This window comes from Streptomyces cylindrosporus, from assembly GCF_022698165.1.
In the GTDB taxonomy this organism is placed as follows: domain Bacteria; phylum Actinomycetota; class Actinomycetes; order Streptomycetales; family Streptomycetaceae; genus Streptomyces; species Streptomyces cylindrosporus.
This window is the reverse complement of record NZ_JALDAY010000013.1, coordinates 341,277-392,167: the sequence shown is the minus strand read 5'-3', so window position 1 is coordinate 392,167 and position 50,891 is coordinate 341,277. Positions and strand designations below refer to the sequence as shown.

The window sequence follows — 50,891 nt, the reverse complement described above, 5'->3', positions numbered from 1 at the left end:
CCTGCTACTCGGAGTGGACGACGTGCCAGCGCTGCCCGCCGTGTGATCGCGGGTCCCCCTGGTCGGCATTGGCTTTGTAGGTGGAAACGGACACCACTTGTCGACGAGTCCCAACACCACTTGTCGATCACAGGGCCCCGAAATGTCGATGAGAACTGACACCACTCTGGCAGGGACAGCCGATGTTCGCAGGCGTCGATGATGAACGGCGCAGGTGCGCGTTCGGGCGGTGCGGCTTGGAGTGGTCCGGCCTGTCCTAGAAGGTGCTCTGCGACGGTTCCCAGACCGAGCAGTCGTGAGCGAAGAGAACGCGTCGGGGATCGAAGTCGGCGAGGCGCTCCAGCCAGTGCTGGTAGGCGGGAAGAGGCTGCTCCACGCCGTGAAGTGCCGCTTGGCGGGCCAGCTGGTCGGATGCGAAGTGGGAGGCGAAGTCGTGGGCCTGGCCGGCGAGGACGACCGTGCCGTCGGCTTGCCGGAGGACCAGCGACTGATGCCCTTGGGTATGCCCTGGTGTCGGAATGATCCAGACTCCTGGCCAGACCTCGGCCTCACCAGCGAGTTCCTCGTAGGACGCGGTGGGGAAATCGATCAGTTCGTCGAAGGTGTAGTCGCCGTTGCGGGCGGTGGCCAGTTCAACGTTCTGGACCAGGATGGGCTTGCCGCCCAGGAGAGGGTTCCCGCCGCAGTGGTCGAAGTGGAGGTGGCAGTTCGCGACGAGGGCAATGTCCTCAAGAGCGACTCCGGCCGCGGACAGCGCACGCTGGAGGTCTCGGCGTCGGGGACGGTAATGGGCTTCGGTCTCGGGGTCCGCCTTGCCGATGCCGGTGTCGAACAGGATCAGGCCGTGATCGTGTTGCACCAGGTAGGCGAGAACAGGTTCGACCCGCGGCTGCGGGCCGCCGGTCTCCGACGCGGGCCGGATGAAGTACCCGAGATCGAGCCGACGCATCGACATGTTCTTCCCCATGCGGCCAGCCTGTCAGGTTCAGGCGTCCAGGTCGGCCAGTCTGCCGAGAGCAGAACCACCACCACCGACACCGGGCGCTGTCGCTCCCGATCGACAACCGGTGTCAGCACTCATTGATAAAGCCACGGCATGGCGCTGCCACCGAACCCCTCCCGCGACATCGGTCGCATGGTCTCCGAGTTCATCACCGGCGAGCCAATCGAGCTCGTCGCCCCGGTGGCCGCCTGACCGCCCCTCCCCCACCTCGGTGCGGGCGCCCTCCCGGCCCCGTGCCGCCGCTCAGCTTGTTCTTTATGGTCTGAGTCGGTTTCGTTCGGTGATGCTCTCGGGTCGTTTCACGGTTTTGCCCACGTCGTAGCGGGTGGCGGGCCGCCGGTTCTTCGATCCAAGTGGTCTTCCAGGGCCGGGAGTTGATGGTTTCGGCGCACGGGCCGGACAGACGAGGTGGGAACGGAGGTTCCTGAACCCCCGGCGGACTCGGGCCGGGGTGAGGCGGGCGGGCTCTGCGGGTTTCTCCCAAGGGTGGCGGAGGTCTGCGGCAGCCTCGCGGGTGAGCCGCAGCTGGGTGTGGGCGGCGATCACGAGCCAGGTCCACCGGTCCGCAGCCTCGGGGATGCGGAGCTTCGGGCGGGTCCAGCCGAGCGTCTGCTTGAGCATGCGAAAGGTATGTTCCAGGTCGAAGCGGCGCAGGAACGCCTGCCAGCGCAGGTCCACGTCCTCGCTGGTCATGACGGTCTTGGAGGACCACAGCCAGATCGGCAGCGGGTCCTGGCCGCCAGGCAGGCGGTCGACCTGGAGACGGAGCAACGTGCCTTCGAGGAGCGGGAGCTCACCCTCGTGGTCGATCCACGCGGAGCGGGTCGTGAGCCGGGGATGGATGCGGTCCCAGGCCATGGCCTGGGCGGTGCCGTACCGGTTGGTGACCTGCGTCGTCGCCGCGTCGGGCTCGCCCTAGGTCTCGGGCCTGGCGAAGCGGAACTCCTTGCTGTGCTTCGGCGGCCTGCCGCCCTGGGGATAGGCAAGGGCGTATTCCTTGAGCGAAGGAGCGGGCCGCCGCATGACGCGGTCCGCGCGCATCCGTCCCATCACCTCGACGGGCAGGCCATCGAGGAGGTAGGCCATGCGCGGGGCGTCGAGCCGGCGTCGAAGATGACCAGGATGTCGGGGTCCTCTGGCTCCACTGGCCGCTCTCGATCAGGTCGGTCACGACCCGGCGGACCTGGCCGACGGTGACCTCGGCGACGTCGTCGTCGGGGCCAAGGCGGACAGCGTCCAGCAGCTGACACCACGAGGTGCGGCCAGCCTCCAGGGCGGCGACGAAGGAGTACGGCCAGCCGGGGACGAACTGGTCGCTGGAGCGTCCGTTGCGGCCATAGACGTGGCAGAACAAGCGGTCCGGGCTGCACGGGGCGTCCGACCGCAGCCAGTTGGTCACATCGACCGCCAGGACGAGCCGGTTGTCGGCGGCCTTGGGCTGCGGCAGCATCGCCAGCGCCCTGCGCAGCCCGGCCACGTCGACGCGGCCACAGTTCAGCGCGTCGTAGAGCCCACCGTGGCCGCGCCGGTGCTCGGCCAGCAGCGTCAGGTCCACCGGCCAGGTCACCGGCCCGTTCTCGCAGAGCATCGCGTCGCACAGCTCGAACAGAGTGTCACCGCGCCGGGTCAGACACGCGTACAGGTCCTCCCGGAAGTGTGACGTGAAGTCGAACGCGTCCCGCCGGGCATCGTCGTGCAGCACACTCACCTCTGCGGCCTTCGCATACATCTGTTTCCTTGGCGGAACGCAGGATCATGCGAGGGCCGTCCGCTTGTCAGGTGAATCCTCGGACGAGCGAACTCGTTCGAGGTGTGGTTCGGAGCCATGGCACTATGTTCGGCATGACGACGAACCGAAAGGTCCATGCCGCGTAGACGGCCAGGGCACGTCCGGGCCGGCACCTCCCGTCGCCACCGGACACCAGACGCAAACCCCGTCATCGACGGCCTGTCCTCGCGAGCGCTATCGGAGATCTCCCGTCTCGAGCGCAGCCGGAATTATCTGCAGCCAGGCGACGTCAGCGCAGCCGTGCGCTTGTGGAGGGACTACGTCCGTCGTCCCGAGCGCGAGCTGTGGCACGACTACGAGTGGGGCAACGTCCACTGGTACTGCTGCGGCAATCCCCTTGAAGCGCGTGCGCTCCTCGACACCGTGACGCAGGCCATATCTCCTCGAACTGCCCGCGAACTCCGTCAGATCATCGACAGATGTGATGACGTCTGGAACCGACCGTCACCGCCGTACGACACGGGCAGAGGTTAAAAGACAAGCTCAGAGCCTGTTCCTGAGGCCGACATGACATGACGCTTGAACGCGCGGCTCGTTGGGTCTTCAAGGATGTGAGGGCGATCGGGGGCGGTCCGGAACCGAATTGGTGGAGCGCACGTCTCCCGCACCATGATCTCAAGTGAGCGCCAAGAGCACGCGATTTCCACCAGGCTAGTCTCGCCGTCCGCGGTGAGTGTGGATCCGTCGAAGGCCAACGACTACAACAGCTTCGCCGAGGCGTACACGGCCGCAAACGAAGCCAACCTGGTCAATGCCTACTACGAGCGGCCCGCGATGCTGGCTCTCGCTGGAGATGTGGCCGGTCGGCGGATCCTCGACGCAGGCTGCGGCTCGGGGGCCCTGTTGGCCGCGCTGCGCGACCGTGGCGCCATTGTGAGTGGCTTCGACACGAGTGCCGGGATGCTGGAGCAGGCTCGGCAGCGGCTCGGTGACGGTGCGGATCTGCAGGTGGCGGACCTGGGCAGTCGGCTTCCTTACGCTGATGACACGTTCGACGATGTAGCGGCGTCGCTGGTGCTGCACTACCTGGAGGACTGGGGGCCGGCGCTGGCCGAGTTGCGACGCATACTCAGGCCGGGCGGTCGGCTGATCGTGTCTGTCGACCACCCTTTTGCCGTCAACCTCATACACCGCGAGGCCGGTCGCGAGGCCGAGTGCAACTACTTCGACACCACCAAGTGGACCGTAGAGTGGACCGTGGACGGCCAGACCGCCCTGGTGAGCAGATGGCACAGGCCGCTGCACGCGATGATCGAGGCTTTCATCGGGGCCGGTTTCCGGATAACAGTCATCAGCGAGCCGGAGCCTGATCCCGCCGCCCGCGAGCTGTTCCCCGAGGCCATCGCGGCCGCGCCGCGCTTCCTGTGTTTCCTGTTCTTCGTCCTGCAGGCGGGCTAGGCAGTTTCGTTTGGATCAAGGGTGCGGACCGGATCGATGGACAGCGAAGGGGAGTCTGACTGCAGGTTGATCTCGCCCCAGTCACCCAGGATCTTGTAGCTGCTGTCGACCCTGGTGAGGGAGTCGACTGAGCCGTAGTCGGCGCTCCCACTTGTGGCTAGGGCGGCGTTCAGCGGGCTCTGGCACAGATCTTGTGGAGCGGTCACGGAACGTCACTCAAGCAGTATCAACTTGCGGAGTAGTTCGAATCCGGCTCGACCATAGAACTGCCGTTTGATCTTTTTCACCCTATTCACGGCGCCTTCCGTACCGCCGGAGCTCCAGTGCACGGTGAGACCGGCGATCACGGCCTCCAGATCGGCAGTGAGGCCGTGGGTGAATCCGGTGATGCCGGGCAGTTGCGCGGCGCGGGCGGCGCTGATCCAGTCCGGCAGGTCGGCGCCGGTGCGGCGGGCGAGCATCTGGGCGAAGTCCCGTACGAGGTCGTGGGCTTGGTCCAACTCGGGACAAACGTCGAGGACGGCCTTGAGCTGGGTGCTTTCATCCTCGGTGAGGGTGTCGGGGTGGCGGGTGATCCAGCCAACGACGGTGCGAACGGACGGAGCGGCGCGGGCCGTAAGGGGTGCGTCGGGCCAGTCCAGGCGGCTGCGGGCCCAGTCTCGCAGGCTCGTGTAGGGCACTCGGTGGCCGCGGCCGGCGAGTTCTTCGCGCAGGTCCTTGATGGTGATCGCGCCGTCGGTTTCGTCGATGCGCCGTTGCAGGTAGGACAAGTGCACGTCGAAGCGACTGGGACGTGTGCGACGCCCTGTGACCATGTCCTGCCACCGATCTGCCCGTGCGTATCGCTGCACGGTGTGCCGCCCCCAGCCGAGGTGCCGGGCGATGGCCCGCAGCCCCATGCCCTCGCTCAACAGGCCGTGGACCAGGGCGTGATGGGCTCGCATCCGCTCGGCCCGACGGCCAGTGGGCATGGGAGCGACGGACGGGTCAACCTCGGTCTCGCTTTTCGCGGCCGACGCGACGATGGCTTGATCGTCCACTGGGGGAACTATGGTGCGCAAGCAGTCACGGTGCGCCGCGACGCACTTCTCGACGGCCTGGTTGAGGTTCTGGAGAATGTGAAACCTGTCGGCGACCTGCAGTGCGCCAGGGGCGCCGAGTGCTGCGGCCTCGGCGTACGCCCCCGCGCGGTCCCTGCAAATCACGTCAGCTCCTGGATGCGCCTTCAGCCAGGCTGTCAGCGGTGCTGCCTCGCGGCCGGGCAGTACGTCGATCGGATGGTGGCGTTCGCCGTCCGTGATCACGGTGGCGTACGAGTTGCCGCGGCGGGTGGCGAAATCATCGACGCCGATCACCCGTGGAGTGCTGAACTGCGGATCCGGCAGGGACATCACCCGGCGCAGAAGCGTCATCCGCCCGGCTCCCAGGCCGAGTTGGGCCGCCATCCTTGCGCCGGCCCGTCCGGCCAGCGCGAGCCCGATGATCTCCAGCAGATGGCCGAGCCGGGTGGTGAAGCGCGCGTACGGGCAGGCCAGGTGCGCGAACGGCTCGACGAACGTGCGGCGCGGACACGTACTTGCGTCGCAGACGAAGCGCCGGACCGTCAGCAGGATCACGACGCTCCACTCGCCGAGCGGGAGGTCCCGCAGTCTGCGCTGGTAGGAGCCGTGCACGCGCGCCGAGTTGTGGCCGCAGTCCGGGCAGGCCGCCCCGACCGCACGTCCACTGGCCACGATGTCGATCGTCCCGAAGGCGGCGGTCACCTTCTCGACAGCCATCTCGTCGATCCCGTCGAACATGAGCGTCTTCCACAACGCTGCGTCGGTCTCCATGACCGGCACCGTCACCAACGCCAGCCCCGGAACGGTGAGCTCCACGCCGACATGATGGAGCGTCAGTAAATGCTGTCTGGAGGCACGGCGCACGCGGTCTCACAGAAGCCCTGCCCATCACAATCGAACACCAGGGTGACGCTCCGCGACCGCTCCACAAGATCTGTGCCAGAGCCCACTGAACGCCGCCCTAGCCACCCGGGCCCAGCCTTCACATCACTCCTCCGAAAATCAGCTGCCCCTGGGTCGGCCTCCCGCCCCGAACATCGCGCCGGGAGGCCGACCGAGGGGCTTCCGACTCACCGAGGAATGATCAGATCGGTGAGCTGCCCTGCAGTCGGCATCCGACCACGGTGGAAGACGACGGCGACGAACATGACCACCACCGGCAGCAGCGGGATGAGTGCAGCGTCAGGCAGTCCAAGGACAGCCGCACCCGCCATCACGAGTACGACCGTCAATGCGTTGGCCAGCCGCGGCTCGCGGCCTGCGTTCGTGATTCTCGACAGCGTCACCTACTCAGAGACTGGCTGCGCTTTCGTCTGCCGCGGACGAAGCCAGGGAAACACCGCTGTGTTCCAAAACAGTACGAGGTAGAGGATCAGGGCCGACCACCAAGCGCCGATCTGATCATGGTCCGACTGGGCAGCGCCGGCGAGGATGCCCATGGTGGCGGCTGCGGCTGTCAGCCGGTACCAGGCCCGGTCTGCACCAACTTGGAAGAGGAATGCGGCAGCGAGGGCGTATGCAGTGCAGATGACTAAAGAGCAGCCGAGGGCAGGAGGCGCTGGGGTGTGCAGGTCGTGAACGTCCGCCAACGCGAGAGCGAGGGGTGGAACAGCGAGAGCGGGCATCAACACGAGGAGCGTGGGGGCCAGGCGCCAGCGTATCCCCGGCCCACGAAGCCTCCAGGCCCAGGCCCCGAGGGCAGCCATGGCAAAGATGCAAAGCGGGATGTGCACAGGCAGCGAGCACCAGCGGCCCGTACTGAAGGCGGCTGCGATCCACATCAGGGCCACTGCGGCAAGGGTCGTGGGTGGTGCAAGGAAGGAGAGCAGTGGCATCAGCCAGACCAACGGCTTCAGCATCCCAAGCAGGCCTTGGATCAGCCGGGGGCCAACGGTCGCGCCAGAAGGCTGTACCGCGGGCCAGGCGAGCAGTCCAGCGCGTGCTGCGGCCCGGCGCGGATCTCGGGCCCGGATCAGTTGGGTGATCTCTTCAGCTCCGATCTCTTTGAAAGCCTTCAGGGCCGCCTTGAAGGCTTTCTCATTCGGGAGGGGTTGGAGATCCCGAGGCGCTTCGGGGCGGTTGCCAGAGTGGATGCCCCGTGTGTGCAGGGCGGCGATCAGGGGGAGTTCCTCATCGAGGATCTCCCGCTGGCGCAGTGCGGTGAGCGCATAGCGCACCCTGTCCCAGGCGGAGAGGTCCGGCTGCTGGCGCAGACTTTCCTCCCAGAGGTTGAGGAAGCGCGAGGGGTCCGGCATTCGAGCCGCAACCCGGGCGCGTAGGAGCGTTAGGTTCTCCGCGCCGCCAAAAGTGGCGGCGAGGCGTTCGTCGGTGGCGACGACAGAGACCAGAGAGGCGGCCGCATCCAGTCGGCCCCAGGTCCAATCGCCGAGCCGCCAGCGGGCGCTGAGGAAGGCGGCGAAGTTGCTGAGCTGGTTGCCACTGAGTTTGGCGTTGACCAGGTCTTTTGGTGTGTTTGGTTCGTTCGCTTCGAGCACAGTATGTGTCGCCCAGCTGGAGTTGGCGGCAGAGACTGTGTGGAAGGCGATGTTAGGGGCTTCGAGAAGCGGGTCGGGGCGCATCGGTCCAAGGAGCGTCTCGGCGGCGGTCAGCGCGTCGACCATCTCCGGTCCTGTCCCGGCAGCGGCCTCGTACAGGGCGTTGTATGGGGCGATAGGGCCAAGACTGCGGCCAATGTTCCTGCCGAGCGCTCCGACGCGCTGCCACAGCTCTTCGTATGGCTGCGGTGGCTCAGGGAGGCCGTCGGCCGATTGCTCTGCTGGCAGGTTGAGCGCTCGCGCCAGACCCGCGCACCAGACACGCCATGCGGTGGGGGCGGTGCTGGCGGGCAGTGCGGGCATCAGAGCCACTAGCTGATTGGTCGCCAGCTGATAGGCGGCGGTGGTATCCGGAGGAAGAACGCCCCCTGTGAGGGCGTTCGCGTAGCACCGCAGCAGCAGCCGGTCCCGGGCTGCGATCAGTGTAGCGATGGCGAAGCGGTACGTATAAAGCTGCTGACGACAGTCGGCGGTGGCGACCCGGGCGGGTGGGGTGGTACCGGCTTCGTGGGCCCGGACCCAGTCCAGGAGAAACCTGATAGCGCGGGCCAAGGCAAGGGGACTGCTGCGCGGGCTGGGCAACAACTCGGCAGAGGCCTGACGCAACGCCGCGAAGAGCTGCACGGAGCCCGCTCCAGCCTCCTCGTCCAGAGGCTTCAGGGGGCTCGGGCCGGACGGCATCGGCAGCGGATCGGGGCCGGTCACGTCGGCTGGGTCCTCCAGTAGACGTACGAGTCTTCCTGCCTCTGCTGCCCCCACGGTGGCGCGGTATCGGTCCAGCTGGGCGGCTCCCGCGGAACGCAGGGCTTGGAGGGTTGGCGGCAGCACCCCGGCAAGCGTCTCCTGCCCGTGAGCGGCAGCATCTGCCGCGCGAAGCTCGAGGGCGTCGTCACGAAGGGATTCTGAACTGGCTTTCACCGCGAGTGACTTCGCAGCAAGCCGCACCAACCGAGTGACCCGGCTACTGTTTCCCTGTTCCGACTTCGGTGGGAAGGCCGGGACCGGCTGGAGGAACAGCAACCAGCGATCGACCCGCCGAGTGGCTGGAGTGCCAGCGATGGCACGGACCGCCCAGGCGACTGGGATGTTGTCCAGTAGGCCACCGTCCACCATCTCGGCGCAGCCGCCCAAGTTCTCGTCGGGGTAGCCGGTTTCACTGCTGACCCCGCGTATATCGATGTATTCAGGAGCGCCAGGTGGGGGCAGTTCGCCGCCGACGTACGCGCGGCCGGGTTCGAAGGCACCAGGGAAGGAGGACGTCGTACGAGCCGCGTAGGCGAGCCGGTCCAATGCTGCGGGTCGGGCGGTCCCGCCGGGGAAGTCCGTGAGGCCTGGGCGATGCCGAAAGCGGAAGAAGGCCTGGGACCGGCCCACCAGCAGCGGTTGGCCTAGCGTCGGTCGGACCCAATCGCGGCGGGGGCGTAGCCGAGTCGCTGTCAGGATCAGCCGGAGCGAGTCGGCCCGCTTCCATCCCGGGTCACGGGGCTTGGCAAGAAGGTCGTCGAGTGCCCGGCGCAACTCGCAGTAAAAGACTTCGTCGCCCTGCATCAGCGAAGTCGGCGGGTGAAAGGGCGTCGAACGGCGCAGCAGTCCCTCGATGTCGCCGAGACGTAACCACAGGTCGCGCACACCGGGGCCGAAGGGCATGCCGTAGACCAGATGGCAACCGAGCAAGACCCCGTTGAGGCCGCCAGCGCTAGTTCCCGCGAGGACATCGACGTCTACGTCCTCGTAGCCGCAGATCTTCAGGAGACTGCGGTAGACGGCCATTCCTTCGCTCTGGGTCGTGGCCGCTCCCGATGGCCCTGGGGCTGCGCATCGCAGCCGGGCCATTTCGCAGCAGGCGCCGCCCATCCAGACAGCGAGGCTGACTCCGCCACGCATGGCGATGGCCAGGCGCAGTTCCGCACTGCGCGATGCCGTGCTCATGCTTCCATGCTGCCCGCGGATCAGTGAGTACGCCATGCGGCCCGCAGGCGGCCGAGCCCACCAGGACCATGTCCAGTCCGGCGCTTGCACCGGCCCCCAACAAGTGAGGCAGCCTCGAAACGATCGAGCCCTGCGTGAACCTGCCGTTATCTGTAAGGAAGGACTCCAAGGAGGTTCAGACGAGCATTGATCCACGTACCCAGCCGTCCCGGGGCTCAAGGAAGAAGGGCCAGCCGTAGGCAGCCATCGGCCAACGACTCAGCAACCACCGACCAGGGATGATGAAGTTCATTCAGTGGCCGTCTGACTGGCGCACGCCAGCGTCGCCGCTGGCTGCTTCTTCTTCCGCTGCCTGCGCCTCCTCAAATCGCCCGAGGCCTTCCAAATACCGTGCGTATTTGTGCAGGCCGTGGGCAAGTGCAGGCATGTAGATGCTCGGCTGGGCAGCAGCGAGCCGGCGCCGGATCGAAATCGCTTCTTCTACCGCCGCCGCCGCTTCCTCGTAACGCCCCAGCGGTTCCAGCCGGGACGACAGGTTGCTCAGGCACGTCGCAAGTGGTGGCTCGTGAACTGCCGGCTGGGCAGTGGCGAGCCGGCGCCGGATCATCACTGCCTCGTCGATGGCTGCGAGTGCCTGGTCGTGACGTCCCGCCTGTCCAAGACGGGCGGAGAGGTTGTTAAGGCTGAGAGCAAGAACCGGAAGAAATGCGTCCGGACGTGTGGCGGCCAGCTCGCGGCGAATCGTCACAGCCTCTTGAACGGCAGCAAGCGCCTCCTCAAATCTCCCCACGTCCCGGAGCCGGACTGACATGTTGTGTACGTTGTTCGCGAGGTGGAACAGATATCGCTCCGGCTGTGCGGCGGCCAGCTCGCGGCGAATCGCGACTGCCTCGACAATGGCGGCCAGTGCTTCTTGATGGCCTCCCAGCTTTCCCAGCCTGTATGCAAGGTTGTTGAGGCTCTTGGCCAGGTCGTTCAGATGGAGATCTGGCTGTGTGGCGGCCAGCTCGCGGCGGATCTCTACCGCTTCTTGAATGGCAGCAAGCGCCTCCTCTTGGTGGCCCAGCGCGCCCAGACGAGCCGCCAGGCTGTTGAGGCATTTAGCGAGGTCAGCAAGGTGAGCCTGGGGCTGTTCCTCGTCCAACCGGCGCCAGATAGCCACCGCCTCTGTGCTGGCGGCCAGCCCTTCTTCGTGCCGCCGCAGCTGGCCGAGCCGGTAGGACGACCGATCCAGGTATCGGGCGAGGGCAGGAAGCTGGGCGGGGTCATCAGCGTGTTCGCGTTGCAGCATGACCAGGCGCTGGATCAGATCTGCGGCGAAGTCGGCAAGGTTGTGGCTGGTGCGCGGCAGCTGGCCGGCCAGGCGTTCCAGAAGGTCGGCGGAAGTGGTCGGGTCGTTGAGGATGCGTTGGAGGGCATCGACGAGTGCACGCGGATTCTCGCTCCGGGTGGCGATCTCGATCGCCGGCTCGGCGAGATGGTCTGGGTGGGTGACGCACAAGGCGGTGAGGCTGGCTTCGAGGCGGTCACGCGCGGTGGCTTGTGCGGCAGCCCGGGCGTAAACGGTAAGCAGTTGGGTGAGTTGAGACTGCGTGGCGCCGGACAACAGGTAGCCCGGCAGGTCTGGGTACCGGTACAGGTGGCGGCCGAGGAAGCGCTCGACGAGCCGGTCGGGTTGCAGGCTGTCCCATGGACGGGCGTCGGCGGACGGGTATAGGGCGTGGATCCAGGCGCGAACGGCGCTGCGACGATCCCGTGGCTGGTCGGACAAGTCCGGTACTCGTGCCAATAGTGCGTCGGCCTCGTCCTGGTCGTGGGCACTGAGCAAAAAGGCGGCAGCCAGGGCGTCGATGAGGGTGTTCATGCTGAGGGCGGGATGCAGTTGGTGGGCGGTCGCGGCGGCCTGCCAGTATCGGCGCTCGTGCCACAGCAGCCTGTCTTCGACCGTTTCGGCAATGCTGGTATGTGCCCCTTCGCTGGTTGTGCCGACTGCCGTGTCGAGGAGGTCGGCCAGGGCTGTCATATGCAGGGCTAGGGCGGTGTCGGCACCGTCCAGTGCCGGCGTGGGGAGGCTGGCGGCGAGTGCGGGCCAGGGGTGGTGTTGCCAGCCGCGCACATGTCCCAGCCTGGTAGCGAAGCTGTCCACCGCCTGCCGGTAGGCTCCAGCTCTATCGCCGTCAGTCGGCTCCAGCGACTCGAGTGCGGTCACCGGGGCGCCGTCGAGGAGTTCTTCGGCTTCATGGGTATCGGCCTGGAAATTCTCCCACCAGTCCTCGACGCTGCGGGCCAGCAGCAACACCTTCACAGGTGTACCGCCATGGTGTCGGGCGAAAACCCGCAACAGATCGGCGAGTTGAGCCGTGCGGGTCTCGGCGTAATCCACCACCACCAACGCCGGGACTGCGGCCGCGGCCAGCAGGGCAAGGTCTGCGTGACGGGCGTCGGCTCGTAGCCAGACGGTAGACCATCGGCTGTCGGCCAGCCGGCCGCCAGCCAGTTCAGTGGCAACATGATGGGCCAGGCGGGTCTTGCCCTGCCCGGCAGGGCCATGCACCAGCCAGACGCCGAAGCCTGGCTCGGCGCACCAAGCTCCCAGCTGGCTGAGGAATTCAGCGCGGCCGCGGAAGGGCACGACCGCCTGGCGGGCGCGCAACAGTGCGGCAGGTGAGGGCAACGGGCGTGGGCCTCGGCGGATGTCGGCGATATCTGCCAAGTGCTGCCATTCCACCGGTTCCAGGACACCACTGCTGTCCGGGACCGAACTGTACGCGGCCAACATGGCACGGAAGTCAAGATCGTGGTGGAGGACGTAGGCAGGGACAACTTCCAGGCCGGCATGCCCGAGCCCAGTCAGGTCCGCGGTGATCACCCCTGTGAGTAGGTCATCACAGAAGACAGCCGCCCCCGACAGACCGCCCCACGGCGAAGTGCCTACACCACTGGACTCAGGCGGCGTTTCGCGCAGGGTTAGGACGTGGCGATTGTCGACCCGCCCGGTGGAGGGGTTGACGGTGCCGGTGGCCTGCCACAGCTCAACGGGGCGGCCCGGGCGCTGGATCACATCTGGTACCCCAATGGTCTGACATGGTGTGCCGGGTCGGTCCGTAACCAGGCGTCCCCACCCAGGTCCGCTGCCGTCGGGCGGGATCCACGCTGGATCCGCCACGTGCAGCAAAGCCGCGTCATCGCGGTCGCCAGGAGCACCGCGCCAGACCACGGACGCGCTCCATTGCGCTCGCTCCCCTGGCCGGAACAGTCTCACGTCGGCGCCCTGAGGCGGGACCACATGCGCCGAGGTCAGCACCAGCCGCGGCGCAATTACATACCCGGAACCTCGCCCGCACGGCCCGTCCAAGGCCACCACTCGTTGCCGCTGCACTGGGCCCCTTGTGTCTGTCAGTCAGGGATGCGGCCCGAGACATCACCTGGGCCGATCCCCTGTTGAGGAGCGCTGTGGATGAGCAGGTCACCGCCGCCCGGCTGCTTCGGCGTCAGGGCGATCTTCACCCGGTGGATACGGCCATGGCTCATGCCGGCCTCCGCGTCGGCAGTCAAGACCCACGCCTTGAAGCCAGCTTTCACCTTGGCGTCCCGCCGCAGCTCGACGGCAAATTCCAGTTCAATGGGGCCCACCTCGAACGCCAAGTTCGAGCCCGCGCCGAGGGCAGCCGCATCCAGGAGTTCATCGCGCAACACGGCCACTGCCTGCGCTAGCTCAAGATCTTTGTTTTGCATGTCGTCTCTGGTCCCTGTCTTCGTTGCACCGTGCTTCAACGCCAGCGCTCACACCATGGACACTTTGCTCAACACCCGTCCTTCCGATCCTGCCCCGGGAAGGGGCAGGCGGATACGTGGCGCGCCGTCGGTGGGTGACTGGATGATCTCAGGCAGCCAAGATACGGGGAGTGGAAGCCAGGACGTTGCCGCATTCCCAGGCCCGTGCACCAGAGATCCCGCCAGCCGGACACCCCAGGAGAGCTGGCACGGACAGGTCCACCAGCCAGGTGCCGGGAATACAGAGATACTTGGACACGACAGGAGGGCGCGGGCCCTGCGTGACGCTGCGGCGGCCTCCCGTAGAACAGCGTGCCCCCGTATTCCGGCCCCGGGACAACCTGGCCGACCTCCGAGAGTCCGTGGCATGTCCGCCGGGCCTCATTCCTGGGGTTCGGATCGGCCTGGTTGAGATACTTTCTCCCAAGTTAGACGGAGGCTCGATTGATCATCTTTGACACGAACGCGGTGAACCTTCTGCATCCCGAGGGGCCCACTGCCGACATCATCCGGAAGTTGAGGCAGTCGGGACACCACAGGGTCGCCGTGCCCTGGATGGTCCTGGAGGAGCTGGCCGCTCACCAGGCACGGTTCTACCCCGTCAGGTACCAAGCGATCGTGAACTCCTTGGACAAGCTGCGCGAAATCCTTCCCTGGGAGCTGAAGAGCTCCCTGGAGTCCTTGGACCTGGAGCGCTTCCTGGACTACTGGCGGCAAGCTTACGGGGAGATCTTCGAGGTCATCGAGACCAGCGACGCGGCCATCCGCAGGGCCTATCAGCGTGAGGCAATGGCTCTTCCGCCAGCGAAGCGAAACAAGGACCGTTCCGAGGGCGGCCGTGATGCGGCGATCTGGTTCTCCATCCTGGATTTTCTTGAGCAGAACCCCGACCAACACGCATACTTCGTCACCGACAACACCTCCGATTTCGGCGACGGCACCACCTACCCGTACCCAATGAACGAGGACATCCGCGGTCTGGAGAACCGGCTGACGAGGCTCAAGGACTTCGCCCAGGTCGTTTCCCAGTTCACCCAGGAGGTCTCCGGGAAGGACGCGGAGGCCGCTGCAGCAAAGCTGCTGGCGTCGCCGTCTGTCCGGAACGGCGTGGCGGAGGCAGCGAGTGGATTGAGCACGCTCACCGGCTACACCGGTCTCGGCGACGCGGACGCACCGGAACAATGGTACGCATGGTTCGGCACGCCCGAGGTCGAACTGGTCGCCGTCACGGACGTCAAGGGCCACGCGATCGAGGGCGACGTCTGGTACACGGCCACGGCGCAGTGGCTGCTGTACGGTCTCGCGGTCGACGAGCGTGAGGCTCTGTCCGGAAACATCGCCTGCGTCTGGGAGACAAAGATCCTCTTCTCGGCGGGCGACGGCATGGGGCCGACTCTGCTCACGTCGGGCGAGCCAGCCTCTCCGGACGCCGATGACGAGCTGTGCATGAAGATCCTTCAGGGGCTCAAGAAGCGAGTCACCGACATCGCGGCGGCCGCCAAGCGCAATGTCCTCGCGGCCCGGACCCCAGCGGAACAGTTGGTCTCCGACCGGGTCGCCTCCGCTCTGTCTGGCCTTGACCTGTCCAGCGTCCGGCTTGCCCGACAGGCGGCGCTCCTCTATGGCCCGACACAGCGCATCGCCCAGCAGGCCGCCGAACAACTGAGGCTGGTCAACGGTCCTGCCCAACAGATCGCACGGCAGCTGGAGGCCAACCGCGCTGCCCTCAACGCAGCGATCAACGCTCCCGGGCTGCACATCGCCCAGCAGGTCGCCCAGCAGCTCGCTGCCATGCCCCGGCTCGACGTCGCTGTGCCCCGGATCGACATTCCTGGCTATACGTACCAGCCGCACAGTGGTGAAGCCGTGCGCAGGGACGATGCCGCGACGCAGGAGCAATCGGGACCGGCCGCCCCTGTCGCCCGGGAAGCCGAATCGGCAGACGACGAGACAGGTACGGATGACAGCAGCCCGGGCGAGTGATTCAGGTCCAGGTCGGCAGTGCCGCCAGCGGCGGCACTGGGGCTGGCTGCGTGCTTGGCGTGGTCCGGGACGGCCATAGCAGAGCGGCTTGTCGCGGCGGCGTACGGTTGCGGGCGTCCGGAGCCATCGCGAGTGGCTCCGGACGCCCGAAACCCCTGGCGCTCTCTCCTGCCATCTCCTCCCCCTTCGTCCAGGACGGCGTCGCCGCCCTTGATGTGCGTTCCATCGCCGCGAGGAACGCGCGGTCGTCCAGGTCCCCGGGTGACGCTCAGGTCGGCGAGGGTGCCGACATACGCGGTCGTGAACCGGTCGTGCCACTGGCCCAGTACGCGCCGCTCTCACGCCCGCGTGCCACTACGTGGTGCGTGTCAAAGCAGTCAACGGCGCTGTGCAGTGGTAGCCTCCGAGCGCCGGTCTGCGAAGGACTGGACCGTGTGCCGGAGCTGTCCCGGACGCTCCACGGCACCAACAGAGGGTGTGGGGCACCCACTTCGCGCTTGTTGTCCTCCATGACACGCATCGCGTGGTGATCCAGCCGGCCGGGCGGCGACGAAGGATTCACCGTGCCGAGCTCGTTTCGCCGTCAGGCCGTCCGCCTCCGCGCCTCCTACACCAGAGAGACTGCCGCCCTCGCCGCTCCCGGCATCGCCCGCCGCATCCCCTTCCGGGACGGCGGGCTGGGCCTGGATGTCTGCACTGCTGCGCAGCGGCGGCTGCGTGCGCTGCTGGCGCTGGGCATGTTCAACCACGGTCCGGCCAGTCTGTGGCCACGCCACGTCAGCCTGGCCGATGTCACCCGCTACACCCTGGTCGTCTCTCCTCGCTACGACGATCTGGTCATTACCTCCCGCGCTCCGTACAACGTGACCTGCTGGCTGGTCGGCCGCGACAGGCTCCCCCAGATCGGCGTGCCGGGACTGCGGGTGGAGAACTCCTACGACGAGGGATGGCGCCTGCGCCACCTCCCCACCGGCGCCACCATGACCGTGACCGCAGACCGCCACGGCCGCCTGCAGGGCAAGCCTGATCACGGCAGCAACTACTGCCGCCTCTGGACAAGCGACGTCCCCCTCAGCGAGGAGGAACATGCCGCGCTGGGCGCCCTCCCCCATCTCGGCGCCGATACCGAAAGCCTGCTCGCCGCGCTGTCGGTGCGCCTGTGCACGCACGCCCCGGACGGCAGCTGGGACATCGGCATGTGGTTCTACGATCTCACCGACCGGCCCGAGCGCGGGTACGCCCACCACCGCAGACTGTCCGTCGAGGGCGACCAGTGCACCCTCCACTGGGACTCCGATCCCCACCCGGAAGACCTCTATGCCGCCCTCACCGACCCCGTCGTCGGACTGGCCGGCACCACCGGCCACTCCACCCACGACGGATGGCACCTGCACTACGGACGCGCTCGCCTCACCGCCCACCCGGTCGCGTATAAGCCCTAGCCCTGAGGCCTCTCGCCAGCCGCGACGCGAGGACCTCCATGACCGTGGTCGCATCACCCACCGTCATGGTTTCCGACAACCCAGTACGGGTCCCGGCAGTCCATCGGCTTGCACCCCACGGCCCTGCCGGTCCGTGGGGTGCAAGCGCGCCTGCGAACAAGCGGTGTCACCAGTGCCGGCAGCAGACGTCCTCCCATGCCACCGGCAAAACCACCCGCTCATCTCAACTCTCCTGTCCAACAGCGGTATAGGGGCAGAGTTCTGCAGGCATCGGACTTCGAACAGCGGTTTGATAGCCCCATGCAGAGGCGGAAGAGAGACGCTCGTTGCGTACACACCGTGTTTGAGGTGACGATCATGCAGAGAACGTCGGCCGATCCCACCGTCACTGGGGGCGGAAACCGTACGTGACCCCTTCACTCCACCGCCGTGACCACCAGGGCAGCGGCGATCAGGTTCCTGCGAGCGCGAGCTACCGGGTGCAGGCGAGCGACGACTCGATCGCCGCAGGCGGAGACATCGGCACAGCCATCACCGGCGATCACAATGCCGTCACGCAGGTCTATATCCTGCCGTCATCCGGCGGCGGCACAGGCACAAAAGCCCCCACGGCCCGCCTCATCAGCGAGTGCCATCCGCTCGACCTGGAAGTGCATCACGCGATCCATGTCGCCGCCGAGGACGGCGAGTTGCCCGTCTATGTGCCACGCGAGCACGACCTCCACCTGCAGCGCATCGTGGAAGCCGCCCGGGCGGGCAGGAGCCAACTGTGCATGCTGGTGGGCGCGTCATCCACCGGCAAGACCCGCGCGTGCTGGGAGGCGATCCAGGTCCTGGCCGTCGACGGCTGGCGGCTGTGGCATCCCATCGACCCCACCCGCGCCGACGCGGCGCTGGCCGGTCTGGCTACGGTGGGACCGAAGACCGTGGTCTGGTTAAACGAGGCACAGCACTATCTGGCGCAGCCTGAGAGCGGAGAGCAAGTCGCTGCGGCCTTACGGACCTTGCTGACGGACGCCCATCGCGCTCCGGTCCTCGTGGTGGGCACGTTATGGCCTGTGTACTGGGACCAGTTGGCCTCCTTGGCAACCGGGCCGGGACCCGATCCGCACGCGCAGAGCCGAACTTTGCTGGCGGGACGCCAGGTGCACGTCCCGGAGGCCTTCACCGAGCAGGATCTCGTCGCCGTGCGCAGCGCGGCACGAACCGACGCGCGGCTCGCCCAGGCCCTGACCGGGGCGGCCGACCGGCGCATCACACAATTCCTTGCCGGTGTTCCGGCGCTGCTGGAACGGCACAGGCACGCCGGCCCGGGCGCCCGGGCCCTCCTCGATGCCGCGATGGACGCACGCCGTCTGGGGTGCGGCACGGACCTGCCGGCAGCGTTCCTCGAAGAAGCGGCAACGGGCTACCTCTCCCGGTCACAGTTCGATTCCCTGGACGATGACTGGTTCGAACAGGCCCTCGCCTACACCGGCCGTCCCGTCCACGGCAACGCGAGCCTGCTGCGGCGTACACGCCGCACCCTGCAAAACGAGCGGGAAGACCGCAGTCTCCGGCTGGCCGACTACATGGAGCAGCACGGCCGCCGGACCCGCCATCACCTGTGCCCGCCGGCCTCCTTCTGGGAAGCCGCCCTACGGCACCTGCCACGCCGCGCGGACATCAGCGCGCTGGCCTCCGCGGCCTTCGCCCGGTGGCGGCTGCGCCACGCCCGCCTCCTGGACCAGCGCGCCCGTCAACTGCCCTGGCCCGATCCCGGCGTCGAGACAGAAAGCACCCCCCCTGCCTACGACTGGCCCGACGACGCCAGCCAGCCGGCCAACCATCTCGCCTGCAGGGCGCTGGCCGACCTCGCCTTCACCGCCGCCGAGGCAGCCGACTACGACCAGGCGGCAGCCCTGGCCGTGCAGGCCGCCGAATGCTGCCAGCCCGAGGCACTCGCCGAGATCGCACTACAGCACGAAGAGGCCGGGCTGACCGTCGAGGCATCCGACCTCGCTCACCACGCCGCAGCCAACGGAGCCCCGAACTGCCTGAGCCACCTGTCCCTGCTGCGCGAAACGGCGGGACTCTTCGACCAGGCCGAACACTACGCACGCGCCGCCGCCGAGTACGGACTCACCAACGCCCTGACCGACCTGGCCCTACGCCGCGAAACAGCAGGAGACACCGAGCACGCCGAAAGCCTCTGGGAAGCCGCCGCGGCTTACGGCCACCCCGAAGCACTCGCCACCATCGCCCGCTACCAGTACGAAGCCCGCGACCTCGACGGCGCAGCCCGCACCGCCCGCGAAGCACTCGACCGAGGAGACGCCGCCTACTTCCACCGCACCCCGCCCCTCTGGGAAGCGCTCTGGCCGCACGGCATCGAACCAGACGGCACCCCCACCCCCCACCCCGACCACACCTGGTAGCGTCCGTGTCGAACAGAGGGCCCCGCCGTCAACTGCACTCGTATCAGGGGGATTCCACGGATCGGGCCGGCAACTCGGCTTGGTTACGCTCGTGTTGTCGGTGTGAGATGACCTTGGCCGATGTCCCGGTAGCCAGACCGGGCGCATGTCTTCCCCGCCTCCCCGATCGGTAGGAAGACAACGCCCCCTGTCTGCCGCATCACCAACAGGCCGAGGGATCCGAGGACCCCTGGCGAAGTTCTCCGCACTCCGCACTTCACCCCATACGATGCCTTCCCCAACACGTGATGGAGTGTGAGGTAGAGCTGTGGTCACCCTGCTGCTGACTTCACTGCCCGGCGCCGTCGTTGGCCTCGTCATAACCGTGTTGTTCGAAGACCAGCTCAAGAACACGGCGGCTCATCTCATCGGCCGGATCCGCAGACCCAACCGAGAGATCGCAGGCAAATGGGCAACCTACTGGGGCGTCACCTCGGATCCCACCTCCTCACCCACGGCCAGGGAGACCACGACCACGATCGTGACCTTCGATCTCAAGCGGCTGCTGACTCGCGTGACGGGAAGGGACATCGAGCGTGCAACATCCGGGATCGAGGCCAGCCTCAAGGACGCGACCTTCTTGACAGGCACGTGGTGGGACCACACCGGTGAGCGCTACCAGTGGGGAGCGTTCCAGCTGTGGTGGTCGCCTGACGGCCAGGGAATGATCGGCAAGTTCATCGGAAAAGATTCCAGGAACCACATCAACCACGGAATCTGGCTCTGGGCACGCGACAAGTACGATCTGCCGAAACTCGCAGAAAAAGCGAACAACCGCGGCTACCCGTTCGACGATCTGGACGCTTTCCTGGAGGGGATCAGAACCGCACTGGACACTCAGCGGACGTGATTTCTACGGGCAGGATCTCAGCCGCCGCACCCTGATCCCCGTCGTCAGAAGGTGGGCTGGTCAGCGCCGTCGCTCGTGTTGTCGTAGGCGTTGACGTAGGCGAGCCGGAACGTGGGGCCGCACCGGCCACCGTCGCTGTAGAGCGCCTCGTCACCGAGCAACTGGTGCGCCGCCACGGAGAAAACACCCTCCACCGAGCCGACGACCTTGCCGCTCTTGTCGAGGAACACGTACCGGATGTCATACGCCATCGAGTACGCGGCGTGATTGCGCAGCCAGAACGTCATCTGCGGCGTGTCCCCCACCTCGCAGTCGCTCTGCACCCGGTACAGGTCCTTGACCGGGTGCAGGTAACTCCGGCTCGGTGACGGGCTGCTCACGGCCTGCCCGCCCTCCGGCGAGGACACAGACGAACAGCCGCCGGCAGCTAAGAGCAGGACCAAAGCAGCGGCAGCGAAGCGGTGGCGCACCTGCTCAGCTTGGCAGACCCCAAGAGGGCACACCGTGCTTTACCGCAGGTCCCGAGGCGACTACGTGTCCGTAGGGTCTTAGGTGCCCGTGAGTTCGGCACGGGGATCGTGCTGGCCTTGCGGCGGCAACGCCGAGCTTGCCTGCGCTTCGGTCACTGCAGCGCGCCGATTGTTAGGGCTATCGAGCATCTCCGAGACGACCACCCTCGTGGTGGCCGGAGGAGGCGCGGGATCCGAGCGGGCCAAAGCCGAGACCCCCGGTATCCGCCGGGCCGCCCCGGACGAGTTCGCGAGTTCGCCCAGCTATCGCCGACACCTCAACTGCGGTCTTCGGTACGGGGGTTCCTCGCTGCACAAGGCCAGCAGGATGGAGCCCTGCGGCCACCCTCCGCTCGGCGCCGCCCCCGCGGCCCCGGCTGGTCTGCCCCGTCGAGCCGGAGCCGCGTGCGGATGACGTGCGGGAAGGGGGCGGGGTCAGACCTTCCAGGACCGCAGTTGGTCGGCGACGGCGAGGACGCCGAGGCGGGTGTCGCGGATCTTGCGTACGAGATCGGACAGGGCCCCGTAGGGAGGGTCGATGCCCTCACCGCACTGGTCCATGTACTGCGCGGCGATGAACGCCGCGTACAGGCTGTTGCGGTGCGGCAGCGGCTCCAGGCGCACGATGGTGTGCATCAGCGCGGCCGCCCGCCAGGCGGCGTCCGGGTCGGCCGCGGCCAGCGTCGGCAGCCGGGTCTTATGCCGGACCACGGCCGCCACGAGCGCGGAGTAGTCCAAGACACTCATGTCCTCCTCCGCCAGGGCGGCCTCCTGGACATCGAGGAGCCAGGCAACATCGACGTACAGGTGCGGCCCCGTCACGCCGCTCGGAGGGCGGCACCTCGTCGGGAAACGCCGCGTCGAACTCCTCGCGCGGTATGCCGCCCGGGTCGGCCGGATACAGGCGCCCAGGAGTTGTCCCCCGTCACAGACCACGCGACGAAGCGGTTGAGGCATACTCGGCTGGTGGTCTCCCCGATGCGTCCGCCCGCACCGCGTCCGTGCGACAGCTGCCCCTACCGGCGCGATGTGCCCTCCGGGGTCTGGTCACACGAGGAATACGAAAAGCTCCGCCGCTACGACGCTGCCACCCCCGAGCAGCCACCGGGCTTATTCCAGTGCCACCAGGCTGATGCGGACGGCTCCATCCGCCGCATCTGCGCAGGCTGGGCCGGCTGCCACAGCGGCGAAGGTCTCCTGGGTTTGCGTCTTGCCTTGTTCGAGGACCGTATCGACGCGGAAACCTTCCGCGCGGCGGCCCACTACCGCTCCCCCGTCCCGTTGTTCGACTCCGGCACCGAAGCGGCTGATCACGGCCAGGCAGACATCCACCGACCCGACCACGCCGCCGCCCTGCTGATCCACAAGATCATCCGCACCCGAACCGACCTGACCAGCCCCTAGCCACAGCGCAACACCCTCCGGCTCAGGTAGGCGAGTTCGCCGATCCAGTCTCCTCCGCACAAGCGACGGCTGCCGGCTCCTGGCCACGATGAGCATCCCCACCGGCTGGTGCAAGGGATCCGGCAGAACGCTGTTGGGCATGCCGTCGGTTTGACAACCAGGGCCAAGGTCGTCTGGAGGCTCCTGTGAAGCAGACCGTTCCAGTTTGTCGGCGACGCCTCAAAAGTGATTCTGGATCACTTTTGAGGCGTCGCCGACAATATAGGAAGGGTTTCTCTTCTGGGGCTGTCTGGTTACTCATGTGGCCGTCTGGTGGGCTTCCCGTAGTGCTGCCAGTCGGTTCGCCAGTTCCGCGGGACCGATGCTGCTCAATGCCCAGAGGCTGCTGATTCTGCGGGACTGCTGCCAAATTGGGCCCTTCTTCGGGGTGTGGAAGGGCAGCACGACGGTGCCGTGAACGTCGAAGGGGCCGACGTCGAGGTAGCGCAGGCCTCCTGTGCCGCATAGATAGTGGGCACTGTTGGTGGCTGCTGCGAGATCGGCGAGCCGCTCAGAACGCCCGGACCGGGTCGGGATGTCGCTGCTGTCCCGCACGTCGCCTGACCAGCCCAGCACGGTGAGGAGGGCGATCGTTGATGTTCTCGCGGAGTCGGCGACGTGCGCTGAGGCGTCCAGCGTGTCCAGGACCGCGTTCAGGACGTCTTGGACGGCATCCCAATGGCGGCTGCGGCGGTAGTACTGGCGTACGAGCAGTTCGACCCTTCGGTGTGAGCGGCGCTGATCAGCCAGCCTGGCCTGGCTGATCAGTGTCGGCCGTCCGTGGGGAAGGTGGGTCGGGAGGGTGAGCCACTGCTGCGTGGCGGGGTCGTCCAGGGCAGCGAGGCGGGTTCTGTGCTGGTAGTCGCGCCGGGTGAACTGGACGTCGTCCAGGACGATCCACCGGTCCGCGGCATAGAGCTTGGCCAGCGTGGACAGCCGGGGGAACAGGTTGGGCTGATGGATCGCGCACATCCCGCCCGGCGAACCGACGCGGGGTGACTCACCGGTCGATGAGGCGGCTGTCGAAGCCGGCGCCCAAGAGGCGCTGGTAAGCGTCATGCACATCCCCCGGTACGTCCTGCTCGACGGCGAAGCCGAGCTTCGGGTACTCGATCACCCGCTGCAGGTCGCCGACGAGCATGTCGACGACGAGTTTCTCGTCGCCGATCGACTTGATGTAGTCGTCCAACTCCAGCGGCTCGGAGGCGCAGACGACCTCGGCCTCGGGCCACAGCTTGCGGCAGGTGGCATAGGAGCGGCGCTCCATGTAGGGCTTGGAGATCAGCAGCAGCGAATCCACCGTGATACCCGTCTCGGCCAGCAACTCCCTTGAGAACGTGATGTTCTGGCCGGTGTTCGCGGCCTGCGGCTCGACCAGGATCGCCTCGTCCGGGACACCGAGGTTCAGCGCGTGCTCGCGGTAGTGGACGGCTTCGCCGCGCGGGAAGCGGGCGCGGGTGGTGGGGCTGTTGCCGCCGGTGAACACCACGACGGGGAAGAGGTCGGCGCGGTAGAGGTCGGCGGCTGCGGTGGCGACGCCGAGGTCGTGGCTGCCCAGGCCGATCGCCGCCGAGCAGGGCCGCTGCTTGTGGCCCATCTGGTGGTAGTTCCAGATCAGCGTGGCGTCGTGGAACTGCTCGTCGGTGATCTGGCGCTGTTCGTGCTGGGGCACTGGCACTCCCTGGCTCATCCCTGCTGGTCCTTTCGGATGCCCTCGATGCTGCGCAGCTGGTGGCTCAGCCCGTACTGGCGGGCCACCTGTGCCGCCTGGTCGAGGACGGACAGCCCATCATTGCGGGTCGCCGTATCCGACAGAAGGATGTGCCCGTACGCGGTGTCCAGTCGCACCCGCTGCATCGGGGAGTCGACCGTGCCGGTGGTGCGTGCGATGTCGATGTAGTGCAGGGCCTGCTTCAGGTCGCCGCCGCCGCGGTGGGCCAGGGCGAGTTTCTGGTGGGCGACCGACCAGTCCTCGGGCTCGCCCAGGTCTTCGAAGGAGCGGGTGGCTTCGGCCATGACGCCGGTGGCGTACGCGTTGTTGCCCTCCTTGCTCAGCGCCGTGCCCACCCACAGCCGGGCCCTGGCGCGGTCGCGCGGACTCAAGCGCTCGTCGGCGGCGAGGAGTTCGTAGCGGCGGGCAGAGGATTCCAGCTGGCCCGACATCTCCTGGACGACAGCCAGGGACAGCTCGATCTGGGCCACCCGGCGCGGGATGTCGAGCTCGGTGAACATGCCGCGGGCGGTCAGGTAGGAGTGCCGGGCGGAGAGCGGACCGATGATGGCGCCCTGATCGCGCTGGAGGTCGCCGAGCAGCACGAGGGATCGGCCGTACAAGTAGAGGCCCTTGTCGTCCAGTTGATGGGGTGCACGGCTGCCAAGCCAGCGGTTCAACAGGGTGGAGGCGAAAGGAAAGTCCTGGCGGCTGATGCACACGACAGCGCGCTCGATGTCCTCCATCCAGGTCTCGTAGTCCGCCGGCCGCGCGCTCTTGCGGTCGGGGAACAGCGCTGTCTCGAAGCGGGCTTGGGCTGCTGAGTCGGCGCGGGCGAGGGCGGTGTCGAGGATGGCCTGGGTGTCCGGCCGGGGCTGCGTCTCGGTGCCGAGACTTTCCCACTTCGCGACCGTGCGCAGGGCGACACCGAGGTGCTCGGCGAAGGCGCGCGTGCTCATGCGCAGCGCAGCGCGCAGGGCGCTCGCCTCCCTGCCACTCCACTGCTGCACGCTGACCACGGCTGACCTCCCTCCGTCACGTATGGAAGCACTCTCGGTGACGGCATGGGGCGGGAAGTGCAACGGAAGTACAACAGCAGGCCATTTCGAGGCCGTTGGCGCCAGCCGACGCTGTGGGCATGGACGACGAACTCATCACCGAACGCCGCCCCGTCACCTTCCCGCCCGTCTTCGGCTACCTACGTCACGTCACCGGCGGGCTGCCCCGTCACGCCGCGCTCGTCGACTGCCTCACCGCATACTGCGACCGGCACGAACTGGCCCTGTGCGCGGTCTTCACCGAACGCGACCGCAGCGTTGTCATCCGCTCCCCCGCCTTCGTGGGCCTGCTCGACGCCCTCGAGCTTCCTGACACCTACGGTGCCATCGTTCCGGCCCTCAGCCACCTCGGCCCCAGGAGCCTTGGGGCCGAGCGCAAGCGGCAGGTAACAGCGGCGGGCGCCCGTCTGATCGTGGTCCGTCCTCTCACGCCGACCCCGCGATCCGCCTCTTTGCCAAGCGCAAGCCTGAGCTTCCAGCAGCAGGGGGATACGTGATGTCGGTGCGTGACGCCTTGCGAAGCGCCCCCCTGGCCGGCGACGTGCCGGGACTACGGCTGCTGAAGGTCGGCGACGGCTGGGACGTCGTGCGCACCTGCGCCGAGATGGGCCTGTTGGCGTTGGCCTATCTGCGCGGCACCGGGGCCTGCGTCGGCCCCGTCCTGTACGACAAGCCCAACAGTTGCCTCTACTACGCCGTCCCGACCGGTACCGCCGCCTGCTGGGACGGGCTGCCCGTACGGCACCTCTCCAGCGATTCCTGGCTCGTCGCGCCCGGCCTGGAACTGCTCGACGACTGGTTCGGCGGATGGTGCGAGCTGCCCGACGACGACACCCTCACCGACTCCGACGCCCTGCGCACCGCGCTCCAGCACCCGTACACCGCCGTGGCCAGGGACGAGAGCCACGCCGACGCCTGCCGCCCAGAGCAGACACCCCGCCGGCCGCAGCAGCACCCCCCACCCGACTCCGAGGGGACCTCGTGACGATCGATCCCGTCTCGCCCAACACCGTCCTCGCCAACGCCCTTCTGCGCGCCGAGGACGTCCTGACGCCCCGCATCCTGGCCACCGCGCCCGAGAGGATCGTGCTGGCCGTCGGCACCCAGATCAACGGCGCCCCGCACATCGGCACCTCCCTCGTGCAATCCCTCGCCTTCGCCCTGGCCGGCCGCCTGCGCGACCGCTTCGGCATCCCCACCGAGGTCCTCTTCCACGCCCTCGACAACGCCCCCTACGAGCTGGCCACCGACCCGGCCAGCGGCCACTGCTATCAGCGCGCCTACGCCCAGGCCCTCGGCGAGAAGGCCCTGACCGACCTCGTCGGCGCCCTGTACCGGCCCCTGTTCACGGCCCTGTCGCGACGCCTGGGTATCCCTTACTGCGTCGAGACCTACAGCCGGCAGCAGGCCGGCGAGCACTTCCGCCGCACCTGGCTGCGTCTGCTGCCTCGCCTCGACGCCGCCCGCTGGTGGCTCGCGCCCTCCACCGGCACTCCGCACCTGCGCATCCCATGCCCCCGCCCGGGCTGCGGCTGGGCCGAGAAACACGCCGAGCGCACCAGCGTGCATCTCACCGACCGCGACAGCGCCACCGTCGCCGCCGTCTGCCTGCACCACGGCCCCTACCAGGCCGACATCACCCCCGCCGCCGGCGGCTACCTCGACCTGGCCACCCTCTACCGCAACCTCGTCAAGGAACTCGCCCTCACCAGCACACCGACCGGCGCCACCCTGCACGTCATGGTCAAGGGCGGCGACTGGATCTTCGGCTCCCTCCTGGTCGACGAGGCCCTCCAGGCCGTTGGCCTCACCCGCGCCCAGCTCCCCGCCCGCCTGTTCTGCCCGCAGATCGTCACCCACACCGGCGCGAAGCTGTCCAAGTCCCTCATCCGCGAAGGCCGCGCCCCCTTGCCCGACGGCGCCGCCGACTGGATGCTCGACACCCGGCAGTGGCCCGGTAGCGTCACCGACTACGCCGATCAACTCCTCGCCGTAGCCCGGACCTTGCTGTCGGATCCCCGGCACTTCTTCCGCTCGTACTCCGCGGCCGAGATCGGCCGCCTGATCAACGCACCAGCGCCCAGGAGCATCCCCGCACCATGACCGACAGCACTCCCCGCCTCCGCGAACTCAACCTCTACCGGCAGTACTTCGACCTCGTCGCCGCCGGCACCAAGACCATCGAAGTACGGGTGAAGTACCCCCACCTCACCGACCTCGCCCCCGGCGACACCATCCGCTTCCGCATCAAAGGCAGCGATGAGACCTGCGACGTCCAGGTCGAACGAGTCAGGGAGTATCCGGACTTCGAGGCCCTCCTCGATGGCGAAGGACCCGCCAACGTCAACCCCACCGCCACCCGCGACGAACAACTCACCACCATCCGCGCCATCTACCCGCCCGAGAAAGAAGCCCTCGGCGCCCTCGCCATCAAAATCACGCTGCCCCCAGCCGACTAACGTGACCGACCCCGCCACCCGCCACCCGTGGATGTCCAGCAGCAGACCGTCCAGCGGCCCGCCGACCAGGGCGGCGTAGGTCCGGTGCGACAGCGGGCCAGGATGAGGGGCATCGTGGTCGGCGCCGTAGACGCGGCCGTTCAGCAGCTGCTCATCGCCGTTCATCCGATCAGCGTCGCAGCCGCCACCGACAACGCAGGCTTGCCCAGGACCGCCTTGGGTTTGCTCACGCGGTTGGTGCGGTCGGGTTCGTTGGACCGTCACGATTGCGCTGATACGGATGTACAGGCGGTGCCGGGGTGTCACTATCGGCCGCTATGACCTTTCTCGAGGCGTCCACCCACTTCACTCCCGACACCTGCAACTTAGGCACCGACGGCATCGACTGGAGTGCCATCGCCTCCGCGGAGGCGATGAGCGCCTTCTGCGGCATCATGGCGGGCTTCGTCCTCGCCGGCCTGGTCACCGTGATCGGACAGAAGAACCCCGCGGGCGGGGACGGCCACGCGTCACGCGGCCTGAAACTCTTCCTGCCCTGCTTCATCGGACTGGCGACGGCGTCGTACCTGTATGCCCTGACGGCCGGGGAGCTGGTGTGCCCCCGGGCCATCACAGAGCAGCTGTTTTCCGGAGCCATCCTCGCCGCGGACGCCCTGATCGTGGTCGTCGCACTCGCCTGGCTCCTGCCGGCCTACGACCGCAACCAGCACGGCGAAGTCCGCTTCTTCCGTGGCTTGATCCTCTTCGCGGCGCAGTTCTCGATGCTGATGGTCACCGTGTCCTCTGACGGATTCAACAACTCGGTGCTCGAGCGGCACGTCAACGGCCTCGCCACCGGGCTCGTGTACGGCGGCGGCGTCGCCTTCATGGGCGTCATCCTCTTCGTCTGGTTGAAACGCCTCCCCCAGACACCACCACCGCCCACCCCGCTGCCCAACGGAGTGACCGCAGCTGGATGGCCTGAGCACTGGCGCGACGAGATCGTCTTGAACCGTCGCGTGCAGACCGCGGCCAAGACCTCGGTGACGGTGGGCGGTGTCCTTGCCGTGGCGGGCGGGTGCGTTGTCGGCATTGCCTGGAACCACTGGACATCCATGGCGCCGACGCTGGCCTACACCCTCTCCGGAGTCACGCTCGTACTGCCCGGACTCGCCATCATCACCGCGGTACGGTCCGCCCCACGGGCCTGACGAGCGACCCCAGCGCGGTTGAGACCAGGCCAAGATGGAGTGCCCGGTCCGCCCACGCGGCGCCCAGGCGAGGATGCGGGCGCGTGCGGCGGCCGCGCTGTCGTCGGCGGGCAGGTCGTGGACGGCCGCGGCGATGCCGAGCACGGCGAGCGCGTCGCCCTCGGTCTGCAGCAGGCCCGGCACGATGCTGAAGGAGTACATCCGCACGTGCCCGGTGGCGCGCAGCGCCTGGGCACGGAAGTCCTGGAGGTGCCGCTGCCCGGCGCGGACCTGGTCGTGCCACCGGCGATACATGGACTCGGCGTGGAGTAGGTGTTTTCTTCCGAGCGCGTTGACGCACGGCGCCCCAGATCCAGACGGTCAGCAGATCTGTCCTCGTGGGCGCAACTCGATCAATTCCCCGTGTGAACGCGCCCGTTGCAGCGGATCGTCGTTGCGGAGGGCCGGTACCCAAGGTCACAATGCGGGCAGGTGCCGGGTGGTCATCCCGGCGAAGTGTTGGAGGCGCTGCTTGTGAACACCGCACCGCGGTGCGCCTCGCCATGCGCGCCAGACGCTGACCACTTCGCTTCGCCCACCGGCTGACCTGCTTCGTCCACGGTGGGCGCTTCCCCTTATGGGAGACCCCCGTCGTGTCCGAAGACCTCGGGACGGCTGATCGCCGTCCGCTGGCAACGGTTCTTGCCGCCAACTTCATTTCGATCGCAGGGAATTGCCTCACCTACATGGGCGTGCCGTGGTTCGTGCTGCAGAGCACACACAGCGCCGCCAAAGCCGGGATCGTCGCGTTCTGCACACTGCTGCCCGCAGTGCTCGCCGCGCTCGTCACCGGTCCGGTCATCGACCGGCTGGGGCGACGCCACGTGAGTGTCGCCTCGGACCTCGCCTGCGCCGTCGCCGTTGCGCCGATCCCGCTGCTGCACTTCGCAGGCCTCCTGCAGTTCTGGATGCTGTGCGTGCTGATGGCGATGACAGGGCTGTTCCGTGCGCCGGGTGAAACCGCCCGCGGCGTGCTGCTGCCCCCGCTCGCCGAACGCGCCGCAATGCCGCTGGCCAGGGCTGCCGGGCTGTATGACGGTGCGGCACGCTGTGCGGCGCTGACCGGATCCGCTCTCGCAGGCGCGCTGATCGCCGTACTCGGAGCCGAGAACGTTCTGTTGGTAGATGCCGCGACCTTCGCCGTGGCCGCGCCACTGTTCGCGTTCGGAGTGCGTGGCCTGCCCGAGGCGCAGCCCCAGCGGCGGGCCGAGCCGGCGTCGCCGCGTGCCTACCGCCGTGACCTCGCCGAAGGGTGTCGCTTCGTGGCGGCCACGCCGCTGCTGCTGGGCCTGTGCCTGATGACACTGGTCACCAGGGGCCTTGACCAGGGATGGAGCGCCGTGCTCCTGCCCGTGCAGGCCCGCCAGGAGCTGGGTGGTGCCGTCGACCTCGGTCTGCTGAACGCGGCGTTCGGCATCTGCGCGCTCACGGGGGCGCTGGTCTATGGGGCAGTGGGCAGCCGCTTTCGGCGGTGGCCCGTGTTCACGATCGCCTTTCTCATCGGGGGCCTGCCGCGCTTCGTGGTGGCCGCCTTCACCGACACCTTCACCCCGCTGGCCATGATCATGGCGGTAGAGGGTCTCGCCTTCGGTGTCCTCAACCCCATCATGGCCACCGTGACCTATGAGACGGTGCCGGAGGACCTGCGCAGCCGCGTGCTGAGCGCGACCACGGCCTCGGTCCAGCTGGTTACTCCGCTGGGCGCACTGGCCGCGGGCTTCCTCGTGGACTCGGCCGGCCTGCCCTTCTCACTGCTGGCAGTTGGCGGGGTGTATCTGCTCGCCACGCTCTGTCCAGTGATCTTCCCGGCCTGGAAGCAGATGGACCGTATCGGCTCTTCCCACGACAGAGCGGACGGCTCACTGCCACAGGATTCGGCGGCGAAGTGGGTGTAGTCCCGCAGACGGCAGCTCCCCTTCACCGGCCCGTCTCCGGCTCCGCGGGCTCGTCTGCGCACTGACCGCCGCAGGATCGGCCTGCCTGCCCTGTCTCGGTCATGCGGCGGAGAAGAATGCAGGTGGCTTGCGTACTATCGCTGTGCATAACTGTGCGGCAGTAACTGCTCCTGGTCACACAGCACCAGGCGGAAGAGCACCCACGTTGGATTACGCATACGCCACGAGCAACATGCTCGCTGGCCCGCAACGCCCGGAAGGGGTGTGAGCAGCATGTCCGAAACCACTGCCGCAACCACCGAGTTGACCTCGCAGTACAGCGCACAGGTGGCCGGGTGATCTTGAACGCAACCTCAAGGAGCAAGAACGCCTCAACGGCGAAATCGAAGCACTTCAGGCACAGCTGACTGCCCTGCAGCATGACCACACGGTCCTGCTGAACCTCCAGCAGGCCCTCGGTATCCCCGCGCCGGCTGCCGCGCCCACAGCCGAATCCCCCGCCTCGGTGCCCGCCGCCCGCAAGAAGGCACCGGGGGCGGCCAAGCAGCCCGCCGCGGCCGGGAAGCGCACCGGCAAGACGGCGGCCAAGGCACCGGCCGCGTCGTCGGCATCGCCCACGCTCGTCGACCTCGTGCGCGACCACCTCGCGGGCCAGAGCGAACCCCGCTCCGCCGCCGAAATCACCAGCGCGCTGGGCCAGGCCCATCCCGGGCGCACCATCAAGACAACCGTCGTGCGCACCACGCTCGAAGGACTCGTGGCCAAAAGCCAGGCTCAGCGCACCAAGCAGGGCACGTCCGTCTTCTACACCGCCCCCGACGCAGCAGAGACGGCCGCACCCGCCGCCCAGACCGGAAGCCAGCCCGAGCCGGCCAGCCCCTGAGCAGGTCCATCAATGCCCATCCAGCAAGGAGGGGACCGCAGCCGGGATTCGGTACCGGCGGGAGGGACCCGTCACGAACGGGCCGGCCCCGCCCGCGGCCTGCGCCGAGCCGGCGGGCGGGTGGGAAGGTCCTGATGGCCGCCGGCAGATCCCGAGCGTCGCTGTCGGCCCGCCGCCGTGCGCTTGAGCAGTGGGCGGGGGCGTTGCGCGGCGGGCCTGGGGCGGCTGCCGGATTGGGGGTTACAGAGCGCCGGAGGCCACCGCGCGATCACGCAGGGTGCGCAGGCTGATACGGACTCCTGCTTCGTCTTCGATGTGCCATTCGTTCATGCCTTGGCAGGTTTTGGTGCCGCGGGCGACAGCGCCGGCTTCGTCGACCCGGCCGTAGGGGGTGCCTCCGGTCGCAGCGAGAACGATCCCGCCGTCTTCGTCGATGGTGGCCCAGTGATCGGTGGAGCGGTAGGTGAGCACGATCCGTGTGCCGGCCGCGAGGACGTGGGCTGCGACCATGCGGGCGACATCCGTGCGGCGGCGCCCCGCGGCCGGCCTGCGCTGTGCGGTGGCCGCGCGGGTCTGCGCAGGCGGTTCGTCGCTGTCGCTTGGCTCGCTGGGAGCGGTGACGGGCAGGCCGAGACGCTCGGGGTTCCAGATGTGTTCGAACAGGCTCAGATACAGGTCCTGGCGGGTCTGGATGACGGAGGTCATGGTCTCCCGGGGACCGAACGGTCTGAGGACCTTGTCGAGCTTGTGGGTTTTGATGAACTCGCGCAGCAGGGGGTTTCGTTGGTCGTAGCCGGGGGCGATGATGCCCAGCAGGATGTTGCTGCGGGCGTAGTAGGCGGCCTTGTCGTGCAGGGGCAGGTCGTTGATGGATGAGTTCTCACGGCCCATGAGCAGGCCCAGGCCGCCCAGTTGGTTGCGGCGGCTGCGGAAGACGACAGGGTCGGAGATTTCCTCTTTCACGCGGTGGTGGTGGTTGGCCCACAGGTGCTCGATGTGGAACCGGTCCCGGTCGAGGTAGGCGAGCACGTCGTGGGGACGCTGGCAGGCCTCTTCGACGTAGGCGGTGGCCCGGGCCAGCAGGTAGCGGATCTGGTGGGCGTTGTTGCCGCGCAGTCCGAGCGTGATCGCATCGCGGATCGAGCCCGCGTCCTGGGTGACGAGGTCGCCGAGCGCGGCGGCGACGTCGGCCACGGTGCGGCACCTGCGCAGGAGGGGCACGAGGGTGTCGTGGGCCAGGGTGTCGGCGTCGGCTGACTGCACGGGCAGGTCCTGCAGGACCCTCAGGGCGTACCAGCGGTCCATGTAGTCGGCGACGAGGCGGCCTTTGTCCTTGGCGTCGGAGGGCCGGTCGTCGGGGCCGATGGCGGCGAGGATGGCGACGGCCTGGCAGCTCAGGCCGTTGCGTTCGTTGAACAGCACCGTCTCCAGGCGGTCGTCGCCTGTCTTGAGTGCGCGGCCGGCGGCGAGGAAGGGCCTAAACAGCCTGGCCGACTTCAGCAGGTCCTGCACGAAGCGCAGGAAGTTGTCGGGGCGTTCGGGCACCAGGTGCAGGTGGACGGCGTTCTGGCGGACCCATACGTTGAGGTTGCTGTCGATCTGCCGGCGGTCCTCGTCCTGGGCCTCGCGTGCGCAGCGGGCCAGCAGGAAGGCTTTGATGAAGCGGGATGCGGCTGCGGGGTCCTCCCGGTCGGTGGCCAGTTCCCGCAGCATCTCCTGCCATTGGGTGTTCAGCTGGTCCTCGTTGGCTCCAACGTGGGAGAGCAGGTGGCTCTTGAGGAGGTCCACAGCGGTCAGGCGGGCGCCGCGGTCGTTCATCGTCTCGAACATCCGGTAGCCGTGGTCGGCACTGGCCGCGCGGATCCCGACCAGGACCACCCGGTCCAGCAGCCACTCGGTGAACCGGGTCAGGTTTTCTGCGTCGAGTTCTTCCGCGAGCTGGGATTCGACCTGCCGGCTGCGCGCCCACAGATTGCGGCGGGAGAGCGAATCCCCCACGCCTGTTTCGTAGGTGCGGGCGTCGGCGACCGCGCGCAGGACGGGTTCGTGATCGGTGATGCCGAGCGAGAAGTGCTCCCCGTCTGTCGTGATCACCCGGTTGAGCCGGTCGACGGCCCGGATGTCCCCCCGCTCCTGTGCCGCCAGCCGCAGGTGCAGAAAGAGCAGATGCAACGTGACGAAGCGCTGCTGCCCGTCGACGAGGTAGCGCCGGTTTTTGGAGGGCTCGTAGTAGACGAACGGCCCCAGGAAGTACTGCGGTGCGGTGTGCGGCCGGCGCAGGTAGGACGGGTTGGTGGACCAGTTCCTGAACGAACCGCACAGATCCCGCAGCAGCGTGCGGACTTCGTCCTCGCCCCAGGTGTATTCGCGCTGGTAGTAGTCGATCTCGTAGGTCACGTCACGGAACAGTTCCTTCAGGCTGAAGCCCTGGGACCTGATCTCGTCCGAACCCATGACACCGCTCCCCACCTGCCCGGTTGTCTGCTCATGTTCCCAACTCCCCCAGGCTGCGTACAGACAGCGTGCACGCGGACAGGCCACGGGTGGACGATGCGGTCCGCTCACACCCGGGCCCGGCCAACGGCGGTGGCGTGGCGGGCTGTTCCGGCTCACCGCCCGGGCCAGCGAGCGCCCGGGAGCCCAGGTGGGGGCCGCTCCCCCACCGTCGACTCGCTGGACACGCCACCGGGCCGGCTGCGTGAGGACCGTCTTTCTTCCAGGCCCTGGAGCGGATCCGGCCGTCAGCCGCGTGTAGGGGGCGGTTGGCGTCACCCGAAGGGGCAGATCGGGGTCACGGGCGGGCCGACCATGCCCCCGGCGCGGTGCGCAGTGGTGGCGTAGCCCGATTGCGCAGCCTCGGCCGGCGTTGCGCGCTGGGGGCTGCGCAACCGGGCGAGGCTCGTGCGCAGTCGGGGTGTGTTCAGCGATTGCGCAGTACAGCCGCAGGTGCCCGACGTCGTCGTGCGCACAGCCGGGTTTCCGGGTGCGCAGACCGCCCTCGCGGGTCTGGCGGTGTCCTTGTGCGCACTCACGCTCGTTGTGCCGCTGCGCGGCAAGCGGGTGCGCGCCGTCGCCGCCGGGGAGTGGGCGGGTGCCGCGGTGAACACCGGCTGCCCTGCGTGGGACCCATGGCCGGGCCTGTGGTCGGGCCGACCATGACCCCGACCACGGACTTCGTGTCCCCATCGTGACCGTGGTCGGGGGTTCGTGATCGGTGGTCGGGTCGGGGTCGCCGGGTTTCCTCAAGGTCAGCAATCACACGTTCTGACCTGGGAGTTTGACCATGTCTCCCAGCGCGGGCGGGCGGACGGCTCGCGGGGATCAGCCGGTCAGCTCGACCTCGGGCGTCCCGGTGCCGGAAAGGTCGAGTCCCTCGGGGTCAAGGTCGACGGTCGCCACCCGGGCCGCGCCCTGGTGCTCGCCCTGCACAGTAAACACCGTGGCCCATGAGCCGGGATCGCGCTGGATAGCGAGAGCCTTGCGGGCGGCCCCGACAGAATCGCCGGCCTCCAGGTCGATCTCCCAGCGCACGAGGGAGGAAGTGACGCGTCCACCCTCTCGTCCGGGGCGTGGCCAGCCAGCACCTCCACCAGGTTCATGGCCTCCTCGCCGTAGTCGGCGCGGCATTCGTCGTAGGCCTCGTGAGGCGTCAGTGACGGGAATGCCCTTCCGGATGTTCATAGGCCCGTGGTTCTACACGGTTCAGTGGTTGCAGTTGCTGGTCCACCAGCGCGTGAAGGGCTGCACAGGTCTTCTCGGCATAGGGCCGGGACCCTTCGTGAAGGCCGACAAAATCCCATGCGAGGGCGCGCCTCAGGCTGCTTGCGCCGTAGACAACCGTGCACTCGGCGAACTGCCTTTGGAGGCTGTCCAGCCGGTCGCGGATGGGCCTCGTGGGTCAGAGCTTCCAGGACCGCAGCTGGTCGGCGACGGCAAGCACGCCGAGGCGGGTGTCGCGGATCTTGCGCACGAGATCGGACAGGGCACCGTAGGGAGGGTCGATGCCCTCACCGCACTGGTCCATGTACTGCGCGGCGATGAACGCCGCGTACAGGCTGTTGCGGTGCGGCAGCGGCTCCAGGCGCACGATGGTGTGCATCAGCGCGGCCGCCCGCCAGGCAGCGTCCGGGTCTGCCGCGGCCAGCGTCGGCAGCCTCGTCTTGTGCCGGGCCACGGCCGCCACGAGCGCGGAGTAGTCCGAGACACTCATGTCCTCCTCCGTCAGGGCGGCCTCCTGGACATCGAGGAGCCAGGCGACATCGACGTACAGGTGCATCAGGCGGCGGCCCCGCCGCGCCGCGCGGAGGGCGGCACCTCGTCGGGAAACGCCGCGTCGAACTCCTCACGCAGCCGCTCCGCCCACCCGCGCGCGCCGGCAACGAACTGCTTGCGCTGCATCTCCCGCACACCCAGGTCGTGCAGGTACTGCTTGAGGCTCTTGCCGTCCGCCGCAGCCGCCGCGCGCACACCCTCGAGTTCCTCGTCAGTGAAAGACACGTTCAGTGATGGCATACACCCCATGGTACCTAGTAGGTGCCAACCCTGCGAAGCCCCCACCCCAAAGCGCAGCGCGGGCTGCGCCCGCGGGCCGTCACCGCCGTCCGGTTGCCACTCGCCCTCGCGGCAACGGTGACGGCCTCGCCGCCCCGCCGCACGAAGGCGGACATGCGAAGCTCCCGCAGGCGGTCTGATCACCTGGTTCAAGCACGGTTGCCGGGAACGGTCCACGGGCTGTGACCTGGTCCGGATGTCACTGGTCGTAGTACTCGCCGTCGTCTCCCTGGAGCCGCGCGTTGAGAGCTTTCGCGGCCTGGCGCATCTTCGCGATCAGAATGTCGCTCGGGTTCTTGGCGCCGATCTCTCCCGACGCCCCGTGCAAGGCGGTGCCAAGCCGTTCTTCGTCAGGATGTGTGGTCAGCACTGCAGACCACTGCGAGGGCCCGCTCCATCCAGGCGGTGCTGGAATCATGGACAGGTCGGCATCGCTCTCCACGACTGCCTGCCATTCGTGCGCGGCAATCTCCGATCCGTCCTCGTCCCACCGGTCTTGACGCCGGGTGATGTGGATGTCGTAGCCCATGGCGCGAGACAGAGACGACGCTGCTGACAGGAGTCCGGGAGCCGGAATGGAAGGGTGCCGATGCCCGGCAGATGATGCTCCGTCACGCTTCACGCAAATCCTGCCTGGATGGTGGAAGGCCACGTCAACCGGGTGACAACTCCCACGCGGGCCCTATACGGCCGGGCGTCCGTCCGGCTCTGCCGCATCCGGATCCTCACCCGGCCACGAGACGTCATGCCAACGCTCCCGCTCTGCCCTCTACGCTTTTCACGTGCGCTATCTGGCAGAACCCTTCGCCCTCGGGGCCCTGAGACGAGGCCGGGCCATCGAGCAGTTCCTTGGTCCTGCGGGCTCGCCCGAGCACCCCGGCGTCCGCTATGTCGAGGTCGTACCGGTCAGCACCCACTACGAGATCTTCCTGCACACCCTGGAAGACGTAGGCCACGAAACCTTCGCAGACCTGGTCGAGTTCCCTCCCCTTGACCCGGACAACGAGGAAGAGGAGTTCGGCCTCCTCCTCGCGACCCGCGACGACCCGCACGCCGCCCTCGAAACCGCCGAGGAGGCCACCGGAGCAGTGCGCGGAAAGTGGGTCAACGCCGGCCTGGCCCAGGACGAGTATCACGACTACCTGTCGGCCGGCCGGCCCAGAAAAACCGACCCCCACGGACATCCCTGGCCACCGTTCCCCTCCTGACGGCCGACGGGATCACATACCCCCCCCCGACACCGACAGAGCCGAATCCAAAGATCCCCACCACCACCGCCTCGAGCACCACGCCGGGCAGCAGGAGGCGACCGACAGCAGCGAACACGCTGCCGCAAGCGACCAGCAGCGGGCCCCCTCGCGCCGGACAGGCCGACTCCGACGCCCGTGCGGGCCGGCGCCGGCCTCGCGGCGCAACGCCGCGCAGCTGGCGGGCCGCGTTACCCGGCGCGGTTGCGGCGCCGTGCCAGCTCATCCATCGCCCGGCTACGCTCCGGCATGATCGGGCGGGGACGGGCCAGCAGGGGTAGGAGAAGGGCGGGCGCATCCATGAGTGGGCAGTGGTCCGCGGTCTTCACGGCCGTGGTGGGGGTAGTCGGCACGCTCGGCGCGGCACTTTTGACGCAGCAGCGGGCCGACCGGACCAAGCAGATGGAGCTGGAGGCAGCCGATGCCGTGCGGCGCGAGGAGCGCCGGCACGCGCAGGAAGTCCTGCAGGCCGAGCGCGCCGAACAAAAGGCGCAGGCGCTGGTCGATCTGCGGCGCTCTTGCTACATCGCGCTCAACACCGCCTCACGGCAGTACCTCACCGCCCAGGTCAACCTCCTGCACGCGCTGCGCGCGGGCACCGGCATCGAGCCGTGCCTCCAGCAGCTCGAAGCCTGCCGCCTCGCGCAGCGCGACAGCTTCGCGCAGGCCGAAATGGTGGTCCCCGATGCGGTGCTGGCGGCCGCCACCGCCGCCGGGCACCGGCTCAACGCCGGCTACGGACAGCTCCAACGCATCACCGCGGCCACACCGCACGACCAGGAGGAACTGGATGCCTTCGCCGCCGGCATCGACGAGTCATGGCACCAACTGGCCCTGATGCAGCAGCAGATGCGCCACACCCTCGGCATCGACACCGCCCCACCCGACCAAGACACCACCTCAACGGCATAGGCGGCGCAAGCGGCGACACGGCCGCCCGTAACCTGACGACCCACGCAACTCAACCCCGCCCGGGGGCACTCCACACCAAACCGGCGCCCCCACCAGCCCCTGCCCCGGATGATCCCCGTCCCAGCCCGGCCGCGCTCCCCCGCCGCCGGGCTCGCGCTGTGCCTGTCTCGCGCGCAGCAGGAAGGTCCCGAGAGTCTCAGCAACGTCGATCATCATCGGACCGGTCATGAATCGCGCGCCTGACCCGGTGCCAGGCCTCGAAGACGTCAGGGAGCTGGTCTAGGAGGCTGCGCACGGTGAACAGCGCGACACTCACAACGCTTGCCGCAGCCAGGATCCACAAGATCAACACATCCACTGGTTCGACACTTTCGTGACAGAGGTCGAACCGGCGACGGGTGTTGCTCAGTTCGACCATGAAGCGGTCAGAACTGAGTTCACGCCGACAGCAAAGCTCAGGCACTGCTGGGAAGGGTCAGGCGAATGCCGGGGCGTTCGCGGGCGAACGGTTGGAGGCAGGAGTCCAGGTCGTGGTTCACGGATCGCAACAGGGATCGGCGACATGTCGGCTCGCCTGTCCACTGCGCCTGCCGATGTCAGTGAACCGGACGATGCCCGACAGCGGCCCAATCGCCGCGATATCACGGCGGCGTTGCCGGAACTCTGCTATGGCACGACGACACCGGGCGGCGTGGATCACACCCAACGCCCCTTGCAGCCAGCCCAGTTGGTTCGCCCCTTCCCGCTGCGAGCATCGTCAGCACGCGGCGCACCTGGCCATCGGGGGCGGCTTCGCCCGGTTCATGCGCCACCGCGGCCTCACCCGTGACTGCGAAAGGCACCGGCAGCGTGCCGAGGCCGTGGTCGACGCATGCGGGAGTGATCGGCCTCGTGGGCCGCAGGCTCACCGGCGAAACCATCCTCAGCCGGCGTGGTAGGGCCCGGGACCAGGCATCACCCCGCGGGCCACTCACTCGCTCAGGCGTGACCGGCGTCGTAGTGCGCCACATCCGGCTCGTGGTCAAGCCAGTGCTGGCACACGGTCCAATGGATGCGGGCACTGCCCGCATCGGCCAGGTAGACGTCCGCCACCAGGTCACGTGAGCAGCCCTGCCGGCCGTGCGCGCTGCATTTCGTCGCCTCCTGCTGGGGCAGGGGGCTCTGCCATCGGATGATCTCCACAATGCGGGATCGCATAGCCCGGCAGCGTACCGGTGCGCACGCGCGCCAGCAGTGGCGATCTCCACACAAGCCTGGTCTAGCTGCGAGGAGGGGCAGAGCTGATGTCGGACGATGCTTCCCCGGATCCCTACGCCCACCCGTTGGTGTTCGGCCAGCGCCTGCAGATTCTGCGTACCCGTAAGGGCATGACGCGGGAGCAGTTGGGCGGGCTGGTCGGCAAGTCCGCATCGTGGGTCAAGGGCGTGGAGACGGGGCGGCTGGGGACTCCGAAACTTGAGATGATCCTGCAGGTCGCCGAGGTGCTGCGGGTACGGGATCTGGCGGAACTCACCGGCGGCCCGTCCCTGCACGTCCACCTGTTCAGCGGCCCGGGCCACCCGCGGCTGGCCGCGGTCAGGGCAGCGGTCGACGCCTTCCCCGGAGCCACCCAACGACAGGCCCCGTCCTGACCAGCGTCAGGGCAGTACAGCGCCGCGTCGGCCCGGACGGCGCCGGCCCGCTCCTCCAGCGCGACGAACGCGCACGGCGCTACCGCATCGACGCCACCCTCGCGGCCGGCCTCGCGAGGGCCTTCGTCCTGGCCGGCGCCTGCCCCGATCTGCTGCATGGCGACCCAACCGGGGCGGCTCCTGCCGACCGTCGCCAGCTCAAGACCTGACGGCCCGCCGCACCCCAGGAAGCCCCTTTCCGAGTCAGCGGCGCCCTTACCAGGGTCAGTCGGTCTTCTGCCAGATGCGGACATCAACGCTCACGTTCTGGGCTTGCGGGTGCACGGCGGTCACGGTGACGAGCGCGGAACGTCCCTCGTCGGTGACCAGGCAGAGCTTGCCTCCTACGGCAACTGGAAGGTCCGTGAGGCGCTGTCCCTGGGTCTGCGCGAGAACGGCGCATCGCGCGGCATCCGGCTTCTCCCCTTGAGGGACCACAGCCAAGTTTGCCCTGTCGCTCCTCAGTACGGCCTCTTGGCCATCGCTGATCTGGGACAACTCGATGTCACCGTCGGTTGGAAGGTCACCCCCAGGGGGAACCGAGTCCAAATTGAAGTCACCTGAAACAAGCAGCGGTCCGGACCAGCGCACCGCTGAAGAGCTGGAAGCGGAAGCCGATGTGCCGGAGGCGTCGATGGATCCAGGTGCTGTTGTCGTGACCGTGACCGTGGCCGTGGTGGTCGCGGTCTCGACGCTCGCGGCAGGCGAGTTGACCCCGGCCGCCGGCAGCCCGATGAAGCCCACGAGAAAGGTGAGAACTCCTGTTACGGCAGTGATGAGAGCGGCAACGGCAGTCCAGTGTTCGGGTGTCCTTTTGACGTGCGGTGCCCCCTCCGGTGGAACTGGTGGCCGTGGAGGTGGAGTTGAAGTTGCCATGAACATCCCCCGTTCAGCGGTCAAAAAGAAAGCGTTCCATTTCGCCGACGTCCGCGCTGGCCACCTCTGATTCCGTGACGTGTTCGTGCCCCTACTGCATGTGAAGGAATCCACTGGCCGGAGGGCCGCCGGGCCACTCCTCCCAGCGCGACGAACGCACGGCACTACCGCAGCGACAACGCCCTCGCGATGGCCTTCGCTCTGGCCGATGCCCGCCTCAACCGGCCGCGCGGTATGCAGCCGCACCGGCCATCTCACGCGGCCGCGCCACCGGTAGAAAAGCGTCTCACCCGGCCCAGCACCGAGTTGGATCGGCGCACCGGCCAGCAGGTCCGTTCGCCGAGTACCGCGTCCGTGTCCAGCAGCAGACCCGCGCCGTCGACAAGCTCCTGGCCTCGATCGACAAGGCGCTCACCGGCGCCCGGCAGATGCGCAGCTGACCAGAGGGCCGCCGATCGCGGGCACGAGCGGCGGCACATGAACGAGCGGGCCCTGATCCGACGGAACTCGATTGCAGAGGTCAGGCCGCGGTGTTGCGGGACGAGGCGGCCGCGGGCCGGGAGTAGTCGGTGGCGACGTTGCGGGAGTCCTTGATGGCCTGGCAGACCATACCGACGGCGCCGAGGAACACCACGAAGCCGCTCAGGGCGAGGCCGACCAGGACGTCACGGGTGTGGACGAGCCGCCCCGATGCGTAAGTGGTGGCGAAGGCCGTGATGGCCAGCATGGCGGTCCAGTAGCCGGGCGTGCGCAGACGCTGCCGGATGTGCAGCGGGAGCACCGGAAGCGGAATGTTGATCTTTCGCGTCCAGTTGGGCTGCGGCTGGGTGTTGGGGAAGGGGGTGATGTTGTCGTCGGTTTCGTCGGGGGACATCTTGCGTTCCTTCGTACGGGCGGGGACCGGACCTGAACAGGGACTGGGGTACGGACGGGGGAGCCGGTACCGGCTCGGGGCGCAGCGGCGCGGTACCGGCGAGCGGGTCTCAGGAGGCGGCCAACGGGACGCGCGCGAGGTGCTGGGCGAGGTTCTTGGCATTGAATTCGTCTCGTCCGACGACCAGCCGGGGGATGCCGACGTCGTTGCTCAGGGCATCGGCCAGCAGGCTGGAGCACTGCCAAGGGGCAAGGACGGTGCCGTTCGGGGCCAGGGTGCGTACGACGAACTTGTGGGTGGCGGCCACGAGGACGACGGCTGCCTCCAGTACGTGCCCGGTGTAGTGGACGGCGAGCGGCACGTGGTTGCTGAGCAGGGCCTCCGCGATCGCGGTGGCGGTGTCGTCGACGAACTGCGGGCAGCTGTAGAAGCGTTCCAGCAGGGTCTCGAAGTCGCGCAGTTGCCGGGGAAGGATGACGTAGCCGGGTGCGGGCGGGTGACGGGTGTCGTCCTCGGTGCGCAGCTTCCACAGGCCGTCGGGCAGCAGCAGGCGGTAGGCGTCGGAGCAGTCGGCGGACAGCGCGTTGTGCATGGTGGCGACCGCTGCGGACAGCGGTTCGCCGGGGACCTTGGCCAGGATGGACAGGGAGGCCGTCCACGGATTGCCGTGGATCAGCAGGTCCCTGGCGTTGCCGCACAGGGCCACGGACAAGAACGGCTGGTCGTGCGCGATGCACTGGCGGATCCGGGACAGGCGTGAGGCCCGGCCTCCGTGCGGGCCGATGATCTCCAGCTCGTTGCTGCGCAGGTCGTCGCGTTCCCAGAGTGTGCCGCGGATGCGCCGGGAGATGACGCTGATCCCCCGGTGGGTGGTCTCCCGCCAGAACTGGTTGGCGTGCGGCACGCCGGCAACGGCGTGCACAGACGGCCGGGCGGGAGCGCGGCCGTAGAGCAGCGCCAGCTGTTCGGTGGCCGTGCGTGCCTGGGGCACCAGGTGGCTGGAGGCGTTGACGTCCGGGTCGCGCTCGAGCTCGTTGCGGACGTCGAGGATCGCGCGGACGGCCTCTTCGGCCGCGACCTGCGTTATGACCGTGGAGACCCGGGGCGCCGGTCGTACGCCGTCGCAATCGGAGCCGCCCTGAGGCTTCACCTGTACCTCCCAGCTACTGGGTATCGCAATCGAGAAACTTGCCGACGAGACTACACGTGGTTTCGACTACACGAAGGGGCGACATCCAGAGGCCGGAATGTTTGCCCTACACGATTTCTAGAGGTTGAATGTGCCAGTACATGAGCTCTTCCATGCGGTATCCGGCGCCCGGCGACACGCCGAACGGAGGCCGGCCGGGTGGATTCGGACGTTTGAGCCCCGTTTCTGATGCCTAGATGACCTCGTTTGTCCGTTGCAGGCTCCGGGGAGTGACAATGTCGGCGCTCTCTGTGGTGAGAGCGAGGTAACTACCTGGTAGTGGCACTACAGCACTACAAGACGACTAGTCTGGACCGTCGGAGTTTCGCTCCGCCCGGGCACCCTCCTGCCCGTGCGACTGCACGGGGCGCGCCGGAGTTCTGACCAACGGCGGCGCGCCCCTCGTCCTGAGAGAGGGATCCATGACAGCAGACCACGCTCGAAAGACGGCACGTCACGGAGACAAAGAACGGCAGATCGTCGTCTCCGTACGCTTCCCGGAACCTCTGCTGCAGAAGGTCAACGCCTTCGCAGCGGTCGTGGGCGAGAGCGCCAATGCGGTGATCCGCGAGGCCGTCGAAGCCCACATCAACACCCAGGTGCACAGCCCGGAGTTCCAGCAGCAGAGCCAGGACTACCTGCGCCGGGCCCAGGAGCAGGTCGCCGTCCTGGGCGGCGAGGACGCCCTCGTCGCCTCCGCCGCGAGCTGACCCGTCCACCGCTGAGAAGCGGTTCCGGACCACGGTCCCGCCCCTACCCGGCTGCACGGCCCGCCTGCGCCCACCGGCGGCGCAGTTCCCGGCGCCGGGCCGTCAGCCCGGGCGACGGCACCAGGGTGCGGGCCTGGTGGAAGCTGTCGCCGAACGTGCTCAGCAGCGAGTTGAGGCGGTGCGTGGTGGTTTCCACCGGCGCCGGTGCAGGTGCCGGGGCCGTCTGGCGGGCCTCCTCCCAGTGCGGCCGGAAGAACGACGGCTCGCCGTCCAGCGCCTGGATGAGTGCGGCCACGTGTTCCCAGGGGGCTGACTGCTCCGCGTGCAGGATCCGGCGTACGTCGTCGGCGCTGATCAGGTGCCCGGTGGCGACCGCCAGGCTGTGCGGGGTGGGGCTGGCGGCCCGCTGGTACAGCGTGCGCAGGGCCGCGGCAAGCGACGTCCCGGTCTTCGTCTCGCCGGCCGGAGGCCGGGACCGCTGCCGGCGCGAGCGGGTGCCGTTGCGTGCGCGTTCGTCCTGCCACACCTTGCGCAGGGCGTCCGAGTCCGCCCCCAGGACCAGGCCTATCTTCTCGGTCAGTTCCCACGTCGGGAACTTCTCGCCGCTGAGGACCCGGGAGAGGAAACTCGCCGACACCTGGGTTCGCAGGCCCAGCTGGCGCAGCGGGATGCCGCTGACGCTCTGCAGCCGGGACAGGACGGGGGCAAGCTGGTTCGTGGCCCGCAGAGCCGGCGGAGCGGGCTGCTGGGCGGGAGGAGCCTCCTCGGCTTCGGCGGCCTGCGCCTCCTCCGCCTCGGGGGCTGTGCCGGGCAGCGGCGCCGGAGCATTCTCCGGGGCGTACTGGTCCAGGCGGCGCTGCACCAGTCGCTCGTGGTAGGTGTGCCGGGCGGTCTCCGGGCTGATGCTCAGGATCCGGCCGAGGGCTTCCCAGGGGATGCGCCGGCGGCGGGCCATCAGCACCACCCCGGCGGTGACGGCCTCCAGGCGCCGCTGCACCTTGACCGAGTACTCCAGGATCTCCGCCGCGGACGCCTGGTGACTGTTCGACAGCAGCCGCACAAGATGGCGCAATTCTTCCTGCGTGTCGTGGGCGAGCTCGAGCAGTTGCAGCTGCTCCGGCGACTGGTCGGGCAGCGGCCGGCGGGCCGCTGCCGCCGGCTCGCCCGTGCCGTGCTGACGCTGCCGATCACGGTAGGCAGCCTGCCGGCAAGCGCGCCCGCAGTAGTCGGCTGGCCTGCCGCGTTGGCTCTTGGCCGGGGGCATGGGGCTGCCGCAGTACCGGCACTGCGGTGAGGGAACACTCGTGGGGAGCATGGATCGTCGTCCTCTTCCGGAAACGGGCACGAATTCTCGGATCAAGCGGAAGGGTGAGGAATTTCGTCACACCGGCGGTCACGTTCAGCCGTTTCGTCGGGAACCGAATCGCCGGATGTGCGCCGGGGGGCGCAGAGGCGCTCCCCGGGTGGCGAGATCAGGCCACCCGGCACTCGCGGACGAGGAAATTCCACACCAGGCACCCAATACCGGGGTTGCGCGACGCCGCAGCCGGCCCGTCGGAGGACCGGAAGACAGCTCCTGCGCGGTGCGCGGCCGTTACGCATGCTCTGTCGGGATGCGCATGGACCAGGAAGAAGAGGATGTGAACCATCCGTTCGTGACGTTGGCTATTTTCGTCACGGCTGTTAGTGTCGAAAACCCGGAAGAGCCTCCGACGTGGGGGTTTGGTCCGGCCACGGTTCGGGGACGACCTCATGGGACGCTCCTTGGATCTTGTATTTCATGGAACGCGTGGGCTTCGTCCACGGGGCCGGAATCCCCTCGGAGCCCACGCTCCCGTGACCCTAGCCTCACGCAAAGTGCTCTGCCAACTACAGAATCCCGGCGCTTTTTGTGCCCATCTGGGCGGCATATGTCGAATCACAAACGGGCGTATCGCGATAAAAGGTTCGCCGCCGACATCTATGCCGAATAGATTCTGCTGAAGTTTCCCGTACCCGCCCGTAGAGGGCAGCCTCTCTGCTATGGCGCGGCCGCGACCAGGGACTTTCCGACCCTCGTCCGAAATACCGGCACGGATTTTTCCGAACATCCGCCCGCACAGCACCCCCGCTCGCTACGGTCGCTCAGTGTGAAGCTGGCTCTGGCCCCAGGACGCCGTCGACGCCGGTCCCCGGCCCGGGCGCCGGTACCCTCGCGAGCGCCCCGGCGCCCGCCGCGCGGGCGACAGCGTCGGGGAACCGCTTGCGCCTGCGAGCTGCCGGTCGGCCCGGCGCCGTGCGTGAACCGGCGGTGACCGGTCCCCTGGCGAACTTGAAAGCCCGGACACGGCCGCGTTAGCCACGGCATCACCATCCGATGCGCGGTCGGACGCGCTGCGGAAGCCAGTCGGCGGATCAGCGCAGGCCGAGGCGGCTGAGCGCGGTGGTCCAGTCGCTGACGATCGCGTGCTGCGCGGCGGCGAGGGTGACCTGGCCCTTGCAGACCGCGGTGTGCAGCTTCGTCTCCACCGGGTCCTTCTTGTTGTTCACCCCGGAGCCCTTCTTGTGCCCGGGGTCGGCCGGCTCCACCCACAGATTCCTCGGGTCGTTGGGGTCCCCGCCCAGCTGCAGGCTGATCAAGTGGTCGTACTCGGCATCCGACATCCAGCCCGTGAAGCCGTACGAGGCGGCATTCAGCTTCTTCTCCTTGCCCGTCACATACGCGGAGGGGCGCACGCCGGAGGTGTAGCCGCCCGTGCGGCAGATCGTCGAGGACAGGTTCGCCTGGGTGACTGCCGGGGAGATCGCGCCCGGCGTGCACGCCGGGTCCTCCAGCGGCTCCCCGTGCTCATAGCGGTAGTGGCACGAGCCCGCGGCGGGCTGCTGCTGCACCGTGTAGTGCTTTTGCGGGCCCGCCCCCACCGCGATCGCCCGCCCCGACACCGAGCCCGGCGCACCCGCCACCCGGCTCTGTGCGGACGACGATGTCGACGTGCCGAGCGAGACGGACGAACAGCCCGCCAGCAGCAGACAGGTGAGCAGGACGGGCGGCACGGTACGACGGGCAGAGCGCATGACGGTCCTTCACGGGCAGGCGGTGGCCGAGCAGATGCTCCCCCACGCTGGTGGCGTCCTATCGCGCGGGACACCGCGCACACGTGCAGGGCCGCTGCCCGAGGTGTGACGGGGCCCTTCACACCATGGCCTCCTCCCGTGGCAGCGGGAGGAGCGACCGAAGGGAATCTGCCGCTTCCGCCGGTGCGGGCGGCCGCCTGCGCACCCACGGCACACCGGTCTCGCGGTGGTCGCTTCAGGAGAGGTGGAGCTGCCCCAAAGGACGCCCGGCGTCGGCCTGGGCCAGGGCGAAGGCCGCCAGCTCGCCGGCGTCACAGAAGCAGTCCCCGCTCCAGCCCGCCGGAGCAGCCACCGCCCGAATCCCCACCTCGGTCCCGAACCGGCGGGCGGCCTCATACAGGCACTGCAGGACCTCGAGCGCCCGGGCATCGAGAGTGCCGAGACACCTCCACCACGTCCGCGAGGCCCGGTCGAACTGGGCGACGGAACGCAACAGTTGCCGCTGCTGTTCGAAGGCGGCCGGGTCGGCGGGAGCCGCGGCAGCAGTGACCTCCAGCAGCCACCGTACAGAGTTGGATTGCGGAGTCGACGTCATGAGCGGGACCGTATCGACCAGCACTGACAACGAGCCTCACCGCCGATGCGGATGAGCACATCGCCCGGCGCGTGCGCCGGCGGCCGGTCCTGCACCGGCCGGCCCCACCGAGCACGGCACGGACGTCACTGTTTGTGCTGGTCAGGACCTGTTTCCTCTCGGGGCGGGGCGGGAGTGGGGCGGGAAACAGGTGCGCTGGGCCACGTCGGCGGGGCACCGTGAGGGCAGCGGCGGCCGGAATCCGGTCCAAGCCCCGCTTCCACCTTCCCCTTTACCTGCATGGAGGCATGCCATGAACGAGATCACCCCTGCCCGCGACGTCCAGGACGCGGCTGCGGAAGCGGCGAGCGAGGCGTCGGAGGAGGTGTTCCTGGAGGTCTTCAGCCCGGTTGCCGATCAGGACATCGCGGACGCCTCGCTCGCCACGGCGCCGGAGGTCCTGGAGGTGCCAGCGCCGGAGCCGCTGTGGGTTGCGCTGGGCGGCGAGGACACCAAACGCCGGCTGACCCGCGACGAACTCGACGACACCGCCGACACCGCCCTCGTCCTCGAAGAGGCCGCCCGCGCCCGCCTCCTTACCCTCGACGACAACCGGGTGGAGATCGCCCACGAAGCGCTGATCCGCTGCTGGTCCCGCCTGACCCAGTGGCTTACGGAGGACCGCGACAGGCTCCTGACCCACCGTCGCCTCACCGAGGCCACCGACATCTGGGAGTCCCTCGACCGTGACCCCGGCGCGCTCTATCGCGGTGCCCCCTCGTCGCCGCGCAGGAACTCCCTCCCTCGCTTCTCACCCGCCGCGAGCGCGACTTCCTGGATGCGAGCACCTCTGCCGAGAGCACCGAAGCAGCCCTCGTACGCCGCCGGCTACGGCGCGTGCGTCAGCTCGCAGCCCTCCTCGTCGTCCTCCTGCTCGCTGCTGGAACAGCCTTCGGTTACGCCGTGCACGCCCAGAACACCGCCAGACACCAACGCGACGTCATCCTCGCCCAACGGGTCGCCGAACAGCGGCGGCGCTGCGCCGGGACAACCCGTCACTCGCCGCACAGCTGAGCCTCGCCGCCTACCGTCTCGCTCCCGGCCCCATCACCCGCGACGGACTGCTCAGCGCCACGGCGACCACCCTCGCCGACAGCGCCGCCGGACTCAATAGCGTGGCACCGGGACCGCACGGACGCACCCTGGTCACCAGCAGCTACGACGGCACCGTCCGCCTCTGGGACATCACCGACCCGTACCACCCGGCGGTCCTGTCCACGTTCACCGCCCAAGCCGCAGGCAGTGCCGTCGTCGCCCTCAGCGACGACGGCACCGCTCTGGCCAGCGGCAGCTCGGACGGCACGCTACGGCCATGGGACGTCACCCATCCCCGCCGACCGAGCCCGTACGGACTCGCCCTGCACGGACACACAGGCCATCTTTTCAGTCGTCTTCAGCCCGGACGGGAAGACCGTGGCCACCGGAAGCTACGACCACACAGTGCGGCTGTGGGACGTCAGCGAGCCCCACCACCCGGCCACCCTCACCGGGCACACCCTCAACGTCAAGCCGGTCGTCTTCAGCCCGGACGGCCGCACGCTCGCCTCCGGCAGCGACGACCGCACCGTACGCCTGTGGAACGTCGCCGACCCACAGCTTCCCGCCCTTTCCGGAATCCTCAGGGGGTATGCCGACGTCGTCACCGACACGGCGTTCAGCCCGGACGGCCAGACCCTTGCCACGGGCAGCTACGACCGCACCGTACGCCTCTGGAACGTCGCCGACCCGAGGCACCCCGCCCAACTGGCCACGCTCACCGGAGACACCGGCGCAACCCAGTCGGTCGCCTTCACCACCGACGGCCCCCGGGTGATCAGCGGCAGCGCCGACCGCACCGCCCAGATCTGGGAAACCACCGTACCTGCGGCCACCGCCCGGGCCTGCGTCCTGGCCCGCCGCACGATCACCCGCGCCGAGTGGCGGCGCTACCTACCCGGCACCAACTATCGGCCACCCTGCCCCAACTCTCCTCGCGGCCGGAGAGCTGAGCTGCCCCGAGTTTCGTAGCGGCCGATCTTGTGTGCTTCAGGCCGCGTTCGCGGTGGCCAACGAACGGTAGTAGGCCGCCTCGAACCCGTCTACACAGTCGACCTACTGCTGCCCATCATTGACTTCGGCCAGGAGAAGGCGTTCCTATCGGCGAGCGGACTGCAGTGGTTCGCCTATGTCCTCTTCGCCTTGGGCTGGATACTCGCCACCACACTCGTAGCCGGCCTCACCCGCGTACTGGGGCGCTCCTGACACGACGGGGATCCGAAACGGCCATTCCCCTATCAGCCGAACGGCAGGTGCGTCCCAGGAATGTGCATCCACGCATCATGAAGGGTGAATCTGGTGGCTAATCGTGTCCGGACGAGCGCGGTTCCAGGGAGCCTCCCCAGGGAACCAACAGTATGGCCCCTCAACTGCCGTGACTCTACTCCCACAGGAAACCCATCGCAGCCGACGGAGGGCCCACGTAGAGCTGAGAGGACCGGATCGAGGCGGAACCACGGCCCTACGGGGATGCGTTCCTGTCTGAGAGGAAACGTCCGGGACAAGACAGAGTGACGGACCGTCAGCTCGGCAGCGGGCGCGTGTCGCGACGAGGGGAGAGCAGGCATGCCACAGAGGTGGAAGATCACGATCCTCGTGCTGGCGGCGGCGGGGATTTTCTCCACGCCGTTGATCTGGCTGCTGGACAGCCCCGATGCGGGGCAACTGACCGGGGCTTCGGTACAGGCCGCTGTCGGCATCGCAGCCTTTATCTGGGCGCTGTTCCAACATCCGGAAACCCGGGAGGACGATGCGGCCGTCCGCACCGGACAGGCACACGCGAGCAGCGGGGGCACCGCTGTGGCGGGTATCAAGCGCCCACAGGGCCAAGGAAGCGGGTCGGCGAGGGCGGAGAGGACCGGCAACGCCACCGCCGAAAGTGACGGGAAGGCCATCACCGGCATCGATTACAGCTGACCGGTCGCCACGCAGAACGCAGGCGAGAAGGGAACGGTCGCGTGGGCAGAGGAAACAAGAAACAACAATGCCCCAAGGACGGCGTCGACGCAGCAGTTGAGGTGTCAGACACCGGCAACGCTGCGGCCGCCTCCGGAGCCACGACGGTGACCGGCTATCAGGGACCAGTGCCAGGAACCGACGGGGCCCCCGGTGCGGTACGGGTGTCCGGGACCGGGGACGCCATCGCTTTCGGGGGCGGGCTCGCCAACGCCGGCTACATCCACCAGGTGAGCGTCAAGAAGCTGACCATGGTGCAGCAGCGTGTGCCCCAGGAGCCGGCCCCCTGGCCGCACCAGATCGGTGTCATCCCTTCCCGAGCACAGTCCTTCCAGCACCGCACCGAGGTAGACCGGTTGCGGGCGCCGGTCGAGGGCGGGGGCACCGCAGTGCTGTCCCAGGTGCTGACTGGCATGGGCGGGGTGGGCAAGACCCAGCTCGCCGCCGACTACGCCCGCGCCGCATGGGAGGACGGTAGCCTGGACGTCCTTGTCTGGGTCGCCGCAAGTGCCCAATCGCCCATGGTGACCGGATACGCGCAGGCCGGCGTCGAACTGTGCCGGGCCGACCCTGACAACCCTGAGCAGGCCGCGAAGCAGTTCCTGGCCTGGCTGGCCCCGAAGGCGGGACAGCGGCCGTGCCGGTGGCTGGTCGTCCTGGACGACGTCGCCGACCCCGACGACCTGATCGCCAACCTCGACGACCCCGACACCCGGTACAGCCTGTGGCCGCCCGCCAGCCCGTACGGCCGGACCC

44 protein-coding genes and 3 pseudogenes (1 of these 47 only partly in view) are annotated in these 50,891 nt (G+C 68.2%); 23 read left to right on the top strand and 24 right to left on the bottom strand.

Annotation, left to right across the window (positions count from 1 at the left end):
- Positions 1 to 256 precede the first annotated feature (256 nt).
- Both MQP27_RS38810 and MQP27_RS51225 read right to left on the bottom strand, forming a co-directional pair.
- The gene (locus MQP27_RS38810; RefSeq protein WP_242774197.1) at positions 257 to 967 is read right to left on the bottom strand and encodes an N-acyl homoserine lactonase family protein; all 711 of its coding nucleotides are present in this window, start codon (positions 965 to 967) and stop codon (positions 257 to 259) included.
- A 291-nt stretch (positions 968 to 1,258) separates the two neighbouring features.
- Positions 1,259 to 2,732, bottom strand: a pseudogene (locus tag MQP27_RS51225) (NF041680 family putative transposase).
- Positions 2,733 to 3,401: 669 nt separating this feature from the next.
- Between MQP27_RS51225 and MQP27_RS38795 the strand changes: the two are divergent.
- A complete protein-coding gene (locus MQP27_RS38795; RefSeq protein WP_242774191.1) occupies positions 3,402 to 4,190 on the top strand; it encodes a class I SAM-dependent methyltransferase in 789 nt (262 codons plus the stop codon).
- Positions 4,191 to 4,402: 212 nt separating this feature from the next.
- Here MQP27_RS38795 and MQP27_RS38790 read toward each other — a convergent pair whose 3' ends face one another.
- The 5 genes from MQP27_RS38790 to MQP27_RS38770 all read right to left on the bottom strand — a co-directional run bounded on the left by MQP27_RS38790 (position 4,403) and on the right by MQP27_RS38770 (position 13,470).
- Positions 4,403 to 6,067 carry an ISL3 family transposase gene (locus MQP27_RS38790; RefSeq protein ID WP_242774189.1) on the bottom strand — a complete coding sequence of 555 codons (1,665 nt, stop codon included), beginning with the start codon at positions 6,065 to 6,067 and terminating at the stop codon, positions 4,403 to 4,405.
- A 254-nt stretch (positions 6,068 to 6,321) separates the two neighbouring features.
- Positions 6,322 to 6,537, bottom strand: a complete 216-nt coding sequence (locus MQP27_RS38785; protein WP_242774186.1) for a hypothetical protein — start codon at positions 6,535 to 6,537, stop codon at positions 6,322 to 6,324.
- Positions 6,538 to 9,735, bottom strand: a complete 3,198-nt coding sequence (locus MQP27_RS38780; RefSeq protein WP_242774182.1) for a DUF3376 domain-containing protein — start codon at positions 9,733 to 9,735, stop codon at positions 6,538 to 6,540. It abuts the gene before it with no gap.
- Positions 9,736 to 10,027: 292 nt separating this feature from the next.
- Complete coding sequence (locus MQP27_RS38775; RefSeq protein WP_372511423.1) at positions 10,028 to 12,796, bottom strand: tetratricopeptide repeat protein; 2,769 nt, start codon at positions 12,794 to 12,796, stop codon at positions 10,028 to 10,030.
- Positions 12,797 to 13,131: 335 nt separating this feature from the next.
- On the bottom strand, positions 13,132 to 13,470 hold the full coding sequence (locus tag MQP27_RS38770; protein WP_242774177.1) for a trypco2 family protein: 339 nt from the start codon (positions 13,468 to 13,470) through the stop codon (positions 13,132 to 13,134).
- Positions 13,471 to 13,953: 483 nt separating this feature from the next.
- Here MQP27_RS38770 and MQP27_RS38765 point away from each other — a divergent pair, with 483 nt between their 5' ends.
- The 4 genes from MQP27_RS38765 to MQP27_RS38750 all read left to right on the top strand — a co-directional run bounded on the left by MQP27_RS38765 (position 13,954) and on the right by MQP27_RS38750 (position 20,240).
- Complete coding sequence (locus tag MQP27_RS38765; protein WP_242774176.1) at positions 13,954 to 15,492, top strand: PIN domain-containing protein; 1,539 nt, start codon at positions 13,954 to 13,956, stop codon at positions 15,490 to 15,492.
- 563 nt (positions 15,493 to 16,055) lie between these two features.
- Positions 16,056 to 16,934, top strand: coding sequence for a hypothetical protein (locus tag MQP27_RS38760; protein WP_242774175.1), 879 nt, complete (start codon positions 16,056 to 16,058; stop codon positions 16,932 to 16,934).
- Between the two features lie 407 nt (positions 16,935 to 17,341).
- Complete coding sequence (locus MQP27_RS38755) at positions 17,342 to 19,351, top strand: tetratricopeptide repeat protein (protein ID WP_242774174.1); 2,010 nt, start codon at positions 17,342 to 17,344, stop codon at positions 19,349 to 19,351.
- 307 nt (positions 19,352 to 19,658) lie between these two features.
- On the top strand, positions 19,659 to 20,240 hold the full coding sequence (locus tag MQP27_RS38750; protein ID WP_242774173.1) for a hypothetical protein: 582 nt from the start codon (positions 19,659 to 19,661) through the stop codon (positions 20,238 to 20,240).
- A gap of 44 nt (positions 20,241 to 20,284) precedes the next feature.
- Here MQP27_RS38750 and MQP27_RS38745 read toward each other — a convergent pair whose 3' ends face one another.
- Complete coding sequence (locus MQP27_RS38745; RefSeq protein WP_242774171.1) at positions 20,285 to 20,620, bottom strand: hypothetical protein; 336 nt, start codon at positions 20,618 to 20,620, stop codon at positions 20,285 to 20,287.
- Positions 20,621 to 21,184: 564 nt separating this feature from the next.
- Complete coding sequence (locus MQP27_RS38740) at positions 21,185 to 21,496, bottom strand: toxin Doc (RefSeq protein WP_242774169.1); 312 nt, start codon at positions 21,494 to 21,496, stop codon at positions 21,185 to 21,187.
- 219 nt (positions 21,497 to 21,715) lie between these two features.
- Here MQP27_RS38740 and MQP27_RS38735 point away from each other — a divergent pair, with 219 nt between their 5' ends.
- Entirely contained in the window at positions 21,716 to 22,153 is a 438-nt protein-coding gene (locus MQP27_RS38735) for a DUF6283 family protein (RefSeq protein ID WP_242774166.1), read from the top strand.
- Between the two features lie 297 nt (positions 22,154 to 22,450).
- Here the strand turns inward: MQP27_RS38735 and MQP27_RS38730 are convergent, their stop codons facing one another.
- From MQP27_RS38730 to MQP27_RS38720, 3 genes are read right to left on the bottom strand one after another with little or no spacing between them, the layout of a single operon-like run.
- Positions 22,451 to 23,164, bottom strand: coding sequence for a WbqC family protein (locus MQP27_RS38730; RefSeq protein WP_242774164.1), 714 nt, complete (start codon positions 23,162 to 23,164; stop codon positions 22,451 to 22,453).
- A 28-nt stretch (positions 23,165 to 23,192) separates the two neighbouring features.
- Positions 23,193 to 23,882, bottom strand: a complete 690-nt coding sequence (locus MQP27_RS38725) for a YdcF family protein (protein WP_242774161.1) — start codon at positions 23,880 to 23,882, stop codon at positions 23,193 to 23,195.
- Positions 23,879 to 24,922 carry a helix-turn-helix domain-containing protein gene (locus tag MQP27_RS38720; protein WP_242774158.1) on the bottom strand — a complete coding sequence of 348 codons (1,044 nt, stop codon included), beginning with the start codon at positions 24,920 to 24,922 and terminating at the stop codon, positions 23,879 to 23,881. The genes MQP27_RS38725 and MQP27_RS38720 overlap by 4 nt, the downstream gene beginning before the upstream one ends.
- A gap of 119 nt (positions 24,923 to 25,041) precedes the next feature.
- Here MQP27_RS38720 and MQP27_RS38715 point away from each other — a divergent pair, with 119 nt between their 5' ends.
- The 8 genes and pseudogenes from MQP27_RS38715 (at position 25,042) to MQP27_RS38680 (ending at position 31,427) form a co-directional block, all read left to right on the top strand.
- The gene (locus tag MQP27_RS38715) at positions 25,042 to 25,458 is read left to right on the top strand and encodes a hypothetical protein (RefSeq protein ID WP_242774155.1); all 417 of its coding nucleotides are present in this window, start codon (positions 25,042 to 25,044) and stop codon (positions 25,456 to 25,458) included.
- A complete protein-coding gene (locus MQP27_RS38710) occupies positions 25,458 to 25,946 on the top strand; it encodes a hypothetical protein (RefSeq protein ID WP_242774152.1) in 489 nt (162 codons plus the stop codon). The genes MQP27_RS38715 and MQP27_RS38710 overlap by 1 nt, the downstream gene beginning before the upstream one ends.
- Complete coding sequence (locus MQP27_RS38705; RefSeq protein WP_242774149.1) at positions 25,943 to 27,064, top strand: hypothetical protein; 1,122 nt, start codon at positions 25,943 to 25,945, stop codon at positions 27,062 to 27,064. Before MQP27_RS38710 ends, MQP27_RS38705 begins: the two co-directional genes overlap by 4 nt.
- Positions 27,061 to 27,420, top strand: coding sequence for an ASCH domain-containing protein (locus MQP27_RS38700; RefSeq protein WP_242774147.1), 360 nt, complete (start codon positions 27,061 to 27,063; stop codon positions 27,418 to 27,420). Before MQP27_RS38705 ends, MQP27_RS38700 begins: the two co-directional genes overlap by 4 nt.
- 317 nt (positions 27,421 to 27,737) lie before the next feature.
- Positions 27,738 to 28,610 carry a hypothetical protein gene (locus MQP27_RS38695; RefSeq protein WP_242774145.1) on the top strand — a complete coding sequence of 291 codons (873 nt, stop codon included), beginning with the start codon at positions 27,738 to 27,740 and terminating at the stop codon, positions 28,608 to 28,610.
- Between the two features lie 39 nt (positions 28,611 to 28,649).
- Positions 28,650 to 28,922, top strand: a complete 273-nt coding sequence (locus tag MQP27_RS38690; protein ID WP_242774143.1) for a hypothetical protein — start codon at positions 28,650 to 28,652, stop codon at positions 28,920 to 28,922.
- Positions 28,923 to 29,242: 320 nt separating this feature from the next.
- Positions 29,243 to 30,544 (top strand): MFS transporter, encoded by a 1,302-nt coding sequence (locus MQP27_RS38685; protein ID WP_242774142.1) that lies wholly within the window; start codon positions 29,243 to 29,245, stop codon positions 30,542 to 30,544.
- Between the two features lie 273 nt (positions 30,545 to 30,817).
- Positions 30,818 to 31,427 (top strand): annotated as a pseudogene (locus MQP27_RS38680) (hypothetical protein).
- 240 nt (positions 31,428 to 31,667) lie between these two features.
- Here MQP27_RS38680 and MQP27_RS38675 read toward each other — a convergent pair.
- From MQP27_RS38675 to MQP27_RS38655, 5 genes are all read right to left on the bottom strand, one after another.
- A complete protein-coding gene (locus MQP27_RS38675; protein ID WP_242774141.1) occupies positions 31,668 to 33,881 on the bottom strand; it encodes a GmrSD restriction endonuclease domain-containing protein in 2,214 nt (737 codons plus the stop codon).
- Between the two features lie 867 nt (positions 33,882 to 34,748).
- On the bottom strand, positions 34,749 to 34,958 hold the full coding sequence (locus MQP27_RS38670) for a hypothetical protein (RefSeq protein ID WP_242774140.1): 210 nt from the start codon (positions 34,956 to 34,958) through the stop codon (positions 34,749 to 34,751).
- Positions 34,959 to 35,325: 367 nt separating this feature from the next.
- Complete coding sequence (locus MQP27_RS38665; protein ID WP_242774139.1) at positions 35,326 to 35,703, bottom strand: toxin Doc; 378 nt, start codon at positions 35,701 to 35,703, stop codon at positions 35,326 to 35,328.
- A complete protein-coding gene (locus MQP27_RS38660; protein ID WP_242774138.1) occupies positions 35,703 to 35,939 on the bottom strand; it encodes a hypothetical protein in 237 nt (78 codons plus the stop codon). Before MQP27_RS38660 ends, MQP27_RS38665 begins: the two co-directional genes overlap by 1 nt.
- Positions 35,940 to 36,177: 238 nt before the next feature.
- On the bottom strand, positions 36,178 to 36,507 hold the full coding sequence (locus MQP27_RS38655) for a hypothetical protein (protein ID WP_242774136.1): 330 nt from the start codon (positions 36,505 to 36,507) through the stop codon (positions 36,178 to 36,180).
- A gap of 253 nt (positions 36,508 to 36,760) precedes the next feature.
- On the opposite strand from MQP27_RS38655, the gene MQP27_RS38650 reads away from it, so the two are divergent.
- Both MQP27_RS38650 and MQP27_RS38645 read left to right on the top strand, forming a co-directional pair.
- A complete protein-coding gene (locus MQP27_RS38650) occupies positions 36,761 to 37,186 on the top strand; it encodes a hypothetical protein (RefSeq protein WP_242774134.1) in 426 nt (141 codons plus the stop codon).
- A 339-nt stretch (positions 37,187 to 37,525) separates the two neighbouring features.
- On the top strand, positions 37,526 to 38,137 hold the full coding sequence (locus MQP27_RS38645; protein ID WP_242774131.1) for a hypothetical protein: 612 nt from the start codon (positions 37,526 to 37,528) through the stop codon (positions 38,135 to 38,137).
- Positions 38,138 to 39,115: 978 nt separating this feature from the next.
- Here the strand turns inward: MQP27_RS38645 and MQP27_RS38640 are convergent.
- On the bottom strand, positions 39,116 to 39,334 hold the full coding sequence (locus MQP27_RS38640; RefSeq protein ID WP_242774128.1) for a hypothetical protein: 219 nt from the start codon (positions 39,332 to 39,334) through the stop codon (positions 39,116 to 39,118).
- Positions 39,335 to 39,420: 86 nt separating this feature from the next.
- Between MQP27_RS38640 and MQP27_RS38635 the strand changes: the two genes are divergently transcribed.
- Positions 39,421 to 39,768 carry a helix-turn-helix domain-containing protein gene (locus MQP27_RS38635; protein ID WP_242774125.1) on the top strand — a complete coding sequence of 116 codons (348 nt, stop codon included), beginning with the start codon at positions 39,421 to 39,423 and terminating at the stop codon, positions 39,766 to 39,768.
- Between the two features lie 264 nt (positions 39,769 to 40,032).
- Here the strand turns inward: MQP27_RS38635 and MQP27_RS38630 are convergent, their stop codons facing one another.
- From MQP27_RS38630 to MQP27_RS38620, 3 genes are all read right to left on the bottom strand, one after another.
- Positions 40,033 to 40,551, bottom strand: a complete 519-nt coding sequence (locus tag MQP27_RS38630; protein ID WP_242774123.1) for a hypothetical protein — start codon at positions 40,549 to 40,551, stop codon at positions 40,033 to 40,035.
- 652 nt (positions 40,552 to 41,203) lie between these two features.
- Entirely contained in the window at positions 41,204 to 41,557 is a 354-nt protein-coding gene (locus MQP27_RS38625; protein ID WP_242774120.1) for a hypothetical protein, read from the bottom strand.
- Positions 41,558 to 41,666: 109 nt separating this feature from the next.
- Complete coding sequence (locus MQP27_RS38620) at positions 41,667 to 42,707, bottom strand: hypothetical protein (RefSeq protein WP_242774117.1); 1,041 nt, start codon at positions 42,705 to 42,707, stop codon at positions 41,667 to 41,669.
- A 461-nt stretch (positions 42,708 to 43,168) separates the two neighbouring features.
- Here MQP27_RS38620 and MQP27_RS38615 point away from each other — a divergent pair, with 461 nt between their 5' ends.
- Positions 43,169 to 43,456: a YlcI/YnfO family protein gene (locus MQP27_RS38615; protein ID WP_242774115.1), complete on the top strand. Its 288-nt coding sequence runs from the start codon at positions 43,169 to 43,171 to the stop codon at positions 43,454 to 43,456.
- 43 nt (positions 43,457 to 43,499) lie between these two features.
- On the opposite strand, the gene MQP27_RS38610 is transcribed toward MQP27_RS38615, so the two are convergent.
- The 3 genes from MQP27_RS38610 to MQP27_RS38600 form a co-directional block, all read right to left on the bottom strand.
- Positions 43,500 to 44,771, bottom strand: coding sequence for a hypothetical protein (locus MQP27_RS38610; RefSeq protein WP_242774114.1), 1,272 nt, complete (start codon positions 44,769 to 44,771; stop codon positions 43,500 to 43,502).
- A gap of 1,079 nt (positions 44,772 to 45,850) precedes the next feature.
- Entirely contained in the window at positions 45,851 to 46,510 is a 660-nt protein-coding gene (locus tag MQP27_RS38605) for a hypothetical protein (protein ID WP_242774112.1), read from the bottom strand.
- 235 nt (positions 46,511 to 46,745) lie between these two features.
- The gene (locus MQP27_RS38600) at positions 46,746 to 47,105 is read right to left on the bottom strand and encodes a hypothetical protein (RefSeq protein WP_242774110.1); all 360 of its coding nucleotides are present in this window, start codon (positions 47,103 to 47,105) and stop codon (positions 46,746 to 46,748) included.
- A gap of 292 nt (positions 47,106 to 47,397) precedes the next feature.
- Here MQP27_RS38600 and MQP27_RS38595 point away from each other — a divergent pair, with 292 nt between their 5' ends.
- From MQP27_RS38595 to MQP27_RS38580, 5 genes and pseudogenes are all read left to right on the top strand, one after another.
- Positions 47,398 to 48,258 carry an nSTAND1 domain-containing NTPase gene (locus tag MQP27_RS38595; RefSeq protein ID WP_242774108.1) on the top strand — a complete coding sequence of 287 codons (861 nt, stop codon included), beginning with the start codon at positions 47,398 to 47,400 and terminating at the stop codon, positions 48,256 to 48,258.
- 1 nt (position 48,259) lies between these two features.
- Positions 48,260 to 48,442, top strand: a pseudogene (locus MQP27_RS51820) (hypothetical protein); the annotation flags it as partial.
- Positions 48,387 to 49,151: a WD40 repeat domain-containing protein gene (locus MQP27_RS38590; protein WP_308290071.1), complete on the top strand. Its 765-nt coding sequence runs from the start codon at positions 48,387 to 48,389 to the stop codon at positions 49,149 to 49,151. The pseudogene MQP27_RS51820 and the gene MQP27_RS38590, both read left to right, overlap by 56 nt.
- A 594-nt stretch (positions 49,152 to 49,745) precedes the next feature.
- Complete coding sequence (locus MQP27_RS38585) at positions 49,746 to 50,096, top strand: hypothetical protein (protein ID WP_242774104.1); 351 nt, start codon at positions 49,746 to 49,748, stop codon at positions 50,094 to 50,096.
- Positions 50,097 to 50,137: 41 nt separating this feature from the next.
- Positions 50,138 to 50,891 carry the 5' end (the start) of a tetratricopeptide repeat protein gene (locus MQP27_RS38580; protein ID WP_242774101.1) on the top strand. 1,988 nt of this gene lie beyond the right edge of the window, so the window shows 754 of its 2,742 coding nt (coding positions 1–754); the start codon lies at positions 50,138 to 50,140; its stop codon lies off the right edge, out of view.

Coding starts and splice junctions, on each gene's coding strand:
- MQP27_RS38810 (WP_242774197.1), bottom strand. CDS start 967: ATGGGGAAGAACATGTCGATGCGTCGGCTCGATCTCGGGTACTTCATC.
- MQP27_RS38795 (WP_242774191.1), top strand. CDS start 3,402: ATGATCTCAAGTGAGCGCCAAGAGCACGCGATTTCCACCAGGCTAGTC.
- MQP27_RS38780 (WP_242774182.1), bottom strand. CDS start 9,735: ATGAGCACGGCATCGCGCAGTGCGGAACTGCGCCTGGCCATCGCCATG.
- MQP27_RS38770 (WP_242774177.1), bottom strand. CDS start 13,470: ATGCAAAACAAAGATCTTGAGCTAGCGCAGGCAGTGGCCGTGTTGCGC.
- MQP27_RS38740 (WP_242774169.1), bottom strand. CDS start 21,496: ATGAGTGTCTTGGACTACTCCGCGCTCGTGGCGGCCGTGGTCCGGCAT.
- MQP27_RS38730 (WP_242774164.1), bottom strand. CDS start 23,164: ATGTGCGCGATCCATCAGCCCAACCTGTTCCCCCGGCTGTCCACGCTG.
- MQP27_RS38725 (WP_242774161.1), bottom strand. CDS start 23,882: ATGAGCCAGGGAGTGCCAGTGCCCCAGCACGAACAGCGCCAGATCACC.
- MQP27_RS38715 (WP_242774155.1), top strand. CDS start 25,042: ATGGACGACGAACTCATCACCGAACGCCGCCCCGTCACCTTCCCGCCC.
- MQP27_RS38710 (WP_242774152.1), top strand. CDS start 25,458: ATGTCGGTGCGTGACGCCTTGCGAAGCGCCCCCCTGGCCGGCGACGTG.
- MQP27_RS38700 (WP_242774147.1), top strand. CDS start 27,061: ATGACCGACAGCACTCCCCGCCTCCGCGAACTCAACCTCTACCGGCAG.
- MQP27_RS38695 (WP_242774145.1), top strand. CDS start 27,738: ATGACCTTTCTCGAGGCGTCCACCCACTTCACTCCCGACACCTGCAAC.
- MQP27_RS38675 (WP_242774141.1), bottom strand. CDS start 33,881: ATGGGTTCGGACGAGATCAGGTCCCAGGGCTTCAGCCTGAAGGAACTG.
- MQP27_RS38665 (WP_242774139.1), bottom strand. CDS start 35,703: ATGCACCTGTACGTCGATGTCGCCTGGCTCCTCGATGTCCAGGAGGCC.
- MQP27_RS38660 (WP_242774138.1), bottom strand. CDS start 35,939: ATGCCATCACTGAACGTGTCTTTCACTGACGAGGAACTCGAGGGTGTG.
- MQP27_RS38655 (WP_242774136.1), bottom strand. CDS start 36,507: ATGGGCTACGACATCCACATCACCCGGCGTCAAGACCGGTGGGACGAG.
- MQP27_RS38645 (WP_242774131.1), top strand. CDS start 37,526: ATGAGTGGGCAGTGGTCCGCGGTCTTCACGGCCGTGGTGGGGGTAGTC.
- MQP27_RS38640 (WP_242774128.1), bottom strand. CDS start 39,334: ATGCGATCCCGCATTGTGGAGATCATCCGATGGCAGAGCCCCCTGCCC.
- MQP27_RS38635 (WP_242774125.1), top strand. CDS start 39,421: ATGTCGGACGATGCTTCCCCGGATCCCTACGCCCACCCGTTGGTGTTC.
- MQP27_RS38625 (WP_242774120.1), bottom strand. CDS start 41,557: ATGTCCCCCGACGAAACCGACGACAACATCACCCCCTTCCCCAACACC.
- MQP27_RS38615 (WP_242774115.1), top strand. CDS start 43,169: ATGACAGCAGACCACGCTCGAAAGACGGCACGTCACGGAGACAAAGAA.
- MQP27_RS38610 (WP_242774114.1), bottom strand. CDS start 44,771: ATGCTCCCCACGAGTGTTCCCTCACCGCAGTGCCGGTACTGCGGCAGC.
- MQP27_RS38605 (WP_242774112.1), bottom strand. CDS start 46,510: ATGCGCTCTGCCCGTCGTACCGTGCCGCCCGTCCTGCTCACCTGTCTG.
- MQP27_RS38600 (WP_242774110.1), bottom strand. CDS start 47,105: ATGACGTCGACTCCGCAATCCAACTCTGTACGGTGGCTGCTGGAGGTC.
- MQP27_RS38595 (WP_242774108.1), top strand. CDS start 47,398: ATGAACGAGATCACCCCTGCCCGCGACGTCCAGGACGCGGCTGCGGAA.
- MQP27_RS38585 (WP_242774104.1), top strand. CDS start 49,746: ATGCCACAGAGGTGGAAGATCACGATCCTCGTGCTGGCGGCGGCGGGG.